At 71.4% G+C, this 56,636-nt stretch carries 55 protein-coding genes (2 of these 55 cut by a window edge); 25 read left to right on the top strand and 30 right to left on the bottom strand.

The annotated features are described in order from the left end of the window. The 4 genes in view from MED15_RS30835 to MED15_RS30850 are tightly spaced (at most 1 nt apart) and all read left to right on the top strand, a layout consistent with a single transcriptional unit that may run on beyond the window. Positions 1-978, top strand: the 3' portion of a protein-coding gene (locus MED15_RS30835) for an ABC transporter substrate-binding protein (RefSeq protein WP_112600949.1). It extends 87 nt beyond the left edge of the window; 978 of the gene's 1,065 nt are visible here — the last part of the coding sequence; its start codon lies off the left edge, out of view; its stop codon occupies positions 976-978. Further along, positions 975-1,754, top strand: a complete 780-nt coding sequence (locus MED15_RS30840) for an ABC transporter ATP-binding protein (RefSeq protein ID WP_112737603.1) — start codon at positions 975-977, stop codon at positions 1,752-1,754. Before MED15_RS30835 ends, MED15_RS30840 begins: the two co-directional genes overlap by 4 nt. Further along, complete coding sequence (locus MED15_RS30845; protein ID WP_091406165.1) at positions 1,744-2,628, top strand: ABC transporter permease; 885 nt, start codon at positions 1,744-1,746, stop codon at positions 2,626-2,628. Before MED15_RS30840 ends, MED15_RS30845 begins: the two co-directional genes overlap by 11 nt. A gap of 1 nt (position 2,629) precedes the next feature. Next, a complete protein-coding gene (locus MED15_RS30850) occupies positions 2,630-3,088 on the top strand; it encodes an RrF2 family transcriptional regulator (RefSeq protein ID WP_112737605.1) in 459 nt (152 codons plus the stop codon). A gap of 214 nt (positions 3,089-3,302) precedes the next feature. On the opposite strand, the gene MED15_RS30855 is transcribed toward MED15_RS30850, so the two are convergent. From MED15_RS30855 to MED15_RS30885, 7 genes are all read right to left on the bottom strand, one after another. Further along, positions 3,303-3,503, bottom strand: coding sequence for a hypothetical protein (locus MED15_RS30855; RefSeq protein ID WP_112583796.1), 201 nt, complete (start codon positions 3,501-3,503; stop codon positions 3,303-3,305). Between the two features lie 244 nt (positions 3,504-3,747). Continuing rightward, positions 3,748-5,061 carry a DEAD/DEAH box helicase gene (locus MED15_RS30860; protein ID WP_112583706.1) on the bottom strand — a complete coding sequence of 438 codons (1,314 nt, stop codon included), beginning with the start codon at positions 5,059-5,061 and terminating at the stop codon, positions 3,748-3,750. Between the two features lie 223 nt (positions 5,062-5,284). Then, positions 5,285-5,488, bottom strand: coding sequence for a transcription antiterminator/RNA stability regulator CspE (cspE, locus tag MED15_RS30865; RefSeq protein WP_007464836.1), 204 nt, complete (start codon positions 5,486-5,488; stop codon positions 5,285-5,287). A 226-nt stretch (positions 5,489-5,714) separates the two neighbouring features. Further along, complete coding sequence (locus tag MED15_RS30870; protein WP_112737607.1) at positions 5,715-9,140, bottom strand: ATP-dependent helicase; 3,426 nt, start codon at positions 9,138-9,140, stop codon at positions 5,715-5,717. Between the two features lie 133 nt (positions 9,141-9,273). Continuing rightward, the gene (locus tag MED15_RS30875; protein ID WP_112737608.1) at positions 9,274-12,828 is read right to left on the bottom strand and encodes an ATP-dependent helicase; all 3,555 of its coding nucleotides are present in this window, start codon (positions 12,826-12,828) and stop codon (positions 9,274-9,276) included. A 168-nt stretch (positions 12,829-12,996) separates the two neighbouring features. Further along, on the bottom strand, positions 12,997-13,542 hold the full coding sequence (locus tag MED15_RS30880) for an LOG family protein (RefSeq protein WP_112604943.1): 546 nt from the start codon (positions 13,540-13,542) through the stop codon (positions 12,997-12,999). Beyond that, a complete protein-coding gene (locus MED15_RS30885; RefSeq protein ID WP_112583710.1) occupies positions 13,542-14,396 on the bottom strand; it encodes an LOG family protein in 855 nt (284 codons plus the stop codon). Before MED15_RS30885 ends, MED15_RS30880 begins: the two co-directional genes overlap by 1 nt. A 154-nt stretch (positions 14,397-14,550) precedes the next feature. Between MED15_RS30885 and MED15_RS33700 the strand changes: the two genes are divergently transcribed. Then, entirely contained in the window at positions 14,551-14,718 is a 168-nt protein-coding gene (locus tag MED15_RS33700) for a hypothetical protein (protein WP_167457759.1), read from the top strand. Positions 14,719-14,759: 41 nt separating this feature from the next. On the opposite strand, the gene dapE is transcribed toward MED15_RS33700, so the two are convergent. After that, complete coding sequence (dapE, locus tag MED15_RS30890) at positions 14,760-15,833, bottom strand: succinyl-diaminopimelate desuccinylase (protein ID WP_091406181.1); 1,074 nt, start codon at positions 15,831-15,833, stop codon at positions 14,760-14,762. A 78-nt stretch (positions 15,834-15,911) separates the two neighbouring features. Between dapE and dapD the strand changes: the two genes are divergently transcribed. After that, complete coding sequence (dapD, locus tag MED15_RS30895) at positions 15,912-16,871, top strand: 2,3,4,5-tetrahydropyridine-2,6-dicarboxylate N-succinyltransferase (RefSeq protein ID WP_112604946.1); 960 nt, start codon at positions 15,912-15,914, stop codon at positions 16,869-16,871. 51 nt (positions 16,872-16,922) lie between these two features. Here dapD and MED15_RS30900 read toward each other — a convergent pair whose 3' ends face one another. Beyond that, positions 16,923-20,342 carry a S8 family serine peptidase gene (locus MED15_RS30900; RefSeq protein ID WP_112737610.1) on the bottom strand — a complete coding sequence of 1,140 codons (3,420 nt, stop codon included), beginning with the start codon at positions 20,340-20,342 and terminating at the stop codon, positions 16,923-16,925. A gap of 76 nt (positions 20,343-20,418) precedes the next feature. On the opposite strand from MED15_RS30900, the gene MED15_RS30905 reads away from it, so the two are divergent. Next, positions 20,419-20,976, top strand: coding sequence for a sugar O-acetyltransferase (locus MED15_RS30905; RefSeq protein ID WP_112583797.1), 558 nt, complete (start codon positions 20,419-20,421; stop codon positions 20,974-20,976). Here the strand turns inward: MED15_RS30905 and MED15_RS30910 are convergent. Genes MED15_RS30910 through fdxA form a run of 5 tightly spaced genes read right to left on the bottom strand, consistent with a single transcriptional unit; the run spans position 20,973 to position 24,748 of the window. Next, on the bottom strand, positions 20,973-21,620 hold the full coding sequence (locus tag MED15_RS30910) for a nucleoside/nucleotide kinase family protein (protein WP_112737612.1): 648 nt from the start codon (positions 21,618-21,620) through the stop codon (positions 20,973-20,975). The two genes, MED15_RS30905 and MED15_RS30910, sit on opposite strands and share 4 nt — an antisense overlap. Further along, positions 21,620-22,270 carry an SIMPL domain-containing protein gene (locus MED15_RS30915; RefSeq protein ID WP_112698537.1) on the bottom strand — a complete coding sequence of 217 codons (651 nt, stop codon included), beginning with the start codon at positions 22,268-22,270 and terminating at the stop codon, positions 21,620-21,622. Before MED15_RS30915 ends, MED15_RS30910 begins: the two co-directional genes overlap by 1 nt. A gap of 9 nt (positions 22,271-22,279) precedes the next feature. Continuing rightward, entirely contained in the window at positions 22,280-23,299 is a 1,020-nt protein-coding gene (locus MED15_RS30920; RefSeq protein ID WP_112737614.1) for a prephenate dehydrogenase, read from the bottom strand. A 22-nt stretch (positions 23,300-23,321) separates the two neighbouring features. Then, positions 23,322-24,425, bottom strand: a complete 1,104-nt coding sequence (dapC, locus tag MED15_RS30925) for a succinyldiaminopimelate transaminase (RefSeq protein WP_279636265.1) — start codon at positions 24,423-24,425, stop codon at positions 23,322-23,324. Then, entirely contained in the window at positions 24,422-24,748 is a 327-nt protein-coding gene (gene fdxA, locus MED15_RS30930) for a ferredoxin (protein ID WP_030490464.1), read from the bottom strand. The genes dapC and fdxA overlap by 4 nt, the downstream gene beginning before the upstream one ends. Before the next feature lie 79 nt (positions 24,749-24,827). On the opposite strand from fdxA, the gene MED15_RS30935 reads away from it, so the two are divergent. Further along, positions 24,828-25,799 carry a GNAT family N-acetyltransferase gene (locus tag MED15_RS30935; RefSeq protein ID WP_112737618.1) on the top strand — a complete coding sequence of 324 codons (972 nt, stop codon included), beginning with the start codon at positions 24,828-24,830 and terminating at the stop codon, positions 25,797-25,799. Positions 25,800-26,044: 245 nt separating this feature from the next. Here the strand turns inward: MED15_RS30935 and MED15_RS30940 are convergent, their stop codons facing one another. From MED15_RS30940 to mshB, 3 genes are all read right to left on the bottom strand, one after another. Continuing rightward, the gene (locus MED15_RS30940) at positions 26,045-26,509 is read right to left on the bottom strand and encodes a hypothetical protein (RefSeq protein ID WP_112583719.1); all 465 of its coding nucleotides are present in this window, start codon (positions 26,507-26,509) and stop codon (positions 26,045-26,047) included. A 115-nt stretch (positions 26,510-26,624) separates the two neighbouring features. Next, positions 26,625-27,062, bottom strand: a complete 438-nt coding sequence (locus tag MED15_RS30945) for a hypothetical protein (RefSeq protein WP_112698565.1) — start codon at positions 27,060-27,062, stop codon at positions 26,625-26,627. A 17-nt stretch (positions 27,063-27,079) separates the two neighbouring features. After that, positions 27,080-28,006 carry an N-acetyl-1-D-myo-inositol-2-amino-2-deoxy-alpha-D-glucopyranoside deacetylase gene (gene mshB / locus MED15_RS30950; RefSeq protein ID WP_112737620.1) on the bottom strand — a complete coding sequence of 309 codons (927 nt, stop codon included), beginning with the start codon at positions 28,004-28,006 and terminating at the stop codon, positions 27,080-27,082. Between the two features lie 87 nt (positions 28,007-28,093). Here mshB and MED15_RS30955 point away from each other — a divergent pair, with 87 nt between their 5' ends. Continuing rightward, complete coding sequence (locus MED15_RS30955; RefSeq protein ID WP_112737622.1) at positions 28,094-30,238, top strand: S9 family peptidase; 2,145 nt, start codon at positions 28,094-28,096, stop codon at positions 30,236-30,238. 9 nt (positions 30,239-30,247) lie between these two features. Here the strand turns inward: MED15_RS30955 and MED15_RS30960 are convergent, their stop codons facing one another. Continuing rightward, positions 30,248-30,631: a nuclear transport factor 2 family protein gene (locus MED15_RS30960; RefSeq protein ID WP_225855342.1), complete on the bottom strand. Its 384-nt coding sequence runs from the start codon at positions 30,629-30,631 to the stop codon at positions 30,248-30,250. 144 nt (positions 30,632-30,775) lie between these two features. Beyond that, entirely contained in the window at positions 30,776-31,174 is a 399-nt protein-coding gene (locus MED15_RS30965; protein WP_112604971.1) for a winged helix-turn-helix transcriptional regulator, read from the bottom strand. Between the two features lie 104 nt (positions 31,175-31,278). On the opposite strand from MED15_RS30965, the gene MED15_RS30970 reads away from it, so the two are divergent. Further along, entirely contained in the window at positions 31,279-32,181 is a 903-nt protein-coding gene (locus tag MED15_RS30970) for an NADP-dependent oxidoreductase (RefSeq protein ID WP_112737626.1), read from the top strand. Between the two features lie 67 nt (positions 32,182-32,248). Continuing rightward, positions 32,249-33,241, top strand: a complete 993-nt coding sequence (locus tag MED15_RS30975) for a MerR family transcriptional regulator (protein WP_112583799.1) — start codon at positions 32,249-32,251, stop codon at positions 33,239-33,241. Positions 33,242-33,484: 243 nt separating this feature from the next. On the opposite strand, the gene pip is transcribed toward MED15_RS30975, so the two are convergent. The 6 genes from pip to MED15_RS31005 form a co-directional block, all read right to left on the bottom strand. Next, positions 33,485-34,441: a prolyl aminopeptidase gene (gene pip / locus MED15_RS30980; protein WP_112725327.1), complete on the bottom strand. Its 957-nt coding sequence runs from the start codon at positions 34,439-34,441 to the stop codon at positions 33,485-33,487. A gap of 63 nt (positions 34,442-34,504) precedes the next feature. After that, entirely contained in the window at positions 34,505-36,247 is a 1,743-nt protein-coding gene (locus MED15_RS30985) for an ABC transporter substrate-binding protein (protein ID WP_112698529.1), read from the bottom strand. A gap of 156 nt (positions 36,248-36,403) precedes the next feature. Further along, positions 36,404-37,390: an ABC transporter permease gene (locus MED15_RS30990; RefSeq protein WP_112604983.1), complete on the bottom strand. Its 987-nt coding sequence runs from the start codon at positions 37,388-37,390 to the stop codon at positions 36,404-36,406. Between the two features lie 11 nt (positions 37,391-37,401). Next, the gene (locus MED15_RS30995; RefSeq protein ID WP_112583727.1) at positions 37,402-38,409 is read right to left on the bottom strand and encodes an ABC transporter permease; all 1,008 of its coding nucleotides are present in this window, start codon (positions 38,407-38,409) and stop codon (positions 37,402-37,404) included. Continuing rightward, the gene (locus MED15_RS31000) at positions 38,406-39,467 is read right to left on the bottom strand and encodes an ABC transporter ATP-binding protein (RefSeq protein WP_112725325.1); all 1,062 of its coding nucleotides are present in this window, start codon (positions 39,465-39,467) and stop codon (positions 38,406-38,408) included. The genes MED15_RS30995 and MED15_RS31000 overlap by 4 nt, the downstream gene beginning before the upstream one ends. Next, positions 39,464-40,528, bottom strand: a complete 1,065-nt coding sequence (locus MED15_RS31005) for an ABC transporter ATP-binding protein (protein ID WP_167457770.1) — start codon at positions 40,526-40,528, stop codon at positions 39,464-39,466. The genes MED15_RS31000 and MED15_RS31005 overlap by 4 nt, the downstream gene beginning before the upstream one ends. A gap of 775 nt (positions 40,529-41,303) precedes the next feature. On the opposite strand from MED15_RS31005, the gene MED15_RS31020 reads away from it, so the two are divergent. The 5 genes from MED15_RS31020 to MED15_RS31040 all read left to right on the top strand — a co-directional run bounded on the left by MED15_RS31020 (position 41,304) and on the right by MED15_RS31040 (position 48,383). Continuing rightward, positions 41,304-42,740 carry a TldD/PmbA family protein gene (locus tag MED15_RS31020; protein ID WP_112737630.1) on the top strand — a complete coding sequence of 479 codons (1,437 nt, stop codon included), beginning with the start codon at positions 41,304-41,306 and terminating at the stop codon, positions 42,738-42,740. A 182-nt stretch (positions 42,741-42,922) separates the two neighbouring features. Then, on the top strand, positions 42,923-44,329 hold the full coding sequence (locus MED15_RS31025; RefSeq protein WP_112737632.1) for a TldD/PmbA family protein: 1,407 nt from the start codon (positions 42,923-42,925) through the stop codon (positions 44,327-44,329). Positions 44,330-44,574: 245 nt separating this feature from the next. Next, complete coding sequence (locus MED15_RS31030) at positions 44,575-45,381, top strand: hypothetical protein (RefSeq protein ID WP_091406234.1); 807 nt, start codon at positions 44,575-44,577, stop codon at positions 45,379-45,381. 12 nt (positions 45,382-45,393) lie between these two features. Further along, positions 45,394-47,322: a fumarate reductase/succinate dehydrogenase flavoprotein subunit gene (locus tag MED15_RS31035; protein ID WP_112698527.1), complete on the top strand. Its 1,929-nt coding sequence runs from the start codon at positions 45,394-45,396 to the stop codon at positions 47,320-47,322. Next, complete coding sequence (locus MED15_RS31040; RefSeq protein WP_112604992.1) at positions 47,319-48,383, top strand: succinate dehydrogenase/fumarate reductase iron-sulfur subunit; 1,065 nt, start codon at positions 47,319-47,321, stop codon at positions 48,381-48,383. Before MED15_RS31035 ends, MED15_RS31040 begins: the two co-directional genes overlap by 4 nt. 151 nt (positions 48,384-48,534) lie before the next feature. On the opposite strand, the gene MED15_RS31045 is transcribed toward MED15_RS31040, so the two are convergent. Next, positions 48,535-48,978, bottom strand: coding sequence for a (deoxy)nucleoside triphosphate pyrophosphohydrolase (locus MED15_RS31045; RefSeq protein WP_112583734.1), 444 nt, complete (start codon positions 48,976-48,978; stop codon positions 48,535-48,537). Between the two features lie 184 nt (positions 48,979-49,162). Here MED15_RS31045 and MED15_RS31050 point away from each other — a divergent pair, with 184 nt between their 5' ends. Beyond that, complete coding sequence (locus MED15_RS31050) at positions 49,163-49,471, top strand: 4a-hydroxytetrahydrobiopterin dehydratase (RefSeq protein ID WP_112604995.1); 309 nt, start codon at positions 49,163-49,165, stop codon at positions 49,469-49,471. Here the strand turns inward: MED15_RS31050 and MED15_RS31055 are convergent. Beyond that, complete coding sequence (locus MED15_RS31055) at positions 49,458-49,880, bottom strand: VOC family protein (RefSeq protein ID WP_112737634.1); 423 nt, start codon at positions 49,878-49,880, stop codon at positions 49,458-49,460. The two genes, MED15_RS31050 and MED15_RS31055, sit on opposite strands and share 14 nt — an antisense overlap. Before the next feature lie 227 nt (positions 49,881-50,107). Between MED15_RS31055 and MED15_RS31060 the strand changes: the two genes are divergently transcribed. From MED15_RS31060 to MED15_RS31090, 7 genes are all read left to right on the top strand, one after another. Beyond that, the gene (locus tag MED15_RS31060) at positions 50,108-50,992 is read left to right on the top strand and encodes a LysR family transcriptional regulator (protein ID WP_112583737.1); all 885 of its coding nucleotides are present in this window, start codon (positions 50,108-50,110) and stop codon (positions 50,990-50,992) included. Then, positions 50,989-51,744, top strand: a complete 756-nt coding sequence (locus MED15_RS31065; RefSeq protein WP_112583738.1) for a class I SAM-dependent methyltransferase — start codon at positions 50,989-50,991, stop codon at positions 51,742-51,744. Before MED15_RS31060 ends, MED15_RS31065 begins: the two co-directional genes overlap by 4 nt. Positions 51,745-51,754: 10 nt before the next feature. Further along, complete coding sequence (locus MED15_RS31070; protein ID WP_030337500.1) at positions 51,755-52,117, top strand: PH domain-containing protein; 363 nt, start codon at positions 51,755-51,757, stop codon at positions 52,115-52,117. 223 nt (positions 52,118-52,340) lie between these two features. Further along, positions 52,341-53,072, top strand: coding sequence for a class I SAM-dependent methyltransferase (locus MED15_RS31075; protein WP_112583739.1), 732 nt, complete (start codon positions 52,341-52,343; stop codon positions 53,070-53,072). A 99-nt stretch (positions 53,073-53,171) separates the two neighbouring features. Beyond that, the gene (locus MED15_RS31080; protein ID WP_112583740.1) at positions 53,172-53,372 is read left to right on the top strand and encodes a hypothetical protein; all 201 of its coding nucleotides are present in this window, start codon (positions 53,172-53,174) and stop codon (positions 53,370-53,372) included. Between the two features lie 115 nt (positions 53,373-53,487). After that, complete coding sequence (locus MED15_RS31085) at positions 53,488-53,835, top strand: hypothetical protein (RefSeq protein ID WP_146766762.1); 348 nt, start codon at positions 53,488-53,490, stop codon at positions 53,833-53,835. An 80-nt stretch (positions 53,836-53,915) separates the two neighbouring features. After that, complete coding sequence (locus tag MED15_RS31090; protein ID WP_112737637.1) at positions 53,916-55,193, top strand: MFS transporter; 1,278 nt, start codon at positions 53,916-53,918, stop codon at positions 55,191-55,193. Here the strand turns inward: MED15_RS31090 and MED15_RS31095 are convergent. The 3 genes from MED15_RS31095 to MED15_RS31105 are packed head-to-tail and all read right to left on the bottom strand — an operon-like array spanning position 55,177 to position 56,428. Beyond that, a complete protein-coding gene (locus MED15_RS31095; protein ID WP_091406258.1) occupies positions 55,177-55,620 on the bottom strand; it encodes an SRPBCC family protein in 444 nt (147 codons plus the stop codon). The genes MED15_RS31090 and MED15_RS31095 overlap by 17 nt on opposite strands. A gap of 2 nt (positions 55,621-55,622) precedes the next feature. After that, positions 55,623-55,973, bottom strand: a complete 351-nt coding sequence (locus tag MED15_RS31100) for an ArsR/SmtB family transcription factor (protein ID WP_112737639.1) — start codon at positions 55,971-55,973, stop codon at positions 55,623-55,625. Beyond that, positions 55,970-56,428, bottom strand: coding sequence for an SRPBCC domain-containing protein (locus MED15_RS31105; protein ID WP_112583744.1), 459 nt, complete (start codon positions 56,426-56,428; stop codon positions 55,970-55,972). Before MED15_RS31105 ends, MED15_RS31100 begins: the two co-directional genes overlap by 4 nt. 114 nt (positions 56,429-56,542) lie before the next feature. On the opposite strand from MED15_RS31105, the gene MED15_RS31110 reads away from it, so the two are divergent. After that, on the top strand, positions 56,543-56,636 hold the beginning of the coding sequence (locus tag MED15_RS31110) for a VOC family protein (protein WP_112737641.1). 281 nt of this gene lie beyond the right edge of the window; the window shows 94 of its 375 coding nt (coding positions 1-94); the start codon lies at positions 56,543-56,545; its stop codon lies off the right edge, out of view.

Consider the following 56,636-nt stretch of genomic DNA (forward strand, 5'->3'; position numbering starts at 1 on the left):
GGCGACGACAGCGAGGGCGCGGGCGGCAGCTCCGGCCCGGTGACGCTGCGCCTCGGCTACTTCCCCAACATCACCCACGCGCCGGCGGTCGTCGGCGTGGAGAAGGGCATCTTCGCGGAGAAGCTCGGCACCAACGTCAAGCTGGACCCGAAGACCTTCAACGCCGGCCCGGCCGCCATCGAGGCCGTCTTCTCCGGCGCGCTGGACGCCACTTACATCGGTCCGAACCCGACGGTGAACGCCTTCTCCAAGTCCAAGGGCGAGGCCGTCCGGGTCATCTCCGGCGCGGCCTCCGGCGGCGTGGCGCTGGTCGTCAAGCCCGGCATCACCGGCGCGCAGGACCTGAAGGGCAAGAAGATCGCCACCCCGCAGTTGGGCAACACCCAGGACGTGGCGGTCCGTTACTGGCTCAAGCAGCAGGGCCTCACCACCACCAAGGAGGGCGGCGGCGACGTCAAGATCGTGCCGCAGGAGAACGCCCAGACCATCGAGACATTCAACAGCGGCGCGATCGACGGCGCCTGGGTGCCCGAGCCGTTCGTCTCCCGCCTGGTCAACGCCGGCGGCAAGGTTCTGGTCGACGAGCGCGACCTGTGGCCGGACAAGAAGTTCGTCATCACCAACCTGCTGGTGAGCACGAAGTTCCTCAAGGCGCACCCGGACGTGGTGCAGAGGCTGGTCGACGGTCAGGTGGCAGCCAACGAGTTCGTCAACACCAAGCCGGACGAGGCGCAGCAGGCCATCTCCGACGCGATCGGCAAGATCACCGGCAAGCCGCTGGACCTGAAGCTGATCAAGCAGGCGTGGCCGACGTTGGAGTTCACGAACGACCCGATCTCGTCCTCCCTGAAGGCAGGGCTCGACCACGCCGTCGACGTGGACCTGACCGAGCCGGTGGACCTCAAGGGCCTGTACGACCTGAAGTACCTCAACAACGCGCTCAAGGCGCAGGGCAAGGCCGAGGTCGTCCAGCCATGACGTCGACCACGACGACGCCGGAGAGCGCGACCACCGCGGTCGCGCTCTCCGGCGTGACCAAGGTGTACGGGCGCGGGGCGAACGCCGTCCTGGCCCTGGACGGTGTCTCGCTGAACGTCGCGCCCGGCGAGTTCGTCTGCCTGGTCGGCGCGTCCGGCTGCGGCAAGAGCACCCTGCTCAACCTGGTGGCCGGGCTGGACCGGGTCAGCGGCGGGCAGATCACGCTGGCCGGCGACGCCAACCCGGGCCTGATGTTCCAGGAGCCGGCGCTCTTTCCGTGGCTGACCGTCGACGCCAATGTGGAGGTGCCGCTCAAGCTGCGTCGGCTCCCCCGCGCCCAACGCCGTGAGCGGGTGGCCGAGCTGCTGCGCACGGTGCACCTTGCCGACTTCGGCCGTAAGCGCCCACACGAGCTCTCCGGCGGAATGCGGCAGCGGGTCGCGCTCGCCCGCACGCTGGCCCTGGACACTCCGGTGCTGCTGATGGACGAGCCGTTCGGCGCGCTGGACGCGATGACCCGGGACATCCTGCACGACGAGCTGGAACGGATCTGGTCCGAGCGCAAACTCTCGGTGCTCTTCGTGACGCACAACGTCCGCGAGGCGGCCCGGCTGGCCGACCGGATCATCCTGCTCTCCAGCCGACCCGGCCGGATCATCTACTCCACCGAGGTGAACATCCCGCGCCCTCGCCGGATCGACTCCCCCGAGGTCGCCGCCATCGCCGCCGAGGTCACCGAGCGGCTCCGTACGGAGGTGGGCCGCCATGGCCAGTGACACCCTCACCAGTTCGGCGCGTACCGACGCGGAGATCACCGGCCTCGACGCGCTGGAGATCGCCGGTCGGGACAAGGAGGTCTCCCGGGGCGCCCGGATCTGGGCCGCCACCTGGCCCAAGCTCGCCGCCCTGGCCATCGCCATCGCCGCCTGGCAGATCGTGGTCTGGACGGGCTGGAAGCCGCCGTACTCACTGCCGCCACCGCTGGAGGTCGGCCGCGAGCTGGTGGCCCAGGCCCAGGGGCCGCAGCTCTGGGACGGCCTGCTCACCACGCTGCAACGGGCCGCCCTCGGGTACGTCTTCTCGGTCGCCGTCGGCCTGCTGCTCGGCCTCGCGGTGGCCCGGTCCACGGTGCTGCGCGCCGCCATCGGCTCGATGATCACCGCATTGCAGACCATGCCGTCGATCGCCTGGTTCCCGCTGGCCATCCTGCTCTTCGAGCTGAGCGAGAAGGCGATCTTCTTCGTTGTGGTGCTCGGCGCGGCGCCGTCCATCGCCAACGGGGTGATCTCCGGGGTGGACTACGTGCCGCCGCTGCTGGTGCGCGCCGGCCGCAACCTGGGCGCCCGGGGGCTCAACCTCTACCGGTACGTCATCGCGCCAGCCGCCCTGCCGGCGATCGTCGCCGGCCTCAAGCAGGGCTGGGCCTTCTCCTGGCGCAGCCTGATGGCCGGTGAGCTGCTCGTGAGCGGCATCTCGCAGACCTCGCTCGGCGCCCAACTCACCTACTCCCGCGAGTTGTCCGACGCGCCCTGGCTGCTCTCCACGATGATCGTCATCCTGGTCGTCGGCCTCGTCGTGGACGCCGCGTTCGGCGCTGCGGACAAGGCGATCCGGCGCCGCTGGGGCGTACTGGACCAGGCTGGTCAGTGACGTGTTCGTCTCCGCGCGCAGCGACTACGCGCTCCGGGCGATGCTCGCCGTCGCCGCCGGCGGTGGTGGCGGCGACGGCGACCGGGCCGGCGAGCTGGTGAAGGCGGCCAGCCTGGCCGAGGTGCAGGACATCCCGCTCAGCTTCCTGCAGGGCATCCTGCTCGACCTGCGCCGGGCCGGTCTGCTGCACAGCCATCGCGGCGCCGACGGCGGGTACGCGCTGACCCGCCCAGCGGACGAGATCACCGTCGGAGACGTGCTGCGTGCGGTCGGCGGCTCGCTCACCACGGTGCGCGGTCTGCCGGCCGAGCGGGCCGGCTATCACGGAGTGGCCGCCGGGCTCACCGACGTCTGGCTGGCGGTGCACGGGGCGATCGCCACCGTGGTCGACAGCACCACCCTGGCCGACCTGCTCACCCACGCCCCGAGTGCGGTCAGCACCGACGCACCGCTCGCATGATCGCGCCCGATCATTGATGTAGTGGCCTCGCCCGCCCGGTGAGGGGCCTACTTCCTGGATCGAGCGCGATCTTGGGCTGGTGCGTGGTGCTCGGGCGCACCGAGGAGGGCGCGAAGGCGATGTGGTCGGGCCGGTGCCCCGCCGACCCGACCACACCTCGTACCGATCCTGACCGGGCCTGCCCCTCCGCCGGCACCGGTAGGCCGGTCGCTGCTCAGCCCACGTGTGCGGTCGTCGGGCCGAGGCCCGGGTCGCCAGGACTGTGCAGCTCCACCAGACCGGCGGGAGCGTTACCCGCCGGGGTGGCATGCCAGGGCGCGAAGGCCGCAACCATGGCGAGCAACAACCCGGCGAGCGCGACCGCGACCACCAGTATCAGTTCACGCAGTGCGCCCGAGCCGGCTTCGCCCGCCATGGTCACCCCTCCCGTGCCGGGCCCCCCGCCCGACTTCCCCCGTCGGTCAGCCTCGACCACGAACGGCCGGGGCGCAGTCGGCCAGCCGACCCAGCAGAGGCTGATTACCGACTCAGCAGAGGGGCCACCCGGCGCGGCCGGCTGGCCGGTCGGGCCGCACGGACAGCCGACCGGCCCGGGACACCGCGCAGACAAAACCGACCCGCCCCACCGAAGCGGGACGGGTCGGTCGACGCGCAGAAGATCAGACGGTACGCGGGCGACGCGGCCGACGGGACCGGCCCGACGCGCGGTGCGCCGGACGGGCGCCACCGTCGGCGGCCGAGCCCCCGGAGGTACGGGCGCGAGAGGCGGGCGCCGGCGGAGCGACGATGGTCACCGGCACACCGGACGGCTCGCGGGCACCGGTCACCCGGGCCAGCGCCCCGTCACCCAGGCGAACCTGGACCGACTCGGGCCGGATACCGGCGGTGGCCATCAGCCGGGACACGTCCCGACGCTGCTCCGGCAGGACCAGGGTGACCACGGAACCGGACTCGCCGGCCCGGGCGGTGCGGCCGCCCCGGTGCAGGTAGTCCTTCGCCTCGGTCGGCGGGTCCACGTTGACCACCATGTCCAGGCCGTCCACGTGGATGCCACGGGCCGCCACGTCGGTGGCGACCAGCGCGGTCACCTGACCGTTGCGGAACTGCTCCAGGATCCGGGTGCGCTGCGGCTGGGACTTGCCGCCGTGCAGCGCGGCCGCGCGTACGCCCTTGGAGAGCAGCTGGCGGGCCAGCCGGTCGGCGCGGTGCTTGGTGCCCATGAACAGGATGGTGCGGCCCTCACGGGCGGCGATCCGGGTCAACGCGTCGGGCTTGTCCGCAGCGTCGACGTGCAGCACGTGGTGGGTCATCGCAGTGACAGTCGCGGTGCCCGGGTCCACCGAGTGGGTGACCGGGTTGCTCAGGAAGCGGCGGACCAGCCGGTCCACGCCGCCGTCCAGGGTCGCCGAGAAGAGCATCCGCTGCCCCTGCGGCGCGACCTGCTCCAGCAGCTTGGTGACCTGCGGGAGGAAGCCCATGTCGGCCATCTGGTCGGCCTCGTCGAGCACTGTGATCTCGACCTGGTCGAGCCGGGCGTCGCCACGGTTGATCAGGTCGTGCAGCCGACCGGGGGTGGCCACGACCACCTCGGTGCCGGCGCGCAGGGCGTCCGCCTGCCGCTGCAACGACAGGCCGCCGACCACAGTGGCGCAGCGCAGCCCGACGGCGCGGGCGTACGGGGCCAGGGCGGTGGTGACCTGCTGAGCCAGCTCGCGGGTCGGCACCAGCACCAGGGCCAGCGGGCGACCCGGCCGCGCCTTACGGCCGGCGGTGCGGGACAGCAGCGGAAGCCCGAAGGCGAGGGTCTTGCCGGAGCCGGTACGACCCCGGCCCAGCACGTCCCGGCCGGCGAGCGAGTCGGGCAGCGTCGCCGACTGGATCGGGAACGGCTCGGTGATGCCCTGCGCGGTCAGCGCGGTGAGCAGCGCCGGCGCCAGACCGGTATGAGCGAAAGAAGGAATAACTGTGGTCATGCGGAAGCCTTCCTCGACGCGGCACGTGTCGAGGGAGGGCGCCGAAGTCGGCGCTGTCACCGGCGGAAAAAGGCCGCCAGGACTCACAAGCACGAACCGAAAGGGAGTACAGGCCGGCCCGCCGCCAGGCCGCCGCCTGCGTAGGCAGGCGGCAGCGGGGCGGGCCGGTCCCGTCACCGTCACACCCGGAGGGCGTGACAGGTAATGCTGACCGATCCGAAGATCAGAGCGGGCGGATGTTCTCCGCCTGCGGGCCCTTCTGGCCCTGGGTCACCTCGAACTCGACCCGCTGGTTCTCGTCCAGGCTCCGGTAGCCGGAGGACTGGATCGCCGAGAAGTGGGCGAAAACGTCGGCGCCGCCGCCGTCGGGGGTGATGAAGCCGAAGCCCTTGTCAGCGTTGAACCACTTCACGGTGCCAATAGCCATGTGTTTCGTCTCCTTGACGGAACGTCGGACGCGCACTTGTTGCGCGCCCGAAGAGGAGCGCTCCGCGCGGGGATGCGCGAATCGCCTGTCGCTTCTGGTCGCCCCGCCCGGAGAACTCCGGACACAACAAAGAGCGCCTGGGGCCACAATCCCGCCAGGCGCACACAGAGTCTCTGGTAACCAAAACTGCAACCCGGTCAACCTACCACGGTTTTCCCCGCCATGGTCAATGTTGGGCAGAATCCTCGGGCAACTGGGCGATCAGGGCCGTGAGGCCGGTCACATCCAGCAGGTCGGCGGGCCGGACGGTCACCCCGTGGCGGACGTAGTGGAACGCCGCGCCCACCCGGTCGACCGGCACGCCGGCCAACTCCGCCCAGGCCAGCCGGTACACCGCCAGCTGCACGGCGGCCACGTCGGCCGCCGGCCCGGAGGGCTGCGCGCCGGTCTTCCAGTCGACCACGTCGAACCGACCCCCCGGCCGGGCGAAGACCGCGTCCATCCGGCCCCGCACCACCACTCCGGCGATCACCGTGGCGAACGGCACCTCCACCTCCACCGGTGACCGGTCGGCCCACTCGCTGGCCAGGAACCGCTCCTGAAGCTCGACCAGCGCCTCGTCGGGTGCGGCATCGGCGTCGGCCGCGCCGGGCAGCTCGTCCAGGTCCAACAGGCGGTCGGCACCGAAGCGCTGCTCCAACCAGGCGTGGAAGGCGGTGCCTCGACGGGCGTACGGGTTGGGTTCGGCCGGCACCGGGCGACGCAGCGTACGGGCCAGCGCCGCCGGATCCCGCCGCAGCGCTACCAGTTGGGTGACGCTCAGCGCCCCGGGCAGCGCCACCTCGACCGCACCGGAGAGCCGGGTCAGCTCGGCGCGCTCCGCCAACAACAGGTCCGCCTCGCGCTGCCAACGCGCCACCTCCGGATCAACCTCCGGCTCGGCCGGCTCGGCCGTCGATCCGATCGGCGTGACCGGCCCGGCGAGCACCGGCCCGACCGGCCCGGGGAGCGCTGCCGCCGGACCGTCGGCCATCAGGCGACGCACCAGCCCCGCCGCCTCGGCCAACGCCGGCCGGCGACCGCCCAGCGGGTCGGCCGGCCACTCAGCGCGGAGCACCACCTCGGCCGTGGGGTTCGTCGCGTCGGGAGTCGGCTCCGGCGCCCACGCGTCGATCAGGTGCCCCGGCCCGCCGTCGAGGCAGGCGTCGTACACCTCACGCAGGAAGACCGACGGACCTCGCGGTCGCTTCGTGCCCTCTCCCCACCAGTAACCGGAGCAGAGCAGCAGCCGGCGCGGCCGGGTGACCGCCACGTACGTCAGACGGCGTTCCTCCCGCTCGTCGTGGGCCCGCCACGCGTCGGTGAAGTCGGTCACCGCCCGCGCCACGGCCCGCTGGTCTCCCGCCTCGTCGAGCGCCAACTCGGGCAGCCCGTCGGCGTCGCCGCGCAGCGGGAACGGCAGCACGCCCAGCCCACCCAGCCAGTGGTCGGAGTTGCGGACCGGCCCCGGCCACAGCCCACGACTGAGCCCGGCCACCGCCACGACGTCCCACTCCAGGCCCTTGGCGGCGTGCGCGGTGACCACCTGCACCGCGCCCTCCACCACCTCGACCTCGCCCGGCGCCAGACCGCGCTCCTCGTCCTCGGCGGCGGCGAGGTAGGACAGGAACCCGGACAGGGTCGCGCCGGGCGTCTCCCCGCTGAACCGGGCCGCCACGTCGCCGAGCGCATCCAGATGGCCCCGGGCCAGGCCCGCGTCGCCGGCGCCGTCCCGGCCGGCCCGCACCGCGACCTCCACGTCCAGGCCGATGGTCCGCTCGATGTCCGCGATGAGGTCCGGCAGCGCCTGATCCAGCCGGTAGCGCAGCAGCGCCAACTCCCGGCCGTACGCGCGCAGCCGCGCGAACCCCTCCGCCGAGTACGCCTGCGCCGGCCCGAGGTCGGCCAACGCCTCCACCAGGGTCGCCTCGTCCAACAGGTCAGGGCTGATCTCCGAGGCCTCGTCGGCGGCGACCTGTCGCCGGGCGTTCGCGATGGCCCGGGCCCGCCGGTGCAACGCCACCAGGTCACGTGGCCCGATCCGCCAACGGGCGCCGGTGAGCAGCCGCAGCAGCGCGGCGCCATCGGTCGGGTCGGCCAGGACCCGCAGCGTGCAGACCACGTCACGTACCTCGGGGGTGTCCAGCAGGCCGCCCAGCCCGACCACCTCGACCGGTAGGCCACGCTCCCGCAGCGCCGACTCGATCGCCGGGATCTGGCTGCGCACCCGGACCAGCACGGCGGTCGTCGGACGGCGGTCCACCGGGATGTGTTCCGGGGCCGCGCCCGGCATCCCGGCCGCCCCACGCCAGGCGGCGAGCACGCTGTCGGCGATCCAGTCGGCCTCGTCGGCGTACGTGGGCAGCATCGCGCAGTGCACAGTGCCGCCGGCCGCACCGCCCGGACTGCGGTGCGGGATCGGGTCCCGGACGGTCAGCGCGGAGCGCAGCTCCGGCACCCGGGCACCCGCCGCCCGCAGCGGGGTGGAGAGCGCGTTCGCCACCCGGAGGATCTCCGGGCGGTTGCGCCAACTCGTGGTGAGCCCCAGCGCCGGGGCCGGCTCGCCGTTGGCGCGGGCGAACTCGGTGGGGAACCGGTCCAGGGTGCCCGCGCTGGCCCCCCGCCAGCCGTAGATCGACTGGCACGGGTCGCCCACCGCGGTCACCGGGTGCCCGCCACCGAACAGCGCGTTGAGCAGCACCACCTGGGCGTGGCTGGTGTCCTGGTACTCGTCGAGCAGCACCACCCGGAAGCGGTCCCGCTCGATCACGCTGACCCCCGGGTGGTCCCGGGCCACCCGGGCCGCCCGGGCGAGCTGGTCGGCGAAGTCCATCGCCTCGAAGTCCTCCTTGCGCCGGGCGTACGCCCGCACCAGCGGCAACAGGCGCAACCGGGTCTGCTGGAGGGTGAGCGCCTTGCGCACGTCGGCGTACACCCGACCCGGCCGGGACTGCACCTCGGCGAAGAAGCGACCGGTCCAGGCCGCCAGGTCGTCCGGCGCGACCAGATGCTCGTCCAGCTCCCCGGCCAGCGCCAGCACCGCGTCGGTGATGGTGCTCGGCATCCGGTCCACCTCGGACATGTCGCCGTCGTAGTTGCGCACCAGCAGGTCGACCAACTGCCAGCGGGACGCCTCGGTGAGCAGCCGGGTGGACGGCTCGTAGCCGGCCCGCAGCCCGTGCTCGGTGACGATCCGCCCCGCGTACGAGTGGTAGGTGGAGACGGTGGGCTCACCCGCGAGCGGATCGCCCAGCGGGTCCCGTCCCTGCCGGCCGAGTCTGCGGATCAGCTGGTCGAGCCGGGTCCGTACCCGATGGGCCAGTTCGCCGGCCGCCTTGCGGGTGAAGGTCAGCCCGAGGATCTGCTCCGGCCGCACGTACGAGTTGGCCACCAGCCAGACCACCCGGGCGGCCATCGTCTCGGTCTTGCCCGACCCGGCGCCCGCGACCACCAGCAGCGGCTCCACCGGGGCGGCGATGATCGCGGCCTGCTCCCGCGTGGGCGCCGGCAACCGCAGCAGCTTGGCCAGCTCCACCGGTGTGTACCGGGGGCCGGAGTCCGCGAGTCGGGGTGTCGGCGCGGGGCCCGCGCCGAACAGGGTGGGCTGACTCACCGTGCCGTCTCGGTTCCCAACACCGGCGCACTCCTCGCCCTCACGGTGCCATCTCAGTTCGTGACTGCGGGGCTCGCAAGCTCACTCCTCGCCCTCACGGGTGCCGTCCCAGGTCGCGACTGGGCTCGCAAGCTCACTCCTCGCCCTCACCTGTGCGTCGGACGGTGGGCGGCTCGACGACCTGGCGACCCTGCCCGGAGACCGGGCAGCTGGTGCGCACCGGGCAGACCCGGCACTTCGAGTTGGCCACCGCGGCGAACGTGGCGGCTGCCATCGTATCGGCGGTCCGCCGGACCAGCGCGGTCGCCCAACCGGCCGCCGGCCCCTCGCTGGCGGCGGGCTGATTCTGCTCCCTGGCGTCCTTGGCGGAGGTTCCGAGCTGCACCAGCGCGGCGCCCCCGGACTCGTCACCGAACTCGGCGAACGCCCCCGCCTCCACCGCAGCCTGGTAGGCGCCGAGCTGCGGGTGCTCCGCCAGGTCGGTGCCGGTGACAGCGGTGGACTTGCCGGTCTTCAGGTCGATCACCACGAGCCGCCCGGCCTCGTCGACCTCCAGCCGGTCGACCCGGCCGGTCAGGTCGATGGGCCGGTTCGGGTCGTCCAGGCGGACGGCGAACTCGTGCTCGATGGCGAGCAACCGGCGCGGATTGGTGGCCAGCCAGCGCAGCAGCTTGTCGACCATCGCCTCGGCGCGTTCCCGCTCCGGCCCGGCCATCCACCGGGCCGCCAGCTCGATCGCGTCGAACCGGGCGGCCACGTAGTCGAGCAGCGCGCCCCGATCGGCGCTGGCGTCCTCGGCGAGCATCGCGGCGGCGTGCACCAGGTTGCCCACCCCCTGCGCGGTGCTGGTCGGGCCGCTACCGCCGTGCCGTTCCAGCAGCCAGCGCAGACTGCACCGCAGCGCGCTCTCCATGGCCGACGGGGTCACCCGCACCGGGTCGCCGTCGTCGACCAGCGGCCGGTCGTCGGAGAGCACCCGCAACCCCCACCAGTCGTCGGGGTGCGCACCGGGCACCCCGGCGGCGGCGAGCCGGGCCAGTTCGGCCGCCGCGGCGCGCCGCCGGGCCGCCGGGGCGGCCGGGTCGGTGATGGCGGTACGCAGTTCCGCTACCAACGCCGGCAGGGTGAGCGCCCGGGGTGGACGGGTCACCGGCAGCGCCCCGGGACGGCCCGGCTCCTCGTCCCCGGTCTCGCCCACCGCAGCGCCCCCGGAGCCGCCGGAGGACGGTTCCGTGCGGGGACCTGGCGGCGGGCCGGGCGCTGTCGGCGGCGGGCCGGGCACTGTCGGCGGGGTCGGCGGCGTGCTCGGCGGGGTCGGTGGCGGCGTGCCCGGGCCCAGCTCGTGCAGGAACCGGCTGGGCTGCTCCTCGTGGTCGTCCCCACCGACGGCGGCCGATGCCACCGCGCTGACCAGCAGCCGGTGCCGGGCCCGACTGATGGCGACGTGGAAGAGCCGACGCTCCTCGTCCAGCAACGCCGAGGTCTGACCCACCATGTTCGCCGCGGTCGCCCCGTCGACCGACCGGCCGGCCAGCACGTCGACCAGTCGCTCGGAGCCGAGCAGGCTGCCGCGCAGCCGCAGGTCCGGCCAGATGCCCTCCTGCACGCCGGCCACCGCGACCAGGTCCCATTCCAGGCCCTTCGCCGCGTGCGCGGTGAGCAGGCGTACCGCCGCACCCCGGTCGGCGGTCGGGGCGATGGTGTCGGCCGGCAGGTCCTGGGCGAGCACGTGATCGAGGAAGACCTCGGTACGCGCGCCGGGCAGCCGGTCGGTGAACCGGGCCGCCGCGTCGAAGAGGACCAGCACGGCGTCCAGGTCGCGGTCGGCAGCCTCGGCCCGCCGACGCCGGGCCAGGTCGCCCTCGCCGGCCTCCGGACGCCCCTGGTTGATCGCGCCGGCCCACCGCTCGGCGAGACCACTGGCGTGCCAGACGGCCCAGAGCACGTCCTCGGCGGTCGCACCCGACCGGGCTGCGGCTTCGCGGGCGATGGCCAGCAGCCCGGCCACCGCCTGCGCCGGCTCCGCCCAGCGCCGTTCGATGCCGGTCAACTCCTCCGGATCCTGCAACGCCTCGACGATCAGCTCCCCGGAGGGGCGTCGGTCACCGCCGGCCAACGCGAGCGCGCGCAGGCCCTGCCGCAGCCGCCGCTCGGCCAGCGGGTCGGCCCCACCCAGCGGCGAGTGCAGCAGCGCGACGGCCGCCTCCTCGTCGAGTCGTTCCGGCTCCAGCGCGCAGCGCAGCAGGAGCAGCAGCGGCGCGACCGCCGGTTGCAGGTGCAGGGGCAGATCCTCACCGTGCACCACTGTGGGTACGCCGGCAGCGTGCAACGCCCGTCGCAGGGTGGGCAGCTGCAACGCGGTGGACCGCACCAGCACCGCCATCCGTGACCAGGGCACGCCGTCGAGCAGGTGGGCCGAGCGCAGCGCGTGGGCCAGCCAGGCGGCCTCGCTGGTCGCCGAACGGAAGGTGTGCACCTCGACCACACCGGGCGGCGCGTCCGGCAGGGGGTGCAGCCGACGGTGCGCGGCCGGACCCCGCAGCCGGCGACCCAGCCGGGCGATCGCCGCGAGCAGACCCGGCCCGGCCCGGTACGACGTGCTCAGCAGCACCTGCGCGGCCGGCGCACCGGATGCCGTCCGGAACCGGTGCGGGAACGTCGCCACCCCGGCCGGGTCGGCGCCCCGGAAGGCGTACGTGGAGGAATCCGGGTCGGCGAACGCGACAAGCGACTTGCCACCGCCGGCGATGACCGAGAGCAGCTCCAGTTGGGCGGGGTCGGTGTCGGCCAGTTCGTCGAGGTAGACGTGCGCGAGCCGACGACGCTCGGCGGCCAGCAACTCCTCGTCGTCGCGCAGCAGCCCGGTGGCTGCCCGGACCAGCTCCGCCGGGTCGTACGCGATGGAGCCCCGGTTGCTGACGTCGCGCAGCGCGAGCACGGCGACGTACTCCCGCAGGAAGCGCGCGGCGGCCGGCCAGTCGGCGCGGCCGAGCTTCTCACCCAGGCGGGCGAGGTCGATCGGGCCCACGCCGCGCTCGGCTGCGCGCATGAGCAGGTCGCGCAGTTGGCCGGCGAACGCCCGGGTGCGCAGGGCGGGGCGCAGGTCGGTGGGCCAGCCGACCGGGTCGTCCTCGGGCTCCTCGCCCACCACGTCCAGCAGCTCACGGATGATCAGATCCTGCTCGGGGCCGGTGAGCAGCCGGGGCGACGGTTCGCCCCGCTCGGCGGCGGCGCGGCGGAGCAACCCGAAGGCGTACGCCGGGAAGGTGCGCACCAGCGGCTCGCGCAGCACCCGGTGGCCGTCCTGCGCGATCCGGGCCTCGATGCGCTGTCGCAGCGCGGTGGCGCCCCGACGGCCGAAGGTCAGCACCAGGATCCGTTCGGGGTCGACCCCCTCGGCCACCCGGGCGGCGACCGCCTCGACCAGCGTGCTGGTCTTGCCGGTGCCCGGGCCGCCGAGCACGAGCATCGGCCCGTCGGTGTGCCCGACCACCTCGGCCTGCACCGGGTCGGCCCGCCAGCCGCCGCCGACGGCCAGCTCGGGCCCGGCCACGCCATCGGGCCCACCCGACGCGCCGACACCGCCCCCGGACGTGCCGCCGCTGGCGGGCACGGAAGCGCTGTCAGGCGTCGCCTCGTCCCCCCGCGCCGGCCCTCCGGGCCGCCGCACCAACCGGTACGCCTGCATCAGCTCATCCCATCAGACCCATACGACACCCACCCGCCCAAACCCCACCCGGCCCACCCCACCCCATCCACCCCCGTCGATCATGAGGTTGGCGGCGCGACACGCCGACGGCGGCCTCGCCAACCCCATGATCACCGCGGCCCAGCCGGGGTGGGGTGGGGGTGGGGGTCAGGTCAGGTGGGATTCCAGGACGTTGAGGGCCTCGGTGACGGTGGTGGTGACCGTCAGGAGGTCGCGGCCGGCGGGCTTGAGGAAGGTCTGGTCGGCCAGCGCGTCGAGCCAGTCCAGCAGGGGGCGGTAGAACCCGTCGGTGTCGATCAGCACCATCGGCTTGGTGTGCAGGGCGAGGGTGGCGGTGGTCCAGACCTCGAACAACTCGTCCAGGGTGCCCAGCCCGCCGGGCAGGGTGAGGAAGGCATCCGACTTGTCGATCATCAGGGTCTTGCGGCTGGCCATCGAGTCGGTCACCAGCAGTTCGTCCGAGGCCAGGTCGGCGACCTCCAGGTCGACCAGCGACTGCGGGATCACGCCGACGGTGCGTCCGCCGGCGGATCGGGCGCCGTCCGCCAGCGCGCCCATCATGCCGACGCAGCCACCGCCGCTGACCAGCGTGTGCCCGCGCCGGGCCAGCTCCGCGCCGGTCTCGGCGGCCAGGTCCAACCAGCGCTGATCGAGGGTACGGGAGGAGGCACAGAAGACGCAGATCGCCGCCATCAGTCGTGGTCCCGAGCCTGAACGGCTGCGGCCTGCTGGTCTGCGCCGGTGCGCGCGACAGCCTCCTCGCGGACCGCCTCCTGCTCGGCGGAGAGCGCGGCCTCCGATTCGACGATGTACCGGACCGCCTCGTTGACGTCGTCGGTGAGGCAGATCAGGTCCAGGTCGACCGGCCCGATCTTGCCGGTGGCGGCCATCGTGTCGCGCAGCCAGTCCAGCAGACCCTGCCAGTAGGCGACGCCCATGAGCACCACCGGGAACCGGGTGACCTTGCCGGTCTGCACCAGGGTGAGCGCCTCGAACAACTCGTCCATGGTGCCGAATCCGCCGGGCAGCACGACGAACGCCTGCGCGTACTTGACGAACATCGTCTTGCGGGCGAAGAAGTAGCGGAAGTCGATGGCCAGGTCGACCCAGTCGTTGATGCCCTGCTCGAACGGAAGCTCGATGCCGAGCCCCACGGAGAGCCCACCGGCCTCGCTGGCGCCCCGGTTGGCGGCCTCCATCACGCCGGGCCCACCTCCGGTGATCACCGCATAGCCGGCTCGGGCCAGCGCACCGCCCAACTGCTCGGCCAACTGCCACTCGACGCTGTCCGGCGCGCTGCGCGCCGAGCCGAAGACGCTGACCGCGGACGGCACGTCGGCGAGGGTGTCGAAACCCTCGACGAACTCGGCGAGGATGCGCAGCGCGCGCCAGGCGTCCTTGGTCTTCCAGTCGCCCCGCCCCCGTGAATCCAGCAGTCGCTGGTCGGCGGTGCTGCTCGGGATCGCCCCTCTGCGCAGGGTGACCGCACCGCGATGCCGCTCCTGTCCCGGACCGCGACCGGCCTCCCGCCCGTTGCTCTGGCTCATGGGGCAACCGTAGTGGAGCAGCACCGCTCGGGTGCGCGGGGCGGGGACGCCGAGAAATTGTTCGGGATCATGGGCAACTATTCGGCGCTCCCGTACGTCTTACTATTCACATACCGGGTATGCCCCGGCGCGCGCCTTCGGGGGAGGAGACAGCGTGATCAGCAACAGCGAGATGATCCGGATCCGTCGCCAGATGCAGCGACGCATCCGAGACGTGGTGGCCGAACGCCGCCGAACCCGCCAGCAGAACCCGACCCCCACCTCCCCCACCCCATCCGGAGCCGATCAAGAGGTTTGCGTCGCCGACAACGGGCCAGGCTGACGCAAACCTCTTGATCACCCGGCGGGCGGGGGTCCGGGCGGTCAGGCCGGGGCCAGCCAGCGGTGCAGGGTTGCCGCGCCGTCGCGGATCTTGCTGATCTCGACGTGCTCGTCGGGGTGGTGAGCGAGGTTCGGGTCGCCCGGGCCGAAGTTCAGCGCGGGAATGCCCATCGCCGCGAACCGGGCCACGTCCGTCCAGCCCAGCTTGCCGATCGGCGCGGCGCCGACCGCCGCCAGGAACTCTTTCGCGGGGGCCGCGTCGAGCCCGGGCGCGGCACCGGCAGCCGTGTCGGTGACTGTCACCTCGAAGCCGGCGAACACCTCACGCAGGTGCGCCTCCGCCTCGGCCGGGGTGCGGTCCGGGGCGAACCGGTAGTTGACCTCGACCTCACAGAGGTCGGGGACCACGTTGCCGGCCACCCCGCCGTTGATCCGCACTGCATTCATGCCCTCGCGGTAGTCGCACCCGTCAATGGTGACCCGGCGCGCCTCGTACGTCTGGAGGCGTCGCAGCACCTCGCCGGCGGCGTGGATGGCGTTGACCCCGTGCCAGGACCGCGCCGAGTGGGCACGTACGCCGGTCGTGGTGACCACCGAGCGCATCGTGCCCTGGCAGCCCGCCTCGACGATGCCGTACGTCGGCTCCAGCAGCACCGCGAAGTCCGCCTGCAACCACTCCGGGAACGCCTGGGCGACGAGGTTGAGCCCGTTGTACCGGGACTCGATCTCCTCGGCCTCGTAGAAGAAGTACGTCACGTCGTAGCGCGGCTCGGGCAGCGTCACCGCCAGGTGCAGGGCGTACGCGGTGCCGGACTTCATGTCGGAGGTGCCGCAGCCGTACATCAGGTCGCCGCGCATGGTTGACGGAAAGTTGTTGTTCAACGGCACCGTGTCGAGGTGCCCGGCCAGCACGACACGCTGTGACCGACCGAGGTCGGTGCGTGCCATCACCGTGTTGCCGTGCCGGTGGGTGGTCAGGTGCGGTACGCCCCGCAGCACCTCTTCGACACAGTCGGCGATCGCCTTCTCGTTGAGGGACACGGACTCTATGTCGACCAGAGCGCGGGTCAGCTGCACCGGATCGGCGAGGACCTCGGGGGTCAGCGGGTTCTCCATGGTTCGCACGGTACCTTCAGGTCTGTCAGCGCGAGGAGCGAGCCGAGGTCAGCCCGGCCGTGACCGAGAGGTGTAACAGTGACGTCCGCAGATTCCGCCTGGGGCATCGGCCTGGCTACGGTCACCGCAGACGAGCAGGTGCTCGATACCTGGTACCCGACCGGCAAGCTGGGCCTGGGCGAGCTGCCGCTGGTCGCCGGCGAGGACAAGGCGGACGTGCTCGACCTGCCACCCGCCGCGCTCGGTGACCGGGCCCTGCCCGGTCTGCGTACCGTGCAGGTGGTCACAGTGATCGGCTCGCTGGACGACCCGATCAAGGACGCGTCCGACGCGTACCTCCGGTTGCACCTGCTCTCGCACCGCCTGGTCCGACCCAACCAGCTCAACCTGGACGGCATCTTCGGCAAGCTGGCCAACGTGGCCTGGACGTCCGCCGGGCCGTGCCCCCCGGAGCGGGTGGATGAGCTGCGGGTGATCGAGCGGGCCGCCGGCCGGCACCTGTCGGTGTACGGGGTCGACAAGTTCCCCCGGATGACCGACTACGTGGTGCCCTCGGGTGTACGGATCGCCGACGCCGACCGGGTCCGCCTCGGCGCCCACCTGGCCGCCGGCACCACTGTGATGCACGAGGGCTTCGTGAACTTCAACGCCGGCACCGTTGGCACCTCGATGGTCGAGGGGCGGATCGTGCAGGGCGTGCTGGTCGGCGACGGCTCCGACATCGGCGGCGGGGCCTCCATCATGGGCACCCTTTCCGGCGGCGGCACCGACAAGATCAGCATCGGTGAGCGGAGTCTGGTCGGCGCGAACGCCGGCGTCGGGATCTCGCTCGGCGACGACTGCGTGGTCGAGGCCGGTTGCTACATCACCGCCGCGTCGAAGATCACGCTCCCCGATGGCCGGGTGGTCAAGGCCCGGGAGCTGTCCGGCGTCGACGGCCTGCTGTTCTGGCGCAACTCGGTCACCGGCGGGCTGGAGGCCCGGCCGCGCACCGGCCGGGGCATCGAGCTGAACGCCGCCCTGCACGCCAACGACTGACGGACCCGCCGGGTCCGCGGCGCTCGGCCGCGGACCCGGACGGGGTACGCCTCAGCGCAACCGGTACGCCTGGATGATCCGTTGGGTCACCGTGTTGCCGGCGGTGTCCCGGGCGGTGGCCCGCAGCGACACGTAGCCGGTGCCGGCCGGATGCCGCAACAGGGCCGCCCAGCCGTCAGCCGAGGTGCGGACCAGCTTCGCCTTGCCCCAGGTCTTCCCGCCGTCGTACGAGACGTCGACAGCGAGCTTCTCCACCCGGGTCGCCGGTGCGCCGGGCTGCCGCTGCACCCGTACCGGCACAACAAAGCCCTGACCGGCCGGAGCGCTGTTGTCGACCCGCAGCGGCGGTGCGAAGCGCACCGCCGACAGGGGCAGCCGGGCCGGCGTCTCACCGGCGACGTGCCTCGATCGGAAGGTCCAGGTGGATTCGACCTCGGTGCTCAGGTCGGTGAAGCTGCGCTTCGCCGACGTGACGAGCCGGTAGTCCGCCGCGCCCGGTGGCACTGTGAACTCTCCGGAGCCGGCGTACTCGCTCTCGCCGACCAGCTTGCCGTTGCGCCAGAGTTTGGTGTGCTCGCTGTCGGTCAGCGAGGCGCCCGGGTGCCCGGCTGCGTCGCTGAACATCGGCACGCCGACCACTATGGTGTCGCCGACACGGCTGACGCTCTGTTCCGGCCAGCGCGGTTTCGGGAAGGACGGTGCGTACGGAGCCTGGTTCCAGAGCTCCTGGACCGTCCGCCCGGCCCGGTACGCGGTGGGGACGGAGAAGAGCGCCGCCTTCGGGCTCAACCAGCCGTCCTCGTCCACCGTTCCGAAGTAGATATCGGATTCCCACTTCACGCCCTTGGTGTTGTAGTACTCCACCCGCTGGCCGGGCACGACGGTGGGCAGGACCATGGCGGAACCGCCCACGTTGTACTCCAGCTCGGGGAACACGATCCGCTCGGCCGTCATGCCCGGGTAGCCACCGCGGAACCGGTGCACGACGGTGGCCAGGTCCCGTCGGGCGTAGTCGCGCACGAACCCGGTGGGCATCCGGCCGGGGATCGCCTCGGCCAACGCGTACAGGTACGGGCTGTTGGCCGCTTCCGGCGTGGTCCACTGGCTGCTGACGGTGGCGACGAACTTGTCGGCGGAGACCGGCTTGCCGATCTGACCGCTGCTCAGGCCGGTGAACGTCTCCGCCCAGAGCCCGATTCCGTACCCACTTCCGTCGTCGGCGGTGAAGTTGCCGCTGAGGTCGATCAGTTGCGGGACGGCTGTCCGGTCCGGAACTGTCGACCGCACCGGCTTGGCCCGGCGGGCGTCCACGACGATCCGGGTGTCCCGCTCGACGGTCAACTCGGGCTGCATCAACAGGGACATCCCGGGCTGCTCATCCTCCGGGCCAGGCTCGAAGACGAGGCCACTCAGGCCGTAGTGCCCCTTGGGCACCCGCACGGTGGCCACCCCGTCGGAACTGACGAGGTCCCAGGAGCCGTAGGTGTCCATCCCGACCAGGAGCGTCCAGTGGTCCGCGGTGCGCGCGCCGGCGCGGTTGAGGTGCTCCACTGTGAGCGTGTAGCTCTCCACCTCCCGGTTCACGGCCAGCGGCGTGACAGCGACCGCCGCCCCGGATCGGGCCACGATCCGCCCGGTCCAGTAACCGTCGGCGTCGCCGAGCCGGGTGTCAGTGGTGACTGTCGTGGCGGCCGTGCCGCCCGCCGGCACGGTGAGTTGGCTGACGCCCAGGACGAACAGGCCGGCCGGCAGCGCCCGACCGCCGGGGCCGGCGCCCTCGATGCTGAGGTCCACCGTGACCGGGGCCGGACCGTCGTTGCGCCAGGTCACCGTACGGGTGATCGGGGCGTCGTCACTGTGCGGCCAGAGCGTACGCCCGAACGAGACGCTGACCGGGTCGGAAGTGAGCTGCTGGGTGATCGCGTGTGCGACGTCGACCCGCCCGGCGCCCTGCTGGTAGGCGGTCTGGTCCGGGTGCGGCTTGGCGGCGGCCATCAGGGTGGCCTTGAGCCGGTCGGCCCGCCATCCGGGGTGCTGCTGGGCCAGCAGCGCGGCCGACCCGGCCACGTGCGGGGTGGCCATCGAGGTGCCGGAGAGCGTGACGTAGCGGTCCCCTACCGGGTCGCCGATGACGCCGGTGGCGGACCGTGCGGCGACGATGTCGACGCCGGGCGCGGTGATGTCCGGCTTCAGCGCGTCGTCGCCGACGCGGGGGCCCCGGCTGGAGAAGTCGGCCAGTTCGTCGTCGCGGTCGACAGCGCCCACGGCGAGCCCGGCGTCGGCGCTGGCCGGGGAGCCGACCGAGCCGTCCGAGCCGTCGTTGCCGGCGGCGAGGACGAACAGCGTGCCGGTCTGCGCGGTCAGGGTCTGCACGGCCTCCTCGACCGGGTCGACCTCCGGGGTGTCCCAGCCACTGAGGCTCATGTTGACCACGGCGGCCTTCTTCTCCACAGCGGCCCACTGCATGCCGGCGAGGATCGCCGAGTCGGTGCAGCCGGCGTCCTCACAGACCTTGCCGTCCAGCAGCGTCGCGTCCGGCGCCACACCCCGGTACTTGCCGCCGGAGGCCGCGCCGGTGCCCGCGATGGTCGAGGCCACGTGGGTGCCGTGGCCGACCGTGTCCCGAGCGTCGGCGACCTCGGTGAAGTTGCGCGCCTCGGCCACCTTGCCGGCCAGGTCCGGGTGGGTGGCGTCGACGCCGGTGTCCAGCACCGCGACGGACACGCCCGTACCGGTGAACCCGGCCGCCCAGGCGGTGGGCGCGCCGATCTGCGGCACGCTGTGGTCGAGGGTCACCCTTCGACGGCCGTCCAGCCAGATCCGCTCGACGCCCCCCGCCGCGTCGAGCCTGGCCCCAGCGGGACCGGTGGTGACCTTCTCCCAGACCGCGCCGAGGGAGGACTTGTCGCTGTTCAGGGCGGCACCGCGAATCACCGGCAGGTCGCGGGTCAGCCGAGTGCCGGGCAGAGCGGCCGGGGCACGCCGGGCGTTGCCCGTTGAGCCGTACGACGCCAGCAGCGGCAGGGTGTTGCGGTGGGCGTCGTCGTAACCTGCCTCGACCAGCCCGGTGACGTCGAAGAGTCGCCGGTCCACCCGGCCGGAGCGCAGCAACGGCACCGCGTCCGTCGGCGTCACGGTGAGGCGGCCGCGCTCACGCTGGACCAGGAACTGCACGTCCTCGCGGCCGGCACCCGGCCGGACCGAGGCGCCGGACGCGGTGACGGTGACCCGGTCACCGGTGATCAGCGTGACAGTGGTCGAGCGGTTGGCGGTGGGTCCACCCGAAGTGGACTGTGGGCCGGTGCTGCCCGGTGGGGCGGGCACGGCGGCTGTGGCTGAGGCGGGAGCCGGCGCGGAGAGCGCCAGCGCGAACACGAGGCCGAGGGCGACCAATCTTCTTCCCTGGTGCAACGGATCCTCCTGGTCAAGCGTCTTGATGGATGGAGTCACATTGACAACCCAGAATTGCATACCGAGTATGCAAAATGAAGGCCAAAAAATGACGGACCGGCCACGAGCCGACAAACCGGGCCGGCATGATCGGGCGGTGACCTCCATGAAGGACAAGATGCTCGCCGGCGAGCCATACATCGCCGACGATCCCGACATCATCGCCGATCTGGACCGGGCCGCCCGGCTGATGGAGCGATTCAACACCAGTCCTGCGGCCGATCCGCAGGCCCGGATCGCGGCACTGCGTGAACTCCTCGGCGAACTGGGCGAGGACACCTGGATCCGACCACCGTTCTACTGCGACTACGGCTGGCAGATCCGGATCGGCCCACGCAGCTTCGTCAACTACAACGCGGTCTTCCTCGACGTCGCTCGGATCACCCTCGGCGCGGACGTCCAGGTCGGCCCGAACGTGCAGCTACTCACCCCGACGCACCCGGTCGAGCCCGGCCCGCGCCGGGACAAGTGGGAGGCGGCCAAGCCGATCACCATTGGCGACAACGTGTGGCTCGGTGGTGGCGCGATCGTGCTGGCCGGCGTGACGATCGGCGCGGACACCGTCGTCGGTGCGGGCGCGGTGGTCACCCGGGACCTGCCCGCCAACGTGGTGGCAGTCGGCAACCCGGCCCGGCCGGTCCGCGAACTCGGCTAGACCGTCGGTGGATCCGACAGGCGGACGACCAGGTCGGCCCGGTCGGCGGTGGGGGTGATCAGTGCGGCGTTCGACTCGTCGCTGCCCAGCGCCCACGCCCGGGCCTGCTCCGGAGACCGACCGAACGCCTCGTGCCGGGCGGTCAGCCGGCGGTGCCGCACCTCGGCGTCCAGATCGAGAAACCACGCCTCGTGCAGCAGCGATCGGATCTCCTGCCAGGGGAAATCCGGCAACAGCAGGTAGTTGCCCTCGGTCACCACCAGCCGGACCGACGGCGGCACCTCGATCGCGCCGGCCACCGGCTCCTCCAGCTCCCGGCGAAACTCCGGCGCGTAGACCGACGTCGGCTCCAGCCGGTGCAGCCGGCGCAGCAGCGAGACGTACCCGTTGGCGTCGAAGGTGTCCACGGCGCCCTTGCGGTCGGCGCGGCCCAGGCGAACCAGTTGCGACTGCGCCAGGTGGAAGCCGTCCATCGGGACCAGGCAGGCGGCCGGCCCGATCTCGGCGACGATCCGCTCCGCCAGGGTGGACTTCCCGGCGCCCGGTGCGCCGGCGATGCCGAGCAGTTGCCGCGGGCCGGCCTCGGCGAGCACCAACGCCCGCGCCACCAACTCGTCGGCGGACAGCACCCGGGCCTGCGGCATCAGCCCAGGACCGGGTCGCTGATGGTGAACCGCGCCTGCACCGCCGCCTGCACAGTCTGCGGCTGCGGGTCCAGCTCAAGCTCCGGCGGACCACCGCCCGCGCCACCACCCCCGCCGAAGGCCGCACGGGCGAACATCGGCCGGTCGGCGGGGCCCGCATCGGCCAGCTCGATCAACGAGGTGACCCGGGCGCCCAGCGCCTCCGCGTACTCCCGGGCCCGCAGCAGCGCGTCGCTGATCGCGGCGTGCCGGGCCGCACGATGGGCGGGGCTGTCCGGACGAAGCTCCCACCACGGGCCGGCCACCTCGACCTGGTCCTGGTCGGCGAGCCGGAGCATCAGCTCACCCAGCGCGGTGAAGTCGGTGACAGTGACGGTGGTGGTGACACTGCCGTGCCAGGCGACCACCCGCTCACCCGAGCGCCGGGTCTCCGGCCGCACCCGCAGGTCGCCGGTCTCCCGCCGCGCCACCGCCGGCCCGGAGCCGTCCAGCAGCACCCGCACCGCCGCGGCCCGCTCGGCCAACCGGGTCAGCGTCGCCTCCCGGTCCCGATCGCGGGCTGTCGCGGTGACCGCGAACCGGGCCAGCTCGGGCGGCACCTCCCGGTACGCCTCGCCGCGCACCTGCACCACCGGACCGTCCACCGCCATGCCCTCAGCCTAGTCAGCGACGGGGCGCCGCGCCGCGTAGGAGACAGTGTCCGCGTCGACGTGCAGGCCGGTCAGGTAGCCGCCGGCCACCCCCAGCTCGCGCAACCAGGACACTTCTGCGGCGTGGTCACCACCGGCCGGGAACTGCCGGTCGTACGCGTCGAACCGCCGGTCGCGCAGCGCCACGCGAGAGGCCCGCGCCTCGTCGTAGCGTGCGGTGAGCGCCGGGGCGTCATCGGCGCGCAGCGCGGCGGTCAGGTCGTCCAGGAACGCGGTGACCTCGCCCAGCTCACGCAGCACCCGGTCCCGGTTGCCGAGCAGCATGTTGGCGGTCCGATCGGCCGGGGTTCCGGCGACCCGGGTGCCGTCGGAGAAGCTGCCGGCGGCGAGCGCGAGGATCGCGTCGCGCAGCGGTGCGCGTTGCACGGCGCCGGCCAGCGCGCCGGCGAGCAGGTGCGGCACGTGTGAGGCGAGCGCGGCAGCCGAGTCGTGCTCCGTGGCCGACATCGGCACCACCCGGGCCTCGAACACCTCCACCAGCAGCTCGGCCAGCCAACGGAACGCGGTGGTGGCCGGCCCGGGCGCCGGACAGAGCACCCAGGCCGCGCCGGTGAGCAGGTCCGGCAGGGCGGCCGTCAAGCCGGCCCGGTCGGTGCCCGCCATCGGGTGGCCGGGCACGAACCGGTGCGTCAGCCCCTGCGCCGCAGCGAACGCCGCCACCTGCTCCTTGGTGCTGCCGACGTCTGTCAGCACACACTGCTCACCGGTCATCGCCGCCACCTCGACCAGCGTCGCCGGCAGGGTGGGCAGCGGCCCGCACAGGAAGACCACGTCCCGGTCGGTCACCGCCTCGACCAGCCGGTCCGGCGCGGGTACGCCCAACCGGCGGGTCTCTCGCCGGGTGGCCTCGTCCGGGTCCCACCCGACCACGTCGATGCCGGCGGCGACCATCCTGAGCAGCACCGAGCCACCGATCAGGCCGGTGCCGACCACCGCCGCCCGTACCCGCGCACCTGGCCTGTCCACCATGCTCGACCGCCCGGAGCCGCGATCAGGCGAGACGTGCCGCGACGCCGGCGATGTGCTCGTCGGACTCGGTGAGGGCGACCCGGACATGCTGCCCGGCCGTCGGGCCGTAGAAGACGCCGGCGGCGACCAGGATGCCGCGTCGGGCCAGCCAGTCGACCGTCTGCCAGCAGTCCTCACCCCTGGTCAGCCAGAGGTACAGGCCAGCCTCGGAGTGCTCGACGGTGAACCCGGCACCGGTGAACGCCGCGGCGAGCACCTCCCGCCGGGCGCGGTAACGCTCCCGCTGCTCCTCGGCGTGTCGCTCGTCCCCCAGGGCGGCCACCATGGCCGCCTGCACCGGCGCGGGCACGATCATGCCGGCGTGCTTGCGGACCTTGAGCAGCTCGGCGACGAGCGCCGGGTCGCCGGCGACGAAACCGGCCCGGTAGCCGGCGAGGTTGGACCGCTTGGAGAGCGAGTGCACGGCCAGCACCCCGGCGTAGCTACCCCCGCTGACCTGCGGAGACAACACCGAGACCGGGTCGGCCGACCAGCCCAGGGGCAGGTAGCACTCGTCGCTCGCGACCACCGCGCCACGTTCGCGGGCCCAGTCGACCACCTTGCGCAGGTGCGCCGCGGGCAACACCCGGCCGGTCGGGTTGCCGGGCGAGTTGACCCAGACCAACCGGACCCGCGGGGTCGGCCCGAGCGAGGTGAGCGAGTCGGTACGGACGACGGTGGCGCCGGCCAGCCGGGCCCCATCCTCGTAGGTGGGGTACGCGACCGACGGCACCACCACCACGTCACCCGGGCCGATCCCGAGCAGTGTGGGCAGCCAGGCCACCAGCTCCTTCGAGCCGATGGTCGGCAGCACACCGAGACCGTCGACGCCGGCACCACAGGCTCGGGACACCCACGCCGCGATCGCGGCCCGCAGCGCCGGGGTGCCGGCGGTCAGCGGGTAACCGGGAGCATCGGACGCGTCAGCCAACGCCCGCCGGATCACCTCGGGCACCGGGTCGACCGGCGTACCCATGGAGAGGTTGATCAGGCCCTCCGGATGCGCCGCGGCCAGCGTGGCCGCGGCGTCCAGGGTGTCCCAGGTGAACTCGGGCAGCCGCGACGAGACCGGCGCGGGCCGGTTCAGTGGCCCTCGCCGCGCGGCGGCTGCGCGGCGACGAAGGTGGCGTCCTTCTCCACCTTGCCGACCTTCGAGGCGCCACCGGGCGAGCCCAGGTCCTCGAAGAACTCGTAGTTCGCGCCGGTGTAGTCCTTCCACTGCTCCGGGACGTCGTCCTCGTAGAAGATCGCCTCCACGGGGCAGACGGGCTCACAGGCACCACAGTCGACGCACTCGTCGGGGTGGATGTAGAGCATCCGATTGCCCTCGTAAATGCAGTCGACCGGGCACTCCTCGATGCATGCCTTGTCGAGCACATCTACGCACGGCTCGGCGATGATGTAGGTCACCGGTCTTCTCCTCCGCAAGACTCGCCGCGATCTCCCGCGACGGTAAGAGCCTAGTATCTCGCCGGGGAGGGGGTCGATCGTGCTCCGACAGCAGGATGTGGGACACCGGATCGTGGTCCGCCGGATTGTGGGGATTCGCGAAGGCCGCCCACTATTTTCCGATGCCCTCGGCGAGCTGGTCGAGCTGAGCGAGACTCATCTCACGTTGGCCACCGCTCAGGGGCCGCTTCGGGTCCCGGTGGCGCAGGTCCACCGCGCCAAGCGCGTTCCGCCGACCCGTCGGCCGACCGCCGCGGCGGTCGTGGCGCTGGAGCGGGCCGCCGACGAGGCCTGGCCGGCACCGACCCGGGGCCGACTCGGTGACTGGCTGCTCCGGTCGGCCGAGGGCTGGACCGGGCGCGCCAACTCGGCGCTGCCGATCGGCGACCCGGACCGACCACTGGCCGCCGCGGTCGACGCGGTGGAGCGCTGGTACGCCGAGCGGGGGCAACCCGCGTTGATCAACACGCCGCTGCCCCTCGCCGCACCGGTCGGCGCCGAGCTGGACGCCCGCGGCTGGGGCACCCGCCCCCCGACGCTGGTACAGACCGCACCGCTGCCCCTGCCGGCGTCGACGCCCGCCAGCGGCCAGGCCGACGGGTGGGGCGCTGCGGTCGTCGAGCTGGCCACCGCGCCCAGCGACGAGTGGCTGGGCATCGCCGCCGGCCGCAAGGGCGGCCTGCCGGACGCCGCCCGGCACGTCCTCACCGCCGTGGACCAGGTCCGCTTCGCCCACGTGTACGCCGACGGCGCCCTGGTGGCTGTCGGCCGTGGCACGGTGACCGGCCAGAGGCGCTGGTTGGGCCTCAGCCTGATCGAGGTCCTACCGGCGGCCCGCCGCCAGGGGTTGGCCCGCCGCGTGATCCACGAACTGACCAGCTGGGGCGTGTCGGGTGGCGCGACGCACGCGTTCCTCCAAGTCGAGCAGCGCAACACGGCGGCGGTCGCGCTCTACCAGCGGCTCGGCCTCGTCACCCACCACACCTACCTGACCCGGGTCGCTCCGAACTGACCTCGACCGCCGTCGGGCGCGGCGGCAGCCCGGCGCGGCGGCAGCCCGGCGCTTGATCCACTCGGCTTTCAGGAAGTCGCGGCATCCGGACGCCCGGGACCCCCCGACTTCAAGGATGCCGAGTCGATCAAGCTGCGTTCGGGCGGCCACACAAGCGGCCGCGGGCGGGCGGCCCCGGAGGGGCCGCCCCGGACGGGCGGCCGCGGCGTCCGGCCGCGACGTCCGGCCGGCGAGCTGGGCGGTGATCAGCGGCGGACGACTCGGCGGGGCTTCGCGGCCTTGACCTCGGCGTACCGCTTGAGCTGCTGAGAGCGGTAGTCACGGCCGAGCGCGGTGAGCACCAGGTAGCCGATCAGCAACCCGGCGCCGGTGGCGAGCAGGTAGAGCCAGATCTGGGCGAAGAACGTCGCCGCGCCGCCGGCGAACGGGTTGTGACCGACCAGCAGGGGCCCGACCAGCACGGTCAGCAGCATCGCCACCGGCACCACGAGGGCCATGTCGGCTGCCCAGCCGGCCAGCGGCCGGCGTCGGCCCCAGCGGAAGGCGACCACGGCGAGGATCAGGCCGATCACCGTGAACATCGCCAGCGACACCCGGTCGGCGGCGGTGTCGTCACTGTCAAATCCGAACCGTGTGATCAGTCGGGCGACCACGTTGACCGCGAACAGCGCTGCTACGAGCACCCCGAGGTCACGCCACCGCTTGTCCATCGCCGGACCCTCCTGCCGTACGCCCCGTCGCGGGGTTCGCATCCCTGGCAGGAATATCTACCACCCTTACCTGGGAGACGTCATCAGTCGGCAGCACCCCAAAAGCAGCCGAGCGTCAGTTGCCGAGCAGGGGCGGCTGCGGGGCGAGGATCTGCCGGAAGCCCATCACCGCGAAGGTCATCGCGCCGGCGACGATCATGGCCAGCCCGACCCAGTTGTCGCCGGCCAGCAGGAGGTCGCCCTCGTTGGTCCGGATGGCGGCGACCACCATCAGCGCGAACCACGGCACCGCCGGCAGCGCCACCGCCCAGCGACGGCCGACCGCCTCGTACGCGAACCAGCTCAGCACGATGTTGGCGCCGATGGCGAGGAGCACCGACACGCCGACCAGTTGCCCGCCGACGCGAACCGTGGCGAGCAGCAGCTCCAGTACGCCGGTCAGCACACCGGCGAGGATCACCACGATCGCACCGACCAGCCGGACGCCCAGGTCCAGCAGCCGCGACGGTGGCCCCGCCGGGGGCGGGGCTTCCTGCTCCTCCACGACCGTCATCGGTGCGGCCGGCACTGTCACCGGAGACCCGCCGCCGCGACCGGTGACCGGTCCGGGGCGGTCTCCGCGGGCAGACCGGCGAAGAGGTCGTCCTCCCACCCGTACGGCCCGGTGCCCGGGCCCTTCTCACCGACCGCGAGGGTGAAGAACTCCACGCCCATGAACTCGCCACCGAAGTTGCCGGCGATCGAGTAGAGCCACGAGTTGGCCGGGATCTGGGTGGCGTGCGCCCGCATCGCGGCCTCCTTGGCCGTGTGCTGGTCGGTGCCGTCGATCCGGGCGGCGATCTGGGCGTCCGGGGTGCCGAAGGGCAGGTCGGCGATGTTCTCGATGCCGCCGAACGGGTTGTCGGAGGACTCGGCGAAATGCGTCATGCCGGCCTCCAGGACGCTGAGCGGCATGGCCGTCCAGTAGACCTTGAGCGGGGCGCAGCCCTCGGCGGCGGCCAACTCGACGGCGCGCATGGCCACCCGGTGCGCCTGGATGTGGTCGGGGTGACCGTAGAAGCCGTTCGGGTCGTACGTGACGAGCACCTGCGGGCGTACCTCTCGCATGATCTCCACGAGGTGCCCGGCGGCCTCGTCGAGGTCGGCCTGCCAGAAGGCCCGGGGGTGCTCGTTGGTCGCGAGCCCCATCATCCCGGAGTCACGGTAGCGGCCGGCGCCGCCGAGGAAGCGGTGGTCGCTGACGCCGAGCGCGGCGCACGCGGCGGCCAGTTCGGCCACGCGGTACCCGCCGAGCTGGTCGGCCTCGGCGGCGGCGAGCTGCGCCAGCGCGGGCACATGGATCTCGCCCTCCTCGCCGAGCGTGCAGGTCACCAGCGTGACGTGCGCGCCGTCTGCGGCGTAGTGGGCCATCGTCGAGCCGGTGCCGATCGACTCGTCGTCGGGGTGCGCGTGGACCAGCAGCAGGCGGCGGTCGGGCAGCATCGTCACGACGGTCACTCTAACTGGCGGTTCTTCCCCGGCCGACGCTGACGCGTCCGCCCAGGTAGGCCACATCACCCCCGCTCCCGCTCTACGATTTGGCGTGTGGACTTTCCGGAGCTGGCCGCCCGCACCCGACGGTTCAGCCACGGCGCGCCACGCGCTGTCTCGGTGGCTGAGGACGGCTCCCGGGTGATCTTCCTGCGCTCCGCCGGCCCCGAGGATCCGGCGGACGCGCTCTGGCTGTTGGACGTGGGCACCGGCGAGGAGCGGCTGGTCGCCGATCCGGCGTCCCTGCTGGGCGAGGGCGGAAACGTCCGGTCCCTCTCCCCCGGCGAACGCGCGCTACGCGAGCGGCTGCGGCTCAGCGCCGCCGGCATCGGCTCGTACGCGTTGGACGCGGCCGGCCGGGTTGCGGTGTTCGCGCTGGCCGGGCGGTTGTTCCGGGCCGATCTGGTGCACGGCGACGTGGTGGAGGTGGCGGCCGTCGGCCCGGTGCTTGACCCACGTCCGGACCCGACCGGGCAGCGGTTGTCGTACGTGACGGACGCGGCCGAGGGTGTGCGCCGGGGTGAGCTGCGGGTGATCGACCCCGACGGCACCGACACCCTGCTGGCCGGCGAGGACGCCGGGGTGAGCTGGGGGTTGGCCGAGCACATCGCAGCGGAGGAGTTCGGCCGGTTCCGGGGGTACTGGTGGGCGCCCGACGGCCGCTCGGTGCTCGCCGCCCGGGTCGACGAGTCCCGCCTGGAGCGGTGGCACCTGCACGACCCGGCCGAGCCGGCGAGCCCTCCGACCGCCATCGCGTATCCCCGGGCCGGTGGCCCGAACGCGGAGGTCAGCCTGCACCTGCTGGACCTGGACGACGGCTGGGTCGACGTGCACTGGGACCGGGAAACCTACCCGTACCTGACCGGTGTCAGCTGGGGTGAGGGCAGTCCGTTGATCACCGTGCTGCGCCGCTCGCAGCAGCACGGGCTGGTGCTGGCGGTGGACCCGCGCACGGGTGAGACGCAGGTGCACGCCGAGCTGGCCGACCCGCGCTGGGTCGAGCCGATCGCCGGCACCCCCGCGCACCTTCCGGACGGCCGGGTGCTGGTCGGTGGGGAGCTGGCCCACGACGGGTACGACGCCCGGTGCCTGTTCGCGGACGGCACCCTGCTCACCCCGCCGTCGCTGTACGTACGACGGGTGGTTGGTCGGCTGCCGGCCGCCGCCGGCCCGGCCGACCTGCTGGTGGAGGCGAGCGACGGCGAACCGAGCGAGCGGCACCTGTTCCGGGTCCGCACCACCATCGGCGGCGGGGTGGACGCGCGTCGGCTCACCACCGACTCGGGCTGGTACACCGCCGCTGTGGGCGGGGACGTGCTGGCCGTCGGCGTCGCGTCGCTGGACCACGCCGGGGTGCGCTGGACGGTGCGCCGCGGCGATCAGGAGATCGCCGAGCTGCGCTCGTTCGCCGCCGCCCCGCCGTACTCTCCGTTGCCGCTGCTGGAACGGGTGACCGATCGGCGGCTGCCGGCGGCGGTGCTCTACCCGGACAACCACGTGACGGGCCGGCGGCTGCCGGTGCTGCTGGACATCTACGGCGGCCCGGGGCACCAGGAGGTCGTGGCGGCGCGGGCCGCGTGGCTGGAACGGCAGTGGTGGGCCGACGCCGGGTTCGCGGTGGTCACCATCGACAACCGGGGTACGCCGGGCGTGGCGCCGTCGTTCGAGAAGGCGATCCACCGGCGGGTCGCCGACGTGATCCTGGCCGACCAGATCGACGCGCTCACCGCGCTTGCCGGCAAGCACCCGGACCTGGACCTGGGGCGAGTGGGGGTGCGCGGGTGGTCGTTCGGCGGGTGGCTGGCCGGGTTGGCGGTGCTTCGCCACCCGGAGCTGTTCCGGTGCGGAATCGCCGGCGCCCCGGTGACCGACTGGGCGCTGTACGACACCGCGTACACCGAGCGTTATCTGGGGTTGCCGGAAGACGGCCAGGACATCTACGCGCACCACTCGCTCGTCGAGTTGGCCGCCGAGCCGGTCACCAGCCCGGACCAGGCCCGGCCGTTGCTGCTGGTGCACGGCATGGCTGACGACAACGTGGTGGCCGCGCACACGCTCCGGCTCTCCGCGGCCCTGCTGAGCACCGGCCGGCCGCACGCCGTGCTGCCGCTGACCGGGGCCACCCATCTGGCCGCGAACGGCACCGCCGAGCGGCTGCTCCCCCTGGAACTCGACTTCCTCCGTACCCATTTGCTGTAACGGCCACGATCACCAACGCTCCACGAGGTGTCCCCGGCCCTGCGGCGGATCGTACGACTCGGGCCAGTAGTCGATGATCTTGCTGATCAGCCCATGCTCGGACATCTCCAGCCAGACGCACGCGTCCTGCTGCTCGTCACCGACGCGGACGTCGAGCAGCAGGGCAGCGAGGCGGCCATCGGCGATCACCCGTAGCGGCCGGAGGTGCCAGTCGCCGGGGTACTCGGTGTTGAACCGCAGGAACGCGTTCTTGCCGCGAATGCGCTCCCGAGTCTGCGGCATCTCGTAGATCACATCATCGGTGAGCAGGGCGGCCAACCCGGACCAGTCACGGCGCTCCAGAAGATCAACGTAGGCGTGGGCGGTCTGCCGGGTCGTCGAGGTGTCGTCCACGACGCGGACCCTAGCCGCCGCCAGCGACAATCCGACGAGCCCTCGGCGGGCTCAACACCGGGCGAGACAACATCCCCGGCACATGCTCACGGCCCATGAACGGATTCGTTGCGGCGGACTCGACGTGATCGGCGCCGCCGGTACTCAGGGGCGTGTGTCGTACCGGGTCCGGGCTTCGAAGACGCGGTCCATGTGCGTCTCGGCCCAGTTCTTGATCGCGATCATGACCGGGAACAGCTCATGGCCGAGCGGGGTGAGCTCGTAGTCCACGCGGACCGGTACCGAGGCGGTGACGGTGCGGGTGACCAGACCGTCGCGCTCCAGGGTGCGCAGGGTCTGGGTGAGCATCTTCTGACTGACGCCCGCGATGCGCTGGGCGAGCTCGCCGTGCCGCTGCGGGCCGTTGACCAGCGCCGGGATCACCAGGGCGACCCACTTGTCGGTGAGCCTGCTCAGCAGCTCACGCGTCGGGCACTGTTCCAGAAACGCGTCGTAGTCGCGTTTTGCCTGTTCGCGGCGTTGCGCTGCGGTCGACGTCGCCATTCTTTCCTCCTTGGTGCCCTAGGCACTTTAAGGTACCTACTTTCTCATAGTGCCGAAGATTCGTACGGTCGTGGTGATCACGAAATCCCACGAAGGAGACGGCGATGCGCGCAGTCAGCTACGCAGAGTTCGGAGGGCCGGAGGTCCTGCACGTGGCCGAGGTGCCGGTGCCCGAGCCCGGGCCGGGGCAGGTACGGGTACGGGTCGCCGCGTCGGTTGTCCACCCGGTCGATCTGATGGTCCGCTCCGGTCGGTTCCCGGCTCCGTTGCCGACCGGTCTGCCCTACACGCCCGGTTGGGACGTTGCCGGCAGCGTCGACGCGGTCGGACCGTCGGTCGAGGAGTTCGCGATCGGCGACGAGGTCATCGGCTTCTCGCCGTGGCTGCAAACCACTGTCGGCGCCCACGCGGAGTACGTGGTCCTCGATGCCGCCTGGCTGACCTCCGCGCCCGCCGGCGTCTCCGCCACCGAGGCGGCGACCCTGCCGACCAATGGCCTCGCCGCCGCCCAGGCACTCGACCTGCTCGCGCTCCCGGCGGGTTCGACAGTGCTCGTCACCGGCGCCGCTGGGCAGGTCGGTGGGTTCGTTCTGGCGCTGGCCCGGGCGGCCGGTCTGCACGCCACCGGACTGGCCGGGGCCGACGACCGCGCGTTCGTCGAGTCAATGGGCGCGGCGTTCCTGTCGCGCGACGACGATCCGACGGGAACGTTCGACGCGGTCATCGACCTGGCGGTGATCGGCTCCTCGCTGCTGGACCTCGTTCGGGACGGCGGCGGTTACGTGGCCGCGTCACCCCCGCTTCGCCCGGAGCCGGTGCGGGGAATCCGGACCGTCGCGCTGGAGGTGCTACCGGACGGAACCCGGCTGGGCGAACTGGTCGAACTCGTCACCAGCGGCGACATCCCGCTCCGGGTCGCTGACGTGTACCCCTTCGCCGCCGCGTCGGCCGCCCACGAGCGGCTGGCCCGAGGCGGGGTGCGCGGCGGCGTGGTGATCGTCCCCTGATCCGCCGCCGCGGAAGCTCGATGAGGGGCTTGTATCTCAAGCCGCTCGAGATCGCATAGTGGGCGTCGTGGACAGAAAAGAGCTGTACGCCATCGGGGATGTCGCCCGGCGGACAGGCCTGAGCGTCAGTGCCGTCCGGTACTACGCGGACGCCGGTGTTGTCACGCCGGCCGCCAGCACCCCGGCCGGCCACCGCCTGTACGACGTGTCGGCCATCGCCCGACTGGAACTGGTCCGGACGTTACGGGAACTCGACGCCGGCCTCGACGAGATCCGGCGGGTACTGGCCGGCGAGGCGACGCTGCGCGAGCTGGCCGCCACCCACCTGGCAGTGCTGGAACGGCAGGAGGCACGGCTGCGCAGCCGGCGCGCGGTGCTGTCGGCCATCCTGCGGCAGGACTCCACGGCCGAGCAGGTCACGCTGATGCACAAACTGGTCGGCATGTCGGACGAGGAACGCGACCGGCTGATCGACGAGTTCTGGACCGAGGTCTCCGCCGGCTGGGAGCCGCCGGAGCGGATGGTCGAGTGGTGGCGGGCGGCCCGACCGGAGCTGCCCGAACATCCCACCGCAACCCAGTTGGAGGCGTGGATCGAGCTGGCCGAACTGGTCCGGGACACCGAGGTCCGGCAGGCCGTACGCCGTGACTTGCACGAGGCGTGCACCACCGGGGCCGGGCCGCTGATGACCTCCTCGCCGATGCTGGACGCCCTGGAGGAGGGCGCCACGATCGGCCAGCCCGTGATGGACGCGGCGCGCGAGCAGGTGCCGCCCGACTCGCCCAGAGGCCGGGAGATCGCCGACCAGTGGATCGGGTGGCTGACCGGCATCTTCGCGACGCCGGACAGCCCCGGGATACCGGACACGCCCGAGTTCCGGATCCAGGCCGCCGACCAGATGCGCAAGGGCGCGGAATGGGACCGCACGCCGCCGGAGCAGGAGGGGCCGTTCGACAGGTACATGGAGTTGGTCACCACAGTGAACGACGCCCCGCCCGAACGGTTCCCGTACGAGTGGTTGGCCGACGCACTGCGCGCGTCCGCCGTGCCGGCCTCCTGATTGCCGATCCGCGACCCGGCACGTATGTCCGTGCCGCCGCCATCGCCGAGGCTGGAACGCATGGACAACGTGGTGGAACTCGACGGGGTGCGCGATGAGCCCCACCGGGAGCACACCCTCCAGCGTGCGCCTCGGCTGGCACCCATGTCGATGTGCTGTTGAGCGGTATACCTCAGAGGTATGAATATGACTCTGAGGTATACCGCTCCACACCGAATCTGCCCGGATGGAGGTGACGGACGGTCACCGCCGGCCCTTGAGGAACTGGGTGGTGGCTTCGATGAGCAGACTGCGGGTGCCAGGTTCGGAGCCGCTGTGGCCCGCGTCCTCCACGATGTGGAACTTCGCCTCGGGCCAGGCCCGATGCAGGTCCCAGGCTTGGCTGGGCGGCGTCTTGATGTCGTAACGGCCGTTCACGATGACCGTCGGGATGTGTCGAATGCGGTCGACGCCCGCCAGGAGACCTTCCGGCGGGAGGAAGCCGCCGTTGCTGATGTAGTGGTGTGTGATGCGGGCGAACGCCAGCAGGCTGGTGTCGTCGATCCCGGGCAGCGTCATCGGCAGCAGGGTGTTGGCCGAGAGCTCCCAGCCCATCCAGGCGCGGGCCGCCGGGCCGTGGACCGCGGGGTCGGGGTCGGAGATGCGGCGGCCATACGCGCCGACGAGGTCGTCCTGTTCGGTCACGGGGATCGCAGCACAGAACGCCGCCCACTCGGCGGGGAACAGGTGTGCTGCGCCCGCCGGGGTGAACGCCCACGCCTCGTCTGATTTGCGAACCAGCCACACGCCACGGAGCACGAGTTCGGTGACCCGCTCGGGATGGGCCTGCGCGTAGGCCAGGCCGAGGGTGCTGCCCCAACTGCCGCCGAAGACGAGCCAACGCTCGATTCCCAGGTGCTCGCGTAACCGCTCGATGTCCGCCACCAGGTGCGGGGTGGTGTTGTGTTCCAGTGACGTCTTCGGGTCGCCCGCGAAGGGCCGGCTGCGACCGCAGTTTCGCTGGTCGAACAGCACGATCCGGTAGCCGGACGGGTCGAAGTACCGCCGATTGTCCGGGAGCAGGCCACCGCCGGGACCGCCGTGCAGGAACATCGCGGGTTTGCCTCCGGGGTTCCCGCACAGTTCCCAGTAGAGCTCATTACCGTGGCCGACGCTGAGCATCCCGGAGTCGTACGGCTCGATGGGCGGATACCAATCCATAAACAGCAGGGTCCCCTCCCGACGACGCTGTCGGAAGGGGACCCTTCTGGCTTGCGGTGCGACTTACGGCTTGACGTGCGCGTTCACGAACGACGGGTAGCCGAAGACACTGGAGATGAAGATCCCGCCCGCCTTGGACCCGTGCACGTTGTAGGCCACGTCGACGAAGAGCGGCACCACCGGCGCGTGCTCCTTCATGATCCGCTCGTCGAGCTTGGCCCACTCCGGGCCCTGCTCGGCCGCGGACAGCGCCGAGATGCGGTCCATCTCGGTGTTGATCGCCGGGTCGTTGAAGTAGGCCTGGTTGCTGTTGCCCTCGGCCTTGATGGTGCGGCCGTCGTAGAGCACCGGCAGGATCGACGCCCCGCTCGGCCAGTCCGCCGCCCAGTTACCGATGTACAGGTCCCACGGGTTGTTCTTCTTCTTGATCTCGTCGAGCTTCGCGTCGTCGGAGATGTTCCGCAGCGTGATCTTGAAGCCGGCCCGCTCCAGGTTGGCCTTGAGCTGCGCGCCCTGCTGCTGCTCGGTGGAGTTGTCGGCGACGCCGAGGACAAGCTCCGGCGTCTTCCCGCCGAGCAGCTCCTTGGCCTTGTCGACGTTGCCGTTGGCCCCCGCCGGGTACGCGTCGTACGCCTTGTAGCCGATAGTGGCCGGCGGCATCAGCGTGGTCAGCGGCGCGGCGACGGTCTGCCCGCCCATTGCCTTGATGAAGCCCTCGCGGTCGATGGCGTAGTTCAACGCCTGGCGGACCTTCAGGTCGGTGACCCGCTGATTGTTGATGACCAACTGGTTGGCGCTCGGGGTCGGCGAGAGGATGCTGCGCGACTTGAGCGTGGCGTCCCCGGCCACCTTGGCGACCAGCGAGGCGGGCACTGTGTTGAAGGCGAGCGCGCTCTGGTCGGCGCCGTTGTCGGCGATCACCCGGTTGTTGGCGGCGTCCGCGGTTGGGCCGAAGCTCCAGACGAACTGGTCCGGGTACTGGTGCCGTACCGGGTCGGTCTTCGGGTCCCAGTTGGTGTTGCGGTCCAGGGTGATCTGCACGCCGACCTGGTTCTTGGCAACCTTGTAGGGGCCGGACGAGAACGGCTGCTTGTCCAGGTCGACCCCGGTGTCCTTGTCGGCCGGCAGCGGCGCGGTGGTCGGCAGCGAGACCGCGAACGGCAGGTCACAGCGGGGCTTGGCGAACTCGAAGCGCAGCGTCTTGGCGTCCGGCGTGCTCAGGCCGGGCGGCAGCGACGTCTTGTTCTTCTTGAAGTCCCACTTGGTGTCGAACTGCGCGGTGTCGGCCAGCCACTCCTGGATGTAGGTCGGGCCGCCGGACAGGTCCGGGTCGAAGGAGCGAGCGATGCCGTACGCGATCTCCTTGGAGGTGATCGGCCGGCCGTCCTCGAACTTCACCCCGTCCTTGACGGTGAATTCCCAGACCTTGCAGTCGTTGTTGACGTTCTTGCCCGGCGTCTCGGCCAGGTCGCCCACCAGGACTAGGCCGCCCTTGCCGTCGTCCTTCCAGGTGGTCAGGTAGCGGGCGAAGAGCGGGTTGGCCATCAGACCGGCGAACGAGTACGTCCGCTGCGGGTCGAGGTGGGAGATCGGCGACTCCCGGATGATGGTGAAGGTGCCGCCCTTCGCGGCGCCGCTCACCTCGGCCGCCGGCCCCTGCGAGTCCTTGGGGTCGGTAGCGATGACCCCGGTCTGCTGCCGTTCGGTGTCGACAGTGGTGCCCTCGCCCGTGTTCTTCGAGCACGCACCCAATGCCACAACCAGAGCGATCGCGCCGCCTGCGGCAACCGCCACGCGTGGTCTCATGAAGTACCCCCTTCACCATGTGCCGTGCGGTTTCGTCGGGGCGAGAACCGCCGACGTCCCGAGGATCGTAAGGAAGAAAACCTACGAGTTGTGTAACAGTTGTCGATAAATTTCGCCACCGGCCCAGCCGCCGGTCACAGGCTGGACATCGACAGGTCAGCGCAGCCGCACCCGGGGGTCGATGGCCGCGTAGAGCAGGTCCACCAGTACGTTCGCCAACACCACGAAGACCGCGGCGATCAGCACGGTGGCCATGATGGTGGGCAGATCGCCCGAGCGCACCGCGTCCACCGCCGTACGCCCCAACCCCTGGATGCCGAACGTCGTCTCGGTGATCACCGTCCCGCCCAGCGCCCCGCCCACGTCCAGCCCCGCGATGGTCACCACCGGGGTGATCGCCGCGCGCAGCGCGTGTCGCCCGTACACAGTGGGTTTGGCCAGCCCCTTGGCCCGCGCGGTCCGGACGAAGTCCTCCGACAGCGTCTCCAACATCTGCGCCCGGGACAACCTGGCGTAGATGGCCGAGAAGAGGAAGGCCAGCGCCACCCAGGCCAGCACCAATCCGCTGGCCCACTTCGCCGGGTTGTCGAAGATTGAGGTGTAGCTCGGCACCGGCAACAGCCGCAGGTTGTAGACGAACACCAGCAGCAGCACCGCGCCCACGAAGTACAGCTGCAACGACGCGCCGGTCAGCGAGAATCCGATCGCCAGCCGATCCAGCCAGGTGCCCCGACGCAGCGCGGACACCATGCCGAGCCCCACGCCGAGCAGCAACCAGAGGATGGCCGCCGGGATCACGATGCTCAGCGTCACCGGCAGCACCCGGGCGATGGTGTCCGAGACGGCCTCGTTGGTGACGTACGACCAGCCCAGGCACGGCGCGTCGCACCGGCCGCCCTGGGCGCTGCCCAGGTCCCGACCGGTCACGATGCCCTTCATGTAACCGGCGTACTGGCTGATCAGCGGGTCGTTCAGGCCCAGGTCGTCGCGGACCCGCTCCAGCCGCTCCGGGTTGCAGTTCTTCGAGCAGATGCTGCTGACCGGGTCACGCGGCAGGGCGAAGAACATCAGGAAGGTCAACACGCTCACCGCGAAGAGGGTCAGCGTGGCGGAGAAGAGTCGCTTGAGCAGAAATCGCGCCATGATTTTGACCCCTACCGGGACGACTTCGGGTCGAGCGCGTCCCGCAACGCGTCGCCGAAGAGGTTGAAGGCGAACACCAGCGCGAAGATCGTGATGCCCGGGAAGAACACGTACGCCGGGTCGGTCTGGAGGAAGTCCAGACTGCGGTAGATCATTCGGCCGAAGCTCGGCGTCTCGTCGCTGAGACCGACGCCGATGAACGACAGCGCCGCCTCGCTGGTGATGAACTGCGGCACCGCCAGGGAGAACGACACCAGGATCGGCGCCCAGATGTTCGGCAGCAACTGCCGGAAGAGCATGTGCCCCAGCCCGGCCCCGCTGGCCCTGGCCGCCTCCACGAACTCCCGCTCGCGCAGCGCGATCACCTGCCCGCGGACCAGCCGGGCCGTGCTGGTCCAGCCGAAGATGGCGAAGACGGCGATCAGCACGCCCACCCCGAAGGCGGACGACACCTGCCCCCGCTCGCCGTAGAAGCGCAGCGTGATGGTGGGAGTGAGCGCCAACGCGATGATCAGGAAGGGCATGGCCAGGGTCAGGTCGGTGATCCAGTTGATCACCGCGTCGAGCCAGCCGCCGAGGTAGCCGGCGAGCGCGCCCAGCACGATCCCGATCGTCGCGGTGATCAGGGCCGCTGCGAACGCGATGAACAGCGAGGTCCGCAGCCCGTAGATCAGCCGGATGAAGATGTCCCGGCCCAGCCCCGGCTCCAGACCGAACCAGTGCTCGCCGCTGACCCCGCCGGCGTACCCCAGCGGCATGCCGAAGCCGTCCAGCATGTTCTGAAACTGCTCCCGCGGGCCGATCCCGTAGACCATCTCGATCAGCGGGGCGGCCAACCCCAACAGCAGGAAAAAGACCAGGAGTACGCCGCTGACCACGGCCGTGCGGTCGCGGCGCAGCCGCAGCCAGGCGAGCTGACCGGGCGAGCGACCGACGACGCCCTTGGTCGCGGCTCCGCCCTCGTCGCCACCGGACTCGATCTCGGCCAGCGCGACACCCTCCACCGGGGACAGGCTCACGACGGCACCTCCTCGACGTTCGCTTCGACCCCGCGACCCGCCGGTTCGACGCCGATCGCGGCGGCCTCCGCCACCAGGCCGGCGCCGGCTGGTTCCGGGAAGTGGCACGCGGTGGCCTGGTTGCCGCCGTCGCGCGGCACCAGCGCGGGCTCCTCGGTGGCGCAGACGTCCTGCGCCTTCCAGCAGCGGGTACGGAACCGGCAGCCCGACGGCGGGTCCAACGGGGTGGGCACGTCACCGGTCAGCCGGATCCGACCCGCCGGACCGAGCTGGGTGACGTCCGGGATCGCCGAGAGCAACGCCCGCGTGTACGGGTGCTGCGGGCGCTCGTAGATGTCCGCCCGGTCGCCGATCTCCACGATCCGCCCCAGGTACATGACAGCGACCCGCTGGCAGAAGTGCCGGACCACGGCCAGGTCGTGCGCGATGAACACGAAGGCCAGGCCAAGCTCGCGTTGCAGGTCGCGCAGCAGGTTGACGACCTGCGCCTGGATCGAGACGTCCAGCGCGCTCACCGGCTCGTCCGCGACGATCAGCTTCGGCCGCAGGGCCAACGCGCGGGCGATACCGATGCGCTGGCGCTGACCACCGGAGAACTCGTGCGGGTACCGGTTGTAGTGCTCCGGGTTCAGCCCGACCAGCTCCAGCAACTCCTGCACCCGGGCCTTGATCCCACCCGGCGGCTTGATCCCGTTGACCTGTAGCGGCATCGCCACGATCCGGCCCACTGTGTGCCGGGGGTTCAGCGAGGCGTACGGGTCCTGGAAGATGATCTGGAGTTCCTGGCGCAGCGGGCGCAACTCCCGGCGGCCGGCGTGCGTGATGTCCCGCCCGTCGAACTCGATGCTGCCGCTCGTCGGTTCCAGCAGCCGCACCAGCATCCGACCGGTGGTGGTCTTGCCGCAGCCCGACTCCCCCACCAGGCCGAGCGTCTCGCCGGGGCGCACGTCGAAGTCGAGCCCGTCCACCGCCCGCACCAGACCGGTGGCGCGCAGCCCCTGGCGTACCGGGAAGTGCTTGCTCAGGCCACGTACCCGCAGCAGTGGTTCGTCGGTCATCGGGCCACCCCCACGGATGCGATGTCCTCGGCGTAGAACGTGGCGCGCTCCTCGGCGCTCAGGTGACAGGCGACCAGATGGCCGGCCGAATCGCCCTCCCCCGCCGGGCGCAGCTCGGGGACCTCGGTGCGGGAGCGGCTGCCGGCGCGGTCCGCGTACCGGCAGCGGGGGTGGAACGCGCAGCCCGGCGGCAGGTTGATCAGGCTGGGCGGGTTGCCGGGGATGGGCACCAGGTCCGCGTCCGCGTCGCCGTGCAGCGACGGCACGCTGGAGAGCAGACCCCAGGTGTACGGATGCTGCGGCGCCCGGAGCACCTGCTCGACGCTGCCCCTCTCGACGGCCCGCCCGCCGTACATGACCAGCACGTCGTCGGCGACCTGGCCGACCACGCCGAGGTCGTGGGTGATCAGGATGATCGCGGAGTGGAACTCGGCCTGGAGGTCGGCGAGCAGGTCCAGGATCTGCGCCTGGACGGTGACGTCCAGCGCGGTGGTCGGCTCGTCGGCGATCAGCAGCGCCGGGTCGTTGACCAGGGACATCGCGATCATCGCCCGTTGGCGCATGCCGCCGGAGAACTCGTGCGGATACTGGTCGAATCTGCGCGCCGGCTGCGGGATGCCGACCCGGTCCAGCATGTCGACGGCCCGCTGGCGGGCCTCGCGCCGGTTGGCCTTCGGGTGGTGCACCCGGTACGCCTCGGCGATCTGCCGGCCCACCGTGTAGTACGGGTGCAGCGCCGACAGTGGGTCCTGGAAGATCATCGCCATGTCCCGACCGCGCAGTCGGCGTACCTCCTCGTCGGCGAGGCCGACCACCTGCCGGCCACCCACGGAGATCTCCCCGGTGATGGTGGTCCGCTTCGGGTCGTGCAGGCCGAGAATGGCCAACGAGGTGACGCTCTTGCCGGAGCCGGACTCACCGACGATGCCGAGGGTGCGGCCCCGCTCGACGGCGAACGACACCCCGTCGACCGCGCGCACCACGCCGTCCTCGGTGTCGAACCGGACCCGAAGATCACGCACCCGCAGGTAGGCGTCCTGGTCGGAGCGCTGTGCCGGCACGACGGGGCGGTCGTCCGGTTCGCCGGACGGCGAGGGTTCCGAGCTGTCCACGGCCACCTCCCTCAGTGACGAAGGGAACTTACAGGAAAGTCCCGAGGGTGAAAATAAGCTACAAAGTCGGCACGTGTCAGCGGGCCCGAGCGTAACGAGTCGGCATCGGCCCCGCACCCCCCTCGCCTCGCCATCCACGCCCATTCATGTCGCGCCTCACGCCCGCGCCCCCGCGCCTCACGCACCGCGCCCCGCGCCAGGCGCCCCGCGTCCCGCGCCCCGCGCCCCGCGTCCCGCGCCCCGCGTCCCGCGTCCCGCGTCCCGCGTCCCGCGCCAAGATCTCCGCACCTTCCCTGAAGTTGCTGCCTCCGACGCGCCAGAGACAGCAACATCCCTGATACTGCGCGGATCTTGACGACAGACACCGCCCCCGAGAGCAGGAGCGGGGGCTGGTGCGCCCACCGCCACCAAGGTCGCGCTCGAACCAGGATCTAGTGGCATCGCCGACGCGCCGATACCACTACAACCAGGATGTTGCGCGATCTTGTGCTCGCACGTCGGCTGCGACCTCGTCGATCCGGCGTGAGCTGCACTGGGCAGGTGATTCCCGCCGGCATTCCTGGGCACGCGGTGCCATGGACCGAGTCGGACCCTCCCACTACGTGGAGCGGTCGACGGCCAAGGCCGGCGAGGTGTTGGAGTTGACGGAGCCGGTGCGAGCCACCATTCGGCCGGAGGATCTGCTGGCCTGACGGGTGTCGGTCGGCTGGCCTAGGGTCGGTCCATGACCGAGTTCGACGCGGCCGCCGCCGCCGTCCAGGCCGCCCTCGACGCGGGCGCGCGGTACGCCGACGCCCGGGTGATGCACCGCCGCTACGAGTCGATGACGGCGCGCAACGGTGACGTGGAGGAGCTGACGCAGGACGAGAGCATCGGGCTCGGGGTCCGAGCGTTGGTCGGGGCGAGTTGGGGCTTCCACGCCGTACCCGATCTGTCGGACGCCGCAGCCCGCGACGCCGGCCGGCGCGCGACGCGGACCGCCATGGCGAGCGCGCGGGTGCCGGGCCCTCCGGTCGACCTGGTGCCGGTCCAGGCGGTCATCGCGAGCTGGGCCTCCGGCTGCCAGATCGATCCGCTCGGGGTGCCCCTGTCGGACAAGGGCGATCTGCTGGTCGACGCGACCCGCACGATGGCCGAGCACGGCGCGGACCTGGCCGAGGGCCTGTACCAGATCTGGGACACCGCGAAGTGGTTCGTCTCCAGCGAGGGCCACCGGATCGACCAGCGCATCCGCGAGTGCGGTGGCGGCATCTCGGCCACCTCGATCGGTGACGGCGAGACGCAGCGCCGGTCCTGGCCGAGCTACCGCGGCCAGTACGGCACCACCGGGTGGGAGCTGGTCGAGTCGCTGGATCTGGCCGCGCACGCCGCGCAGATCGCCGAGGAGTCCCGGGCGCTGCTCACCGCGCCGCCCTGCCCGGCCGGCGAGACCGATCTGATCCTCGGCGGCGAGCAGTTGGCCCTGCAGATCCACGAGTCGGTCGGGCACGCCATCGAACTGGATCGGATCCTCGGCTGGGAGGCGGCGTTCGCCGGCACGTCCTGGCTGGACCTGGCCCAGCTCGGCTCGCTGCGTTACGGCTCGGAGCTGATGAACATCACCATCGACCCGACCATCCCGGGTGCTCTGGGCAGCTTCGGTTTCGACGACGAGGGCTCCCCGGCGGTCAAGCGGGACGCGGTCCGCGACGGTCGCTGGGTGGGTGTGCTCGCCGGCCGGGATTCCGCCGCGATGGCAAACCTGGACTACGGCGGCAGCGTACGGGCCGACGGGTGGGCCCGGCTGCCGATGGTGCGGATGACCAACGTCGGCCTGGAACCCGGCCCACACACGCTGGAGGAGATCATCGCGGCCACCGACGACGGCGTGTTGATGGACCTCAACCGGTCCTGGTCGATCGACGACAAGCGGCTCAACTTCCAGTTCGGCTGCGAGGTCGGCTGGGAGATCAAGAAGGGGCGGCGGGGGCGGATGCTGCGCAACCCCACGTACACCGGGATCGGTCCGCTGTTCTGGCGCTCGATGGACATGCTCTCCAGCGAGACGGTCTCCTGGGGCACGCCCAACTGCGGCAAGGGCCAACCCGGCCAGGTCGGGCACACCGGCCACCCGGCCGCGCCGGCCCGGTTCCGCAACGTCCGGGTGGGGGTTTCGGCGTGAGCGCGAGGAGTGAGCCGGGTTTGCGAGCCCCGCAGTCACGAACGAAAGGCGGCTCGGCGTGAGCGCGAGGAGTGAGCCGGGTTTGCGAGCCCCGCAGTCACGAACGAAAGGCGGCTCGGCGTGAGCGCGAGGAGTGAGCCGGGTTTGCGAGCCCCGCAGTCGCGAACGAAAGGTGGCTCGGCATGAGCGGGCAGACGGAGTTGGAGCTGGCCGGGCAGGTCGTGGAGCTGGTTCGGCGTCTTGGCGGGCCGGCCGCGCAGGCCGAGGCGGTGGTGACGCGGGCGGACCTGGCGCTGACCCGGTTCGCCAACTCGGGCATCCACCAGAACGTCTCCGAGTCCACTGTCGGGGTCCGGCTGCGGGTGCACGTCGACGGTCGGACGGCTGCCGGTGGCGGCAGCGTGGTCACCGCCGACGGGTTGTCCGCCCTGGTGGAGCGCACCCTGACCGTGGCCCGGCTCTGCCCGCCCGACCCGGGTTGGCCGGGGCTGACCCCGCCCATGCCCATGCCGGACGCCCCGCCCGTCGACGAGGCCACCGCGCACGCCGAGCCGGATCAGCGGGCCGATCGGGTGGGGGCGTTCGTGGCCGCCGCCGGGGGCCTCAGCACCGCCGGTTACTGCCGCACCGCACACCGCTCGTCGGCGTTCGCCAACTCGGCCGGGCACTCGGCGTACGGCCGCTCGGTGGAGGCTGCGATGGACGGCATCGCCCGCCGTGACGGCGCGGACGGGGTGGCCCGGCGCAGCACCGACCGGCTGTCCGACCTCGACGGCGCCGAGTTGGGCGCGCAGGCGGCCGCGAAGGCGCAGGCGGCGGCCGACCCGGTCGAGCTGCCGCCGGGGCACTACGAGGTGGTGTTCGAGCCGGCCGCCGTGGCGGACCTCCTGCAGAACCTGTCCTTCTACGGCTTCAACGGCAAGCGCTACGCCGAGCGGCAGTCGTTCGCCGAGCCGGGCGCGGCCCAGTTCGACCGGGCGGTGACCCTGGTGGACGACCCGCTGGGCGGGTCCGGGTTGCCGTTCGACGCGGAGGGCACCGGCCGACGGGCGCTGACACTGGTCGAGGCGGGCACCACCCGGGCGGTGGCGCACGATCGCCGAACTGCCGCCGAGGCGGGCGCGGAGTCCACCGGGCACGCGGTCGCGGGGGGTGCCACCTGGGGCCCGATGCCCCGTAACCTGCGGCTGACCGGCGCGGTGGCGGGTCCGGCGAGTGCGGTGGGCCGGAGCACCACCGGCGCGGCGGCCGGGGCTGTCGTCGACGCGGACACCGCCGCGTTGGTGGCCGGCGTACGCCGAGGGCTGCTGGTCACCGACCTCTGGTACACGCGGGTGCTCGACCCGAAGAGCCTCGTCGTCACCGGGTTGACCCGCAACGGCGTCTGGCTGATCGAGGACGGCACTGTCGTCCGGGCGGTCCGTGACCTGCGGTTCACCGAGTCGTACCCGCGGGCGCTCGGGCCGGGGGCGGTGCTCGGGCTGGGGGCGCGGGCGGTGCGCCAACCGGAGCGGGTGGACGGTGCCTGGTGGGCGGCGCCCTCAGTGCGGCTGGCGTCCTGGCACTTCACCGGAGGCGCCTCCGGCTGACGTTCTCGACCGCGGGCGCCAAACCGGCGTGTCGAGGGCTTTTCCGCAGGCCAGACACACGGGACACTCCCTTGCGCGGACGGCTCGCAGAGATCGGCGTAACGTGTGTCACTTAGCTGCGTCGGTCGATCCGGCGTGGTCGTTGGTGTGCGCATGACGTGGCAGCGGGTGCGGGTTCGCCGGTCCGCGTGCCGACCGGAGAGAGACCAGCCCGCCCGTACGGGCCCGTCGAGGAGACGACTCGAATGACTTCAACGGCAACGAGGCCGAGGGGGGCGCGGGCGCGCGCCGCCATCGCGGCGAAGACGTTGCGTACCGACCGATGGTGGTTCGCCCCGCTGATCACCGTGATCGGGCTCAGCGCCTGGGTCGCGTACGCGACCGTCCGGGTTTTCCAGCATGACAACTACTGGGTGGACGCGTACCACTATCTGACGCCGTTCTACTCCCCGTGCGTGACCGACCGGTGTGTCGAGGCAGCCTCGCACTTCGGCCGGTTCCTGCCCGGCTGGTGGATCATCCCGGACGCCGCGCTGACCCTGCCGTTCCTGCTGCTGTTCCGGCTCACCTGCTACTACTACCGCAAGGCGTACTACCGGTCGTTCTGGCTGTCGCCGCCGGCCTGTGCCGTGCCCGACGGGCACAAGGAGTACGGCGGTGAGACCCGTTTCCCGCTGCTCGGGCAGAATCTGCACCGCTACTTCTTCTACGCCGCCGCGATCATCTCGCTGATCAACACCTGGGACGCGATCCTCGCCTTCCACTCGCCGAAGGGCTTCGGCTTCGGGCTGGGCAACATCATCCTGGTACTCAACGTGGTGATGCTCTGGGCGTACACGATCTCCTGCCACTCCTGCCGGCACATCATCGGCGGCCGGCTCAAGCACTTCTCCAAGCACCCGGTGCGGTACAAGGCCTGGACCTTCGTCTCGGCGTTGAACGTCCGGCACATGCAGCTCGCCTGGATCACCCTCGGCACCCTGGCGCTGGCCGACTTCTACATCATGGCGCTCGCGGCCGGCTGGTTCTCCGACCTGCGGTTCATCAACTAAAGGGCCCCTGACATGACCACAACCACTCGCATCGAACGACACCACTACGACGTCGTCGTCATCGGGGCCGGCGGCGCCGGTCTGCGCGCGGCGATCGAGGCCCGGCTGGCCGGCAAGAAGACCGCGATCATCTCCAAGTCGCTGTTCGGCAAGGCGCACACGGTGATGGCCGAGGGCGGCGCGGCCGCCGCGATGGGCAATGTGAACAGCCGGGACAACTGGCAGGTGCACTTCCGCGACACCATGCGTGGCGGCAAGTTCCTCAACAACTTCCGGATGGCCGAGCTGCACGCGAAGGAGTCGCCGCAGCGGATCTGGGAGCTGGAGACGTACGGTGCGCTCTTCGACCGCACCAAGGACGGCAAGATCTCGCAGCGCAACTTCGGTGGCCACGAGTACCCGCGCCTGGCGCACGTGGGCGACCGGACCGGCCTGGAGCTGATCCGCACCCTCCAGCAGAAGATCGTCTCGCTCCAGCAGGAGGACCAGCGGGAGTTCGGCTCGTACGACGCCCGGATCAGGGTGTTCTCCGAGACGACCATCACCGAGCTGCTGCTCGACGGCGACCGGGTGGCCGGCGCGTTCGGCTACTACCGCGAGTCGGGCGAGTTCATCCTCTTCGAGGCGCCGGCGGTCGTGCTGGCCACCGGCGGCGTCGGGCGCTCCTACAAGGTCACCTCGAACTCCTGGGAGTACACCGGGGACGGGCACGCGCTTGCGCTGCGGGCCGGGGCGACGCTGATCAACATGGAGTTCCTCCAGTTCCACCCGACCGGCATGGTCTGGCCGCCCTCGGTGAAGGGCATCCTGGTCACCGAGTCGGTGCGTGGTGACGGTGGCGTCCTGAAGAACTCCGAAGGCAAGCGGTTCATGTTCGACTACGTCCCCGACGTCTTCCGCAAGCAGTACGCGGAGACCGAGGAGGAGGCGGACCGCTGGTACACCGACCCGGACAACAACCGGCGTCCACCGGAGCTGCTGCCCCGCGACGAGGTGGCCCGCGCCATCAACAGCGAGGTCAAGGCCGGCCGGGGCTCCCCCGCCGGAGGTGTCTTCCTGGACATCGCGAGCCGACGTTCGGCCGACGAGATCCGCCGTCGACTGCCGTCGATGTACCACCAGTTCAAGGAGTTGGCCGACGTCGACATCACGGCCGAGCCGATGGAGGTCGGCCCGACCTGTCACTACGTGATGGGCGGTGTCGAGGTTGACCCGGATTCGGGTGCCGCCTTCGGCCACGTACGCGGGCTGTTCGCCGCCGGTGAGGTCTCCGGTGGCATGCACGGCTCCAACCGACTCGGTGGTAACTCCCTGTCCGACCTGCTGGTCTTCGGCAAGCGGGCGGGCGGGCACGCGGCCAGCTACGCCGACGGGCTGACCGCCCGGCCGAAGGTGGCCGTGCACGAGGTCGAGGCGGCCGTGGAGACTGCCCTCGCGCCGCTGCAACGGGACACCGGCGAGAACCCGTACACCCTTCAGCAGGACCTCCAGGCGGTCATGGGTGACCTGGTGGGCATCATCCGCAGGGAGGGTGAGCTGGCCGACGCGTTGGTCCGGCTCGCCGAGCTGCGTGAGCGGGTGGCCAAGGTGAGCGCGGCCGGCGGTCGACGCTACAACCCGGGCTGGCACCTGGCCTTGGATCTGCGCAACATGCTGGTGGTCTCGGAGTGCACCGCGAAGGCGGCGCTGGAGCGGCAGGAGTCGCGCGGCGGGCACACCCGGGAGGACTACCCGGCGATGGAGCCGAAGTGGCGGCAGGTCAACCTGGTCTGCGCGCTGGACGGCGACACCGTGCAGCTGACCCGCAAGCCGCTGCCGAAGATGCGGCCGGAGCTGATCGGCCTCTTCGACCGGGCCGAGCTGGCCAAGTACCTCACCGACGAGGAGCTCGCCGACTTCGACGCCCTCGTTGCCGACGCTGGAGAGGCGGACAACCGATGAGCGGGAAGCGTCAGTTCCGGATCTGGCGGGGCGACGAGAGTGGCGGTGACCTCCAGGACTACATGGTGGAGGTGAACGAGGGCGAGGTCGTCCTCGACGTCATCCACCGCCTGCAGGCCACCGACGCGCCCGATCTGGCCTGCCGGTGGAACTGCAAGGCCGGCAAGTGCGGCTCCTGCTCCATGGAGATCAACGGCAAGCCGCGGCTGGGTTGCATGACGCGGATGTCGACCTTCGGCGACGACGAGACCGTCACGGTCACCCCGCTGCGTACCTTCCCGGTCATCCGGGACCTGGTCACCGACGTCTCGTTCAACTACGAGAAGGCACGGGAGACCCCGGCGTTCGCCCCTCCGGCGGACGTGGCCCCGGGTGACTACCGGATGCAGCAGGTCGACGTGGAGCGCTCGCAGGAGTTCCGCAAGTGCATCGAGTGCTTCCTGTGCCAGACCGTCTGCCACGTGATCCGCGATCACGAGGAGAACAAGCAGGCGTTCTCCGGCCCGCGGTACTTCATCCGGGCGGCCGAGCTGGACATGCACCCCCTGGACGCCCGGACCGACCGCAAGGAGTACGCGCAGGCCGAACAGGGCCTCGGCTTCTGCAACATCACCAAGTGCTGCACCGAGGTCTGCCCCGAGCACATCAAGATCACTGACAACGGGATCATCCCCATGAAGGAACGGGTCGTCGACCGCAGGTACGATCCCCTTGTGTGGCTTGGTAGCAAGATCTTCCGTCGGGGCGAGACGCCCCAGACCAGCGTGACCACCGCCCGTCAGGGCTCGGCGACGCCGGGCTCCGCCCGGGGTGGGTTGCACTCGCACGCGGGTGGCTCCCACGACTCGCGGGCTGAGGCGCAGGCGCAGAGCGGCGTCAACTGGCACCGGGAGGTGCCCCACCCGACCGCGCCAGCGGTCGACGACCGGGGCAAGCTGCCGCTGACCGAGCTCACCTTCGACCGGGCCGCCGCGCCGTCGCCGTTCGGCGACGACGTGACCTTCCCGCTGCCTCCGGAGCACCTCAACTTCGCTCACCCGGAGCAGGACAACAAGCACTAACCACCTGAACAACAACGGGGGTCGTGGCAGTTGCCACGGCCCCCGTCCCACTTCCCGCACCCCCAGCGCGCCCCCCACCCCACCCCACCGCTCCCGGTGATCATGAAGTTGTTGCCACGACACGCCGTCCGCAGTGGCAATAACTTCATGATCAACGTGAGGTGAGCAGGAGGGGGCGGAGGGCAGCCACGATGGGAGCGTCGGCGGGGAGCCAGGTGACCGAGTCCAGTTCGTCGGCGGTTAGCCAGCGGAGCGCCTCGTGCTCCAGCGCCTGGGGCTGGTCGCCGCCGAGCAGGCGGGCCGCGTACACCTTGAGCACCGAGCGGCCGTGCGCCATCCGTACGTTGCGGCCGACCCGGGCGCCGATCTCGACGCGTACGGCCAACTCCTCGGCGCACTCCCGGATCAACGCGTCGGTCTCAGCCTCCCCCGGCTCGACCTTTCCGCCCGGAAACTCCCACATGCCCGCTACCTCGGGTGGGGCGGAACGCGCACAGGCGAGCACCCGCCCATCCCGGATGATCGCCGCACCGACGATCACCTTCAGGTCCCGTCGTTCGGCCTGCCCGCCATCATTCGCCCGTTCGGTCCGCACGGGCGTCCAGGGTGCCAGATCAATCGGCGGTTTGGGTACCGTAGCCGTCCGCTAGGCCAACAAGACACGGAAGTGTGGGCGTGGACACCCCCCTCCGAGCAGCGAGAGACTAGGAGACACCGACAAGACACGGGATGGCGACGATTTGGCCACAAGCCGGCAACGGCGCTTGGGGGGTGCGGTGATGCGCGTGCTGTTCAACAGCAGGGCCAAGCACGACTACCTTTCCGACGCGTTGACCTTGCTATCTGGTTGGACGCGCGAGGGCGAGCAGATCCGACGGACGCTCGTGATCGACGATACCCAACACGCCGCACTAACTGAACGGGTCAAGGTCGTCGCGGATGCGCTGCATCTGCGGCCCGAGATCAGCCGCCGGGCCGACAGCACCCAGATCCGGGTCGGGCACGGCAGCGGCGAGCCGCTGACCGAGGGCGAGGTGCTGTTGGCCGCCCGCATCGAGGACGCCTACCGGGCGGTCACCGAGGCCTGACTTCCGTCTCCGAATCCGACCCGGCGTCCTGCGGGTACCAGCGCAGCTCCACCGAGTTGCCGTCCGGGTCCCGCACGTAGATCGAGGTCGCCGAACCGCGGGCACCGAACCGTCTGACCGGGCCGGTCAGCACCGTGAAGACCCCCGACTCGATCACCTGTTTCCAGTCCAGTGGTGCCACCACCAAGCAGAAGTGGTCCACGTTCGCGCCCTGCGGCTCACCTCGGACGAGGTCGATGATGCTGTCGGGGCTGATCCGCACCGACGGGAACGGGGCGGTGCCCGCGCGCCACTCGTCGACCCGTACCGGTGCCAGCCCGAGCCGGCCGCAGTAGAAGTCCAGGGACCGTTCCACGTCGGCGACGGTCAGCACCAGGTGGTCGAAACCGGTTACCCGCACCGCGCTCACGCCTCCTCCAGGTGGGCCGCCGCGCGCAGCCAGTCGCTGCACGGGGCCGGGTCGATGTCGCCGATCTCGCGCAGTGGGCCCGCCAGGCCGGCCAGGTAGTCGTCAATGCTCACGTCAGAGCCTTTCGCTCGGTGTTCCCTGCCGCGTTCACGATCCCCGGACGAGGGACGCCGACCAAGACCCGATGCCGCTACGATCGTTGCCCACAGGTCAACGATGGGAACGGTGTGCTGGAGCGGTACGAGGTCGAGACGTTCCTGACCCTCGCGGAGGAACTGCACTTCGGCCGGACCGCCGAGCGGTTGACAGTCAGCACCGGCCGGGTCAGCCACATCGTGAAGAAGCTGGAGCGCCGGATCGGCGCACCGCTGTTCGCCCGCACCAGTCGGGTCGTTCGGCTCACCCCGATCGGCCGGCAGCTCGCCGACGAGCTGGCCCCGCTGGTGGCAGGCATGGACGAGGCCGTCCGCCGCGCGACCGACGCCGCCCGGGGCGTGACCGGGACGCTACGGGTGGCGTTCCTCGGCGAGTGGACCGCGCCGGTGCTGCTCCGGGCGGTTGCCCTGTTCGGTGAACGGCACCCCGACTGCCGGGTGGAGGTGCACGAGGCGCAGTTGTCCACCACCCGATCGGGGCTGCTCGACGGCGAGACCGACGTGTTGATCGCCTCGTACCCGTTCGACGGGATGGCCACCGGCCCGGCGCTGCTCTCCGAGGACCGGGCGCTGGCGGTGGCGGCGGGTCACCCGCTCACCCGGGAGCGGTCGGTGTCGTTGGAGGTGCTCGCCGACCACCCGGTGGTGCAGTACCCGACAGTGACCTCGGTGGAGTTCAAGCGGGACCGCACCCCGGAGCGCACCCCGTCCGGCCGGGCGGTGCCGAAGGGGCCCGCCGGGAACACCTTCTCCGAGATGCTGTCCCTGGTCGCGCTGGGCCGGGGAGTGCTGCCGGTGGGCGAGCACACGCGGCGCTACTACCCGCGCCCCGACGTGGCGTACGTGCCCATCCACGACGCGCCACCGATTGAACGAGGGCCGGTCTGGCTGCCCAGCAACACCACCACCCAGGTACGCGAGTTCGTCCGCGCCGCGACCGACGCGAACCCCCGATGAGGCACGCCGAGTTCCGCCACCACCGGCTGGTCCAGGTGTACGACGCGGAGTGCCGGTGGGGGCCGGACGACGACTTCTTCCAGAAGGTGGTCGACAAGACCCCGGCCGCCCGGGTGCTCGACCTCGGCTGCGGCACCGGCCGGCTGACCATTGCCCTCGCCGCCGCCGGCCACACCGTCACCGGTGTGGACCCGGCCGACGCGTCAGTGGCCGCCGCCCGCGCCAAGCCGGGTGGTGAGCGGGTGACCTGGCTCGCGGGCACGTCGGCGCTGCTGCCGGAGCGGGCGTTCGACGTGGCGGTGCTGACCAGCCACGTCGCGCAGTTCTTCGTGGACGATGCGGAGTGGGCGCGTACCCTCGCCGACCTGGCCCGGGCGCTGGTGCCCGACGGCCGGCTGGTGTTCGACGCCCGCGACCCGGCGGACCGTCGCTGGGAGCTGTGGAACCCGGTGGATTCGCACCGGTTGGTCACGCTGCCCGACGGTGGCGAGGTCCGCGCGTGGACCGAGGTCACCGGGGTACGCGACGGAGTGGTCGACTTCACCCACCACTACCACTTCGACGACGGGGAAGAGCTCCTGAGCTCGGCGAGCCTGCGCTTCCGCACCGAGGCCGAGCTACGCACCTCTCTGACCAGAGCGGGCTTCATCGTGGATCGCGTTCACGGGGGCTGGCACGGCGAGCCCGTCGGCCATGGCGACGGCGAGTTCGTGGTCCTCGCCCGGGTGGGCACGTTGGCACCGGTTTTCTAGCCTGGATCACATGGCGAACATCGCGTACGACCGCAAAGAGCAGGTCCAGCAGATTGAGAGTGGCCTCCTCGAAGGCGAGCAGATCATCGCCGTCTACGACGCCGTCGGCACCGGCACCGGGTTCATCGGGCTGACCGACCGCCGCGTGATCATCCAGGACCGGTCCTTCGTCGGGAAGCGGTTCGCGATCACCAGCATCCCGTACTCGAAGATCACCAGCGTGAGCGTGGTCAGCAACAAGTCATGGGGTGGTTCGTTCTTCTCCACCGGCGCCATCGCCATCCACGTCGGCACGCACACCTATGAGGTGGAGTTCCGTGGCGCGCAGAAGAGCCACCACGTGCACAACGTGATCCTGCACCACATCTCCTGACCGCACGTCCCGTCGTGGGCCCGGCTGGCGTAATTGCCTTGCCGGGCCCGCGGCGTCTCTGGTGTCCTCGGTCGACAGCCGCGCGAAGGGAGCAGCCGCCATGCCCAACACGACGAAGTCCCCCGAACCAACCGTCATCCGACCCGAGGAATCGAGACTTCGTGAGCAGAACTGTTCCCCTGGCGCTGCTGGGCGCCACTGACACCAACCTCGGGGGCCGCTGATGTCGGTCTTCGACGATCCCGGCCTCTTCGGCCGGCTCTGGGCCGCCGACTACGACGGCCCGGGCAACCCCGACCCGGCGCCCGCCGTGGACTTCCTGGCCGAACTGGCCGACGGAGGTCCGGTTCTCGAACTGGCGATCGGCACCGGCCGGGTCGCGCTGCCGCTGGCCGAACGCGGCCTCGCCGTGCACGGCGTCGAGGCGTCCGAGGAGATGCTCGCGCAGTTGCGGGCGAAACCCGGCGGTGACCGGATCCCGGTGGTCGTCGCCGACATGGCGGATGTGCCGGTGGCCGGTGAGTTCCGGCTCGCGTACCTGGTCTTCAACACCCTGTTCAACCTGGTGGATGCCGAGCGGCAGGCGGACTGCTTCCGCAACGTCGCCCGGGTGCTGTCGCCGGGCGGCGCGTTCGTCATCGAGACGTTCGTGCCCGACCCGCGCAGCTTCGACTCGGACGAGCAGGTGCAGGTGCGTGAGGTCACCGAGGACTCCGCGACGATCCGACTGCACCGGTACGACCGGCCGGCGCAGCGGTTCATCCGGCAGACGATCACGTTCGACGCGGACGGTGTGCACCTGAAGCCGTTCGCCATGCGGTACGCCTGGCCGCACCAGATCGACGAGATGGCGCAGCAGGCCGGGCTCCAGCTCGCCGAGCGGTACGCCGACTGGCACCGACGACCGTTCCAGACCGACAGCCCGTCGCACATCTCCGTCTACCGGGCGGAGTAGCGGTTTGATCGGCTCGGGTTCCGGAAAGTCCGGGTGTCATCGCCCCGACGTCAAGGAACCCGAGTCGATCTGCCGCCGCCGGAAAGGTGAGATGCCGCCATGAGCAGACGAGCCATCCAGGTAGTCCTGGCCCTGTCGGTCGTCCTGATGGTCACCGGCATCATCCTCAAGGTGACCGGGGACGGCGGGGCCGACACGGCCGGCACGGTGGCGGTGTCGCTCGCCTCGGTGGGTTCGATCGTGGCGACCATCGGCTCGTCCTTCCGCAATACGCGCGGAAACGACGGCCCGCAACGGTGATCCGGCCAGTTCGCTGTCCGATCAGACGGACACGCCGGGCCGAGGTGTGGAGCGCGGCCAGCAGCAGCGGTGGCTGGGCTTCGATCCCCGAGGGCATGGGCGTGGATGTGTCACTGTGGGCACGACGACCTGTCACCGTGTGACCTGGGTCGATCTCGGTCATTGGAAGCGGGTGCCCATGATGACCAAACGAGTCGAACGAGCCGTCCTGGGGCTGGCGCTCGGCCTGCTAATTGTCGGCTGGGTCCTTCGGGACAACGAGCACGGCAGCGCCCATACGGTCGGCCGGGTGCTGGTGCCCCTCGGCTGGATCTGTTGCATCGTCGCCGGTTTCAGCCAGTCCCGTCGCGGCAAGCGCGAGAACGACCGGCTACGCGCGGCGCTGCTCGGCAGCCCCACCACAACGGGAGCAGACGAGCGCCCGGACCGTCCTCCCGGCGAAGACGACCGCCCGAGCCGGTGATCCGGCCTTTCACCCTCGGCTGATTCTGCTGGTAGCAGTAGGTGTTGATCCGCGGGTCCCGCGCCGGGTGAGCTGACAGCATGCCGGACGACTCCCGATTCCCGCGCTCCTCTCCGTACTGGCCGGTGGTCAGTCACCCTCAGCTCCGACGCGTACTGCCCGGGCTGGCCGTCTCCGCTTTGGGCGACGGCCTGGCGGTGGTCGCGGTGACCTGGCTCGCCATCCAACTCGCCCCGCACGATCAGCGAGGCACCTGGATCGCGCTGGCCATGGCGGCGTACACGCTGCCCAGCGCGGCCGGGACTGTCGTCTTCGGCCGGCTGCTACGTGGGCGCAGCGGCGCCCAACTCGCCGGGTGGGACGCGATTCTGCGGGCCAGTGCGCTCGGGGCGATCCCCCTCGCCTACCTCCTCGGCGCACTGACCATCGGGCTGTACGTCGTCCTGCTCGCCGCGTCCGCATTGCTGCACTCGTGGGGTTCCGCCGGGCGTTTCACACTGATCGCCGAGCTGCTGCCGCAGCGACACCACCTGCCGGCCAACGCCGTGCTCGCCAGCATCGCCGGGTTCGCCACCATCGTCGGTCCGCCACTGGCGGGCCTCCTGATCGCCTGGGTTGGGCCGGTATGGGTCATCGCCATCGACGCTGCCACCTTCGCCGCGCTGGCCCTCACGTACCGTCTCGCCCTTCCCGCACGCAAGAGCGACCACCGGCATGAGCGCGGCGCCTCGCGGACCGCCGGCTTCGCCGTCATCCGCCGCAACCCCGCGCTGCTGGGCCTGCTGGTGCTGAGCCTCTGGTTCTTCTTCCTCTTCGGGCCGGTGTACGTGGCCATGCCGATCCACGTCACCGACGACCTGCACGCCTCCGCGACGCTGCTCGGCGGCTACTACACCGCGTTCGGCGTCGGCGGCCTGGTCGGCGGTGTGGTCGCCGGCCATCTACGTCGCTGGCCGCTGCGTGCCACCACCATCAGCATCGTCGTCGGGTTCGGCGTCGCCATGCTGCCGCTCGGCCTGGGAGCACCTGTCAGCCTGTCGCTGCCCGCCTTCGCCCTCGCGGGCCTGATCTGGGCACCGTACATGTCCACGTCGATGGCGCTGTTCCAGCGCAGCACGTCCATCGCGCAGCTACCGGCGGTGCTCGCCGCGAACGGCGCCATCCTCGTGCTGGCGGTGCCGCTGGGCACCATGCTCGGCGGGCCACTGGTGGGTGCCATCGGTGCACGCCCGACGCTGCTGCTGTGTGCCATGGCGATCGTGGCCCTCGGCCTGATCGCCGGGGCAATCGCGATCTCCAGGCGGAGCTCGCGATTGCCCGGCGATGCAGCCGTCACCGAGGTCAGTGCCAGTCGCTGATCCGGACGTCGTCCGGGGCCGGTCGGCCGTGGCCGGTCTCCACCTGCTCCTTAAGGCTCATCAGGAACAGCGCCCACTTGGTGCTGCAGTGGTGCATGAACTCGACCGGCTCGCGCCAGCCCTGGTGCGCGAACTGGACGATCGTGTACTCGCCGCGCTGGTCGAGACGCCAGTCGACCTCGGTTCCGACCCACTCCTCGGGGCCGTCGACGACGCGCCACCGCACCCGCCCGGCGGGGTTCAGCTCCAGGACCTCCATGTCGAAGCCGCCGGCATCACCGAACCGGAAGGCCAGCTGTCCACCAACTTCGCTCTTGCCCACCGTGTCGGTGGTCCACCAGGCGGCGAGGCCCTCCGGCGTTGCCACCGCTCGGTAGACGTCGTCGAGCGGAGCGACGACGCCGACCCGGTGCAGGATGTCGACCATTCTCAGTCTCCTTCGTCGTTGGTGCGGGTGCGTTCGATCGCCTCGGCGATGCGCTTGATCCGGCGGAGTCGGGCGTCCCAGGTGGAGCCCACGGCCGACAACTGGGCGACCGCGCGGGCGAGCTGCGCCTCGTCCACCTGGTAGTGACGCTCGCGACCGGCCGGCTGCGCGTGGATCAGCCCAACCCGGTCGAGGACCGCCAGGTGCTTCGAGACGGCCTGACGGGTGACGGGTAGCCGCTTGCTCAACGAGGTGGCGGTGCCCGGCCCGTCGGCGAGAAGAAGATCGATCATCGTACGCCGGATGGGGTCGCCGATCGCCGACCACAACTCGTCGTCGACCGCCGCGCTCACGGGGTCGCGACCAGCCGCGCGACGTACTCGCCCAGCCGGGGCATGTAGTGGTCCCAACCGTTCTCGTGGTCGCGGTACTGCTCTTCCAGGACAGCGACCTCCCAACCCAGCTCGCGGAACCCGGTCTCGGTCATCCGGATCAGCGTCCCGCCGCCGCTGGGCACCAGGTCGAAGGTGACGAACAGCGCCTGCCCGCTCCGGTCCGGCTCGGTGAAGCACCACCGGAACGAGAACCGCTTCGGCGGGTCGACCTCGACGACGGCGAGCGCGACGGTCTTCGTCTCCCCGGTGTCGGCGTCGCGCCACACCAGCTCACCGGGCGCGCCGGAGACGGACTCGAACCGCGCGTCGTCGGGCCACCACTCCCGCATGTGCTCGGGTTGGCTGACCACCTCGAAGACGACTTCGGGGGACGCGTTGACGTGGATGTCGCGTTCGATCGTTCCCTGTTCCATGCCCACAACCTTTCGCAACCTTTGGTTGCACTCAACCTACGACAGCGTGCACCCATCGCGCAACCTTTCGTTGCACGTCGCGGTTTCGTCGTACCCGGGGTGCACGATCGGCGCATGTCTGAGCCATCGCCGCACCGACACCACGCCATCGACTACGTCGAGCTCACGGTGACCGACCTCGCCGTGGCCAAGCGCTTCTACGCCGACG

The organism is Micromonospora noduli, assembly GCF_003264475.1.
Classification (GTDB): Bacteria; Actinomycetota; Actinomycetes; order Mycobacteriales; family Micromonosporaceae; genus Micromonospora; species Micromonospora noduli.

Coding starts and splice junctions, on each gene's coding strand:
- MED15_RS30910 (WP_112737612.1), bottom strand. CDS start 21,620: ATGCCGCAGGCCCGGGTGCTGTCCGCCGACGAGTTGGTGGCGCGGGCG.
- MED15_RS30840 (WP_112737603.1), top strand. CDS start 975: ATGACGTCGACCACGACGACGCCGGAGAGCGCGACCACCGCGGTCGCG.
- MED15_RS30885 (WP_112583710.1), bottom strand. CDS start 14,396: ATGAGCCAGAGCAACGGGCGGGAGGCCGGTCGCGGTCCGGGACAGGAG.
- MED15_RS30920 (WP_112737614.1), bottom strand. CDS start 23,299: ATGGTGGACAGGCCAGGTGCGCGGGTACGGGCGGCGGTGGTCGGCACC.
- cspE (WP_007464836.1), bottom strand. CDS start 5,488: ATGGCTATTGGCACCGTGAAGTGGTTCAACGCTGACAAGGGCTTCGGC.
- MED15_RS30875 (WP_112737608.1), bottom strand. CDS start 12,828: ATGCAGGCGTACCGGTTGGTGCGGCGGCCCGGAGGGCCGGCGCGGGGG.
- MED15_RS30855 (WP_112583796.1), bottom strand. CDS start 3,503: ATGGCGGGCGAAGCCGGCTCGGGCGCACTGCGTGAACTGATACTGGTG.
- MED15_RS31065 (WP_112583738.1), top strand. CDS start 50,989: ATGAGGCACGCCGAGTTCCGCCACCACCGGCTGGTCCAGGTGTACGAC.
- MED15_RS31075 (WP_112583739.1), top strand. CDS start 52,341: ATGTCGGTCTTCGACGATCCCGGCCTCTTCGGCCGGCTCTGGGCCGCC.
- MED15_RS31025 (WP_112737632.1), top strand. CDS start 42,923: ATGAGCGGGCAGACGGAGTTGGAGCTGGCCGGGCAGGTCGTGGAGCTG.
- MED15_RS30880 (WP_112604943.1), bottom strand. CDS start 13,542: ATGGCGGCGATCTGCGTCTTCTGTGCCTCCTCCCGTACCCTCGATCAG.
- MED15_RS30940 (WP_112583719.1), bottom strand. CDS start 26,509: ATGGACAAGCGGTGGCGTGACCTCGGGGTGCTCGTAGCAGCGCTGTTC.
- MED15_RS31070 (WP_030337500.1), top strand. CDS start 51,755: ATGGCGAACATCGCGTACGACCGCAAAGAGCAGGTCCAGCAGATTGAG.
- MED15_RS30985 (WP_112698529.1), bottom strand. CDS start 36,247: ATGAGACCACGCGTGGCGGTTGCCGCAGGCGGCGCGATCGCTCTGGTT.
- MED15_RS30860 (WP_112583706.1), bottom strand. CDS start 5,061: ATGACCACAGTTATTCCTTCTTTCGCTCATACCGGTCTGGCGCCGGCG.
- MED15_RS31035 (WP_112698527.1), top strand. CDS start 45,394: ATGACCACAACCACTCGCATCGAACGACACCACTACGACGTCGTCGTC.
- MED15_RS30990 (WP_112604983.1), bottom strand. CDS start 37,390: ATGGCGCGATTTCTGCTCAAGCGACTCTTCTCCGCCACGCTGACCCTC.
- MED15_RS31040 (WP_112604992.1), top strand. CDS start 47,319: ATGAGCGGGAAGCGTCAGTTCCGGATCTGGCGGGGCGACGAGAGTGGC.
- MED15_RS31090 (WP_112737637.1), top strand. CDS start 53,916: ATGCCGGACGACTCCCGATTCCCGCGCTCCTCTCCGTACTGGCCGGTG.
- MED15_RS31095 (WP_091406258.1), bottom strand. CDS start 55,620: ATGGTCGACATCCTGCACCGGGTCGGCGTCGTCGCTCCGCTCGACGAC.
- dapE (WP_091406181.1), bottom strand. CDS start 15,833: ATGGAGAACCCGCTGACCCCCGAGGTCCTCGCCGATCCGGTGCAGCTG.
- MED15_RS31050 (WP_112604995.1), top strand. CDS start 49,163: ATGCGCGTGCTGTTCAACAGCAGGGCCAAGCACGACTACCTTTCCGAC.
- MED15_RS30945 (WP_112698565.1), bottom strand. CDS start 27,062: ATGACGGTCGTGGAGGAGCAGGAAGCCCCGCCCCCGGCGGGGCCACCG.
- MED15_RS31000 (WP_112725325.1), bottom strand. CDS start 39,467: ATGACCGACGAACCACTGCTGCGGGTACGTGGCCTGAGCAAGCACTTC.
- MED15_RS31080 (WP_112583740.1), top strand. CDS start 53,172: ATGAGCAGACGAGCCATCCAGGTAGTCCTGGCCCTGTCGGTCGTCCTG.
- MED15_RS31105 (WP_112583744.1), bottom strand. CDS start 56,428: ATGGAACAGGGAACGATCGAACGCGACATCCACGTCAACGCGTCCCCC.
- MED15_RS30915 (WP_112698537.1), bottom strand. CDS start 22,270: ATGGCGGTGGACGGTCCGGTGGTGCAGGTGCGCGGCGAGGCGTACCGG.
- MED15_RS31020 (WP_112737630.1), top strand. CDS start 41,304: ATGACCGAGTTCGACGCGGCCGCCGCCGCCGTCCAGGCCGCCCTCGAC.
- MED15_RS30965 (WP_112604971.1), bottom strand. CDS start 31,174: ATGGCGACGTCGACCGCAGCGCAACGCCGCGAACAGGCAAAACGCGAC.
- MED15_RS30970 (WP_112737626.1), top strand. CDS start 31,279: ATGCGCGCAGTCAGCTACGCAGAGTTCGGAGGGCCGGAGGTCCTGCAC.
- MED15_RS31030 (WP_091406234.1), top strand. CDS start 44,575: ATGACTTCAACGGCAACGAGGCCGAGGGGGGCGCGGGCGCGCGCCGCC.
- MED15_RS30900 (WP_112737610.1), bottom strand. CDS start 20,342: ATGCAATTCTGGGTTGTCAATGTGACTCCATCCATCAAGACGCTTGAC.
- MED15_RS30845 (WP_091406165.1), top strand. CDS start 1,744: ATGGCCAGTGACACCCTCACCAGTTCGGCGCGTACCGACGCGGAGATC.
- pip (WP_112725327.1), bottom strand. CDS start 34,441: ATGGATTGGTATCCGCCCATCGAGCCGTACGACTCCGGGATGCTCAGC.